This is a genomic window from Streptomyces sp. NPDC097129, from assembly GCF_055668065.1.
Map to the genome: position 1 here is coordinate 508,927 of NZ_JBVOQE010000001.1, position 54,660 is coordinate 563,586.

56 protein-coding genes, 1 other RNA gene and 1 pseudogene (2 of these 58 cut by a window edge) are annotated in these 54,660 nt (G+C 73.9%); 22 read left to right on the forward strand and 36 right to left on the reverse strand.

Going from position 1 to position 54,660, the window contains the following annotated elements; translation table 11 throughout:
• Together metF and ahcY are read left to right on the forward strand one after the other, a co-directional pair.
• Nucleotides 1–221: the end of a methylenetetrahydrofolate reductase [NAD(P)H] gene (gene metF, locus AC0B9F_RS02260; RefSeq protein WP_471998321.1), read on the forward strand. 691 nt of this gene lie to the left of the window's left edge; only the last 221 of its 912 coding nucleotides appear in the window; the start codon falls outside the window, past its left edge; the stop codon is at nt 219–221.
• 14 nt (nt 222–235) lie between these two features.
• Nucleotides 236–1,669 (forward strand): adenosylhomocysteinase, encoded by a 1,434-nt coding sequence (gene ahcY, locus AC0B9F_RS02265; protein ID WP_471998322.1) that lies wholly within the window; start codon nt 236–238, stop codon nt 1,667–1,669.
• A 141-nt stretch (nt 1,670–1,810) separates the two neighbouring features.
• On the opposite strand, the gene AC0B9F_RS02270 is transcribed toward ahcY, so the two are convergent.
• From AC0B9F_RS02270 to AC0B9F_RS02320, 11 genes are read right to left on the reverse strand one after another with little or no spacing between them, the layout of a single operon-like run.
• Nucleotides 1,811–3,472, reverse strand: a complete 1,662-nt coding sequence (locus AC0B9F_RS02270) for an FAD-dependent monooxygenase (protein WP_471998323.1) — start codon at nt 3,470–3,472, stop codon at nt 1,811–1,813.
• Between the two features lies 1 nt (nt 3,473).
• Complete coding sequence (locus AC0B9F_RS02275; RefSeq protein WP_471998324.1) at nt 3,474–4,403, reverse strand: NAD(P)-dependent oxidoreductase; 930 nt, start codon at nt 4,401–4,403, stop codon at nt 3,474–3,476.
• Nucleotides 4,404–4,409: 6 nt separating this feature from the next.
• A complete protein-coding gene (locus AC0B9F_RS02280) occupies nt 4,410–4,733 on the reverse strand; it encodes an antibiotic biosynthesis monooxygenase family protein (RefSeq protein WP_471998325.1) in 324 nt (107 codons plus the stop codon).
• Complete coding sequence (locus AC0B9F_RS02285; protein ID WP_471998326.1) at nt 4,723–5,043, reverse strand: antibiotic biosynthesis monooxygenase family protein; 321 nt, start codon at nt 5,041–5,043, stop codon at nt 4,723–4,725. Before AC0B9F_RS02285 ends, AC0B9F_RS02280 begins: the two co-directional genes overlap by 11 nt.
• Nucleotides 5,043–5,798, reverse strand: a complete 756-nt coding sequence (locus tag AC0B9F_RS02290; RefSeq protein WP_471998327.1) for an SDR family NAD(P)-dependent oxidoreductase — start codon at nt 5,796–5,798, stop codon at nt 5,043–5,045. Before AC0B9F_RS02290 ends, AC0B9F_RS02285 begins: the two co-directional genes overlap by 1 nt.
• Before the next feature lie 37 nt (nt 5,799–5,835).
• Nucleotides 5,836–6,291 (reverse strand): anthrone oxygenase family protein, encoded by a 456-nt coding sequence (locus tag AC0B9F_RS02295; RefSeq protein WP_471998328.1) that lies wholly within the window; start codon nt 6,289–6,291, stop codon nt 5,836–5,838.
• A gap of 9 nt (nt 6,292–6,300) precedes the next feature.
• The gene (locus tag AC0B9F_RS02300) at nt 6,301–6,765 is read right to left on the reverse strand and encodes an SRPBCC family protein (RefSeq protein WP_471998329.1); all 465 of its coding nucleotides are present in this window, start codon (nt 6,763–6,765) and stop codon (nt 6,301–6,303) included.
• 33 nt (nt 6,766–6,798) lie between these two features.
• Entirely contained in the window at nt 6,799–8,019 is a 1,221-nt protein-coding gene (locus tag AC0B9F_RS02305; protein WP_471998330.1) for a ketosynthase chain-length factor, read from the reverse strand.
• Nucleotides 8,020–8,032: 13 nt separating this feature from the next.
• Nucleotides 8,033–9,307 (reverse strand): beta-ketoacyl-[acyl-carrier-protein] synthase family protein, encoded by a 1,275-nt coding sequence (locus AC0B9F_RS02310; protein WP_471998331.1) that lies wholly within the window; start codon nt 9,305–9,307, stop codon nt 8,033–8,035.
• Nucleotides 9,304–9,741 carry a cupin domain-containing protein gene (locus AC0B9F_RS02315; protein ID WP_471998332.1) on the reverse strand — a complete coding sequence of 146 codons (438 nt, stop codon included), beginning with the start codon at nt 9,739–9,741 and terminating at the stop codon, nt 9,304–9,306. The genes AC0B9F_RS02310 and AC0B9F_RS02315 overlap by 4 nt, the downstream gene beginning before the upstream one ends.
• Nucleotides 9,738–10,073, reverse strand: coding sequence for a TcmI family type II polyketide cyclase (locus tag AC0B9F_RS02320; RefSeq protein ID WP_471998333.1), 336 nt, complete (start codon nt 10,071–10,073; stop codon nt 9,738–9,740). Before AC0B9F_RS02320 ends, AC0B9F_RS02315 begins: the two co-directional genes overlap by 4 nt.
• A 158-nt stretch (nt 10,074–10,231) precedes the next feature.
• On the opposite strand from AC0B9F_RS02320, the gene AC0B9F_RS02325 reads away from it, so the two are divergent.
• On the forward strand, nt 10,232–10,612 hold the full coding sequence (locus AC0B9F_RS02325; protein ID WP_471998334.1) for a SchA/CurD-like domain-containing protein: 381 nt from the start codon (nt 10,232–10,234) through the stop codon (nt 10,610–10,612).
• Nucleotides 10,613–10,844: 232 nt separating this feature from the next.
• Here the strand turns inward: AC0B9F_RS02325 and AC0B9F_RS02330 are convergent, their stop codons facing one another.
• The 7 genes from AC0B9F_RS02330 to AC0B9F_RS02360 all read right to left on the reverse strand — a co-directional run bounded on the left by AC0B9F_RS02330 (nt 10,845) and on the right by AC0B9F_RS02360 (nt 16,513).
• Nucleotides 10,845–11,297: an anthrone oxygenase family protein gene (locus tag AC0B9F_RS02330; protein WP_471998335.1), complete on the reverse strand. Its 453-nt coding sequence runs from the start codon at nt 11,295–11,297 to the stop codon at nt 10,845–10,847.
• Complete coding sequence (locus AC0B9F_RS02335; protein WP_471998336.1) at nt 11,294–11,683, reverse strand: SchA/CurD-like domain-containing protein; 390 nt, start codon at nt 11,681–11,683, stop codon at nt 11,294–11,296. The genes AC0B9F_RS02330 and AC0B9F_RS02335 overlap by 4 nt, the downstream gene beginning before the upstream one ends.
• 55 nt (nt 11,684–11,738) lie before the next feature.
• Nucleotides 11,739–11,999 (reverse strand): acyl carrier protein, encoded by a 261-nt coding sequence (locus tag AC0B9F_RS02340; protein WP_471998984.1) that lies wholly within the window; start codon nt 11,997–11,999, stop codon nt 11,739–11,741.
• Nucleotides 12,000–12,037: 38 nt separating this feature from the next.
• Nucleotides 12,038–12,874 (reverse strand): AfsR/SARP family transcriptional regulator, encoded by an 837-nt coding sequence (locus AC0B9F_RS02345; protein WP_471998337.1) that lies wholly within the window; start codon nt 12,872–12,874, stop codon nt 12,038–12,040.
• Between the two features lie 27 nt (nt 12,875–12,901).
• Nucleotides 12,902–13,690: a thioesterase II family protein gene (locus AC0B9F_RS02350; RefSeq protein WP_471998338.1), complete on the reverse strand. Its 789-nt coding sequence runs from the start codon at nt 13,688–13,690 to the stop codon at nt 12,902–12,904.
• Nucleotides 13,691–13,780: 90 nt separating this feature from the next.
• Nucleotides 13,781–14,578 (reverse strand): 4'-phosphopantetheinyl transferase family protein, encoded by a 798-nt coding sequence (locus AC0B9F_RS02355; protein ID WP_471998339.1) that lies wholly within the window; start codon nt 14,576–14,578, stop codon nt 13,781–13,783.
• A 141-nt stretch (nt 14,579–14,719) separates the two neighbouring features.
• On the reverse strand, nt 14,720–16,513 hold the full coding sequence (locus AC0B9F_RS02360; protein WP_471998340.1) for an acyl-CoA dehydrogenase: 1,794 nt from the start codon (nt 16,511–16,513) through the stop codon (nt 14,720–14,722).
• Nucleotides 16,514–16,980: 467 nt separating this feature from the next.
• Between AC0B9F_RS02360 and AC0B9F_RS02365 the strand changes: the two genes are divergently transcribed.
• From AC0B9F_RS02365 to AC0B9F_RS02380, 4 genes are all read left to right on the forward strand, one after another.
• A complete protein-coding gene (locus AC0B9F_RS02365; RefSeq protein WP_471998341.1) occupies nt 16,981–17,601 on the forward strand; it encodes an antibiotic biosynthesis monooxygenase in 621 nt (206 codons plus the stop codon).
• A 489-nt stretch (nt 17,602–18,090) separates the two neighbouring features.
• Nucleotides 18,091–18,294 (forward strand): acyl-CoA carboxylase epsilon subunit, encoded by a 204-nt coding sequence (locus tag AC0B9F_RS02370; protein ID WP_471998342.1) that lies wholly within the window; start codon nt 18,091–18,093, stop codon nt 18,292–18,294.
• A 129-nt stretch (nt 18,295–18,423) separates the two neighbouring features.
• Complete coding sequence (locus tag AC0B9F_RS02375; RefSeq protein WP_471998343.1) at nt 18,424–20,160, forward strand: fatty acyl-AMP ligase; 1,737 nt, start codon at nt 18,424–18,426, stop codon at nt 20,158–20,160.
• 58 nt (nt 20,161–20,218) lie between these two features.
• The gene (locus AC0B9F_RS02380) at nt 20,219–21,454 is read left to right on the forward strand and encodes an acyltransferase domain-containing protein (protein ID WP_471998344.1); all 1,236 of its coding nucleotides are present in this window, start codon (nt 20,219–20,221) and stop codon (nt 21,452–21,454) included.
• Nucleotides 21,455–21,531: 77 nt separating this feature from the next.
• Here AC0B9F_RS02380 and AC0B9F_RS02385 read toward each other — a convergent pair whose 3' ends face one another.
• The 4 genes from AC0B9F_RS02385 to AC0B9F_RS02400 form a co-directional block, all read right to left on the reverse strand.
• A complete protein-coding gene (locus tag AC0B9F_RS02385) occupies nt 21,532–22,140 on the reverse strand; it encodes a response regulator transcription factor (RefSeq protein WP_471998985.1) in 609 nt (202 codons plus the stop codon).
• Between the two features lie 32 nt (nt 22,141–22,172).
• Nucleotides 22,173–23,411, reverse strand: coding sequence for a sensor histidine kinase (locus tag AC0B9F_RS02390; protein ID WP_471998345.1), 1,239 nt, complete (start codon nt 23,409–23,411; stop codon nt 22,173–22,175).
• Nucleotides 23,412–23,601: 190 nt separating this feature from the next.
• Nucleotides 23,602–25,845: a TOMM precursor leader peptide-binding protein gene (locus tag AC0B9F_RS02395; RefSeq protein WP_471998346.1), complete on the reverse strand. Its 2,244-nt coding sequence runs from the start codon at nt 25,843–25,845 to the stop codon at nt 23,602–23,604.
• Nucleotides 25,842–26,021, reverse strand: coding sequence for a hypothetical protein (locus AC0B9F_RS02400; RefSeq protein WP_471998347.1), 180 nt, complete (start codon nt 26,019–26,021; stop codon nt 25,842–25,844). Before AC0B9F_RS02400 ends, AC0B9F_RS02395 begins: the two co-directional genes overlap by 4 nt.
• A gap of 308 nt (nt 26,022–26,329) precedes the next feature.
• Here AC0B9F_RS02400 and AC0B9F_RS02405 point away from each other — a divergent pair, with 308 nt between their 5' ends.
• Both AC0B9F_RS02405 and AC0B9F_RS02410 read left to right on the forward strand, forming a co-directional pair.
• Nucleotides 26,330–27,124, forward strand: coding sequence for an AfsR/SARP family transcriptional regulator (locus AC0B9F_RS02405; RefSeq protein WP_471998348.1), 795 nt, complete (start codon nt 26,330–26,332; stop codon nt 27,122–27,124).
• A 108-nt stretch (nt 27,125–27,232) separates the two neighbouring features.
• Nucleotides 27,233–28,822 (forward strand): acyl-CoA carboxylase subunit beta, encoded by a 1,590-nt coding sequence (locus AC0B9F_RS02410; RefSeq protein ID WP_471998349.1) that lies wholly within the window; start codon nt 27,233–27,235, stop codon nt 28,820–28,822.
• Between the two features lie 18 nt (nt 28,823–28,840).
• On the opposite strand, the gene rnpB is transcribed toward AC0B9F_RS02410, so the two are convergent.
• The 5 genes and pseudogenes from rnpB to AC0B9F_RS02435 form a co-directional block, all read right to left on the reverse strand.
• An RNA gene (gene rnpB / locus AC0B9F_RS02415) (RNase P RNA component class A) lies at nt 28,841–29,246 on the reverse strand.
• A gap of 115 nt (nt 29,247–29,361) precedes the next feature.
• Nucleotides 29,362–30,141: pseudogene (locus tag AC0B9F_RS02420) on the reverse strand (DMT family transporter); the annotation flags it as partial.
• 22 nt (nt 30,142–30,163) lie between these two features.
• Nucleotides 30,164–30,991 carry a helix-turn-helix transcriptional regulator gene (locus tag AC0B9F_RS02425; RefSeq protein WP_471998350.1) on the reverse strand — a complete coding sequence of 276 codons (828 nt, stop codon included), beginning with the start codon at nt 30,989–30,991 and terminating at the stop codon, nt 30,164–30,166.
• A 45-nt stretch (nt 30,992–31,036) separates the two neighbouring features.
• Nucleotides 31,037–31,246, reverse strand: coding sequence for a hypothetical protein (locus AC0B9F_RS02430; protein ID WP_471998351.1), 210 nt, complete (start codon nt 31,244–31,246; stop codon nt 31,037–31,039).
• Between the two features lie 142 nt (nt 31,247–31,388).
• Nucleotides 31,389–32,816: an RNB domain-containing ribonuclease gene (locus AC0B9F_RS02435; RefSeq protein ID WP_471998352.1), complete on the reverse strand. Its 1,428-nt coding sequence runs from the start codon at nt 32,814–32,816 to the stop codon at nt 31,389–31,391.
• A 74-nt stretch (nt 32,817–32,890) separates the two neighbouring features.
• Between AC0B9F_RS02435 and yaaA the strand changes: the two genes are divergently transcribed.
• Nucleotides 32,891–33,673, forward strand: coding sequence for a peroxide stress protein YaaA (yaaA, locus tag AC0B9F_RS02440; RefSeq protein ID WP_471998353.1), 783 nt, complete (start codon nt 32,891–32,893; stop codon nt 33,671–33,673).
• A gap of 106 nt (nt 33,674–33,779) precedes the next feature.
• Entirely contained in the window at nt 33,780–34,463 is a 684-nt protein-coding gene (gene eda, locus AC0B9F_RS02445; RefSeq protein WP_471998354.1) for a bifunctional 4-hydroxy-2-oxoglutarate aldolase/2-dehydro-3-deoxy-phosphogluconate aldolase, read from the forward strand.
• A 3-nt stretch (nt 34,464–34,466) separates the two neighbouring features.
• Here the strand turns inward: eda and AC0B9F_RS02450 are convergent, their stop codons facing one another.
• From AC0B9F_RS02450 to AC0B9F_RS02460, 3 genes are read right to left on the reverse strand one after another with little or no spacing between them, the layout of a single operon-like run.
• Entirely contained in the window at nt 34,467–36,341 is a 1,875-nt protein-coding gene (locus tag AC0B9F_RS02450; protein WP_471998355.1) for a bifunctional RNase H/acid phosphatase, read from the reverse strand.
• Nucleotides 36,342–36,353: 12 nt separating this feature from the next.
• Complete coding sequence (locus AC0B9F_RS02455; RefSeq protein ID WP_471998986.1) at nt 36,354–37,097, reverse strand: zinc ribbon domain-containing protein; 744 nt, start codon at nt 37,095–37,097, stop codon at nt 36,354–36,356.
• Nucleotides 37,094–37,933 carry a Nif3-like dinuclear metal center hexameric protein gene (locus AC0B9F_RS02460; protein ID WP_471998356.1) on the reverse strand — a complete coding sequence of 280 codons (840 nt, stop codon included), beginning with the start codon at nt 37,931–37,933 and terminating at the stop codon, nt 37,094–37,096. The genes AC0B9F_RS02455 and AC0B9F_RS02460 overlap by 4 nt, the downstream gene beginning before the upstream one ends.
• 199 nt (nt 37,934–38,132) lie before the next feature.
• On the opposite strand from AC0B9F_RS02460, the gene AC0B9F_RS02465 reads away from it, so the two are divergent.
• Complete coding sequence (locus tag AC0B9F_RS02465) at nt 38,133–39,260, forward strand: hypothetical protein (protein ID WP_471998357.1); 1,128 nt, start codon at nt 38,133–38,135, stop codon at nt 39,258–39,260.
• A gap of 97 nt (nt 39,261–39,357) precedes the next feature.
• Nucleotides 39,358–39,516, forward strand: coding sequence for a hypothetical protein (locus AC0B9F_RS02470; protein WP_471998358.1), 159 nt, complete (start codon nt 39,358–39,360; stop codon nt 39,514–39,516).
• A 102-nt stretch (nt 39,517–39,618) separates the two neighbouring features.
• Here AC0B9F_RS02470 and AC0B9F_RS02475 read toward each other — a convergent pair whose 3' ends face one another.
• The gene (locus tag AC0B9F_RS02475; RefSeq protein WP_471998359.1) at nt 39,619–40,476 is read right to left on the reverse strand and encodes a MaoC/PaaZ C-terminal domain-containing protein; all 858 of its coding nucleotides are present in this window, start codon (nt 40,474–40,476) and stop codon (nt 39,619–39,621) included.
• 198 nt (nt 40,477–40,674) lie between these two features.
• Between AC0B9F_RS02475 and AC0B9F_RS02480 the strand changes: the two genes are divergently transcribed.
• The 4 genes from AC0B9F_RS02480 to AC0B9F_RS02495 are packed head-to-tail and all read left to right on the forward strand — an operon-like array spanning nt 40,675 to nt 44,248.
• Nucleotides 40,675–41,571: an ABC transporter ATP-binding protein gene (locus AC0B9F_RS02480; protein WP_471998360.1), complete on the forward strand. Its 897-nt coding sequence runs from the start codon at nt 40,675–40,677 to the stop codon at nt 41,569–41,571.
• The gene (locus AC0B9F_RS02485) at nt 41,571–42,287 is read left to right on the forward strand and encodes an ABC transporter permease (protein WP_471998361.1); all 717 of its coding nucleotides are present in this window, start codon (nt 41,571–41,573) and stop codon (nt 42,285–42,287) included. Before AC0B9F_RS02480 ends, AC0B9F_RS02485 begins: the two co-directional genes overlap by 1 nt.
• 33 nt (nt 42,288–42,320) lie before the next feature.
• Nucleotides 42,321–43,565 (forward strand): sensor histidine kinase, encoded by a 1,245-nt coding sequence (locus AC0B9F_RS02490; protein WP_471998362.1) that lies wholly within the window; start codon nt 42,321–42,323, stop codon nt 43,563–43,565.
• Nucleotides 43,566–43,615: 50 nt separating this feature from the next.
• On the forward strand, nt 43,616–44,248 hold the full coding sequence (locus AC0B9F_RS02495) for a response regulator (RefSeq protein WP_471998987.1): 633 nt from the start codon (nt 43,616–43,618) through the stop codon (nt 44,246–44,248).
• A gap of 30 nt (nt 44,249–44,278) precedes the next feature.
• Here the strand turns inward: AC0B9F_RS02495 and AC0B9F_RS02500 are convergent, their stop codons facing one another.
• Together AC0B9F_RS02500 and AC0B9F_RS02505 are read right to left on the reverse strand one after the other, a co-directional pair.
• Entirely contained in the window at nt 44,279–45,004 is a 726-nt protein-coding gene (locus AC0B9F_RS02500) for a class I SAM-dependent methyltransferase (RefSeq protein WP_471998363.1), read from the reverse strand.
• 309 nt (nt 45,005–45,313) lie between these two features.
• The gene (locus AC0B9F_RS02505; RefSeq protein ID WP_471998364.1) at nt 45,314–46,744 is read right to left on the reverse strand and encodes an MFS transporter; all 1,431 of its coding nucleotides are present in this window, start codon (nt 46,742–46,744) and stop codon (nt 45,314–45,316) included.
• Nucleotides 46,745–46,985: 241 nt separating this feature from the next.
• On the opposite strand from AC0B9F_RS02505, the gene AC0B9F_RS02510 reads away from it, so the two are divergent.
• The 4 genes from AC0B9F_RS02510 to AC0B9F_RS02525 all read left to right on the forward strand — a co-directional run bounded on the left by AC0B9F_RS02510 (nt 46,986) and on the right by AC0B9F_RS02525 (nt 51,535).
• Entirely contained in the window at nt 46,986–48,740 is a 1,755-nt protein-coding gene (locus tag AC0B9F_RS02510; RefSeq protein WP_471998365.1) for an MFS transporter, read from the forward strand.
• Nucleotides 48,741–48,909: 169 nt separating this feature from the next.
• Nucleotides 48,910–49,560 (forward strand): class I SAM-dependent methyltransferase, encoded by a 651-nt coding sequence (locus tag AC0B9F_RS02515; protein WP_471998366.1) that lies wholly within the window; start codon nt 48,910–48,912, stop codon nt 49,558–49,560.
• A gap of 34 nt (nt 49,561–49,594) precedes the next feature.
• Complete coding sequence (locus AC0B9F_RS02520; RefSeq protein WP_471998367.1) at nt 49,595–50,557, forward strand: N-acetylmuramoyl-L-alanine amidase; 963 nt, start codon at nt 49,595–49,597, stop codon at nt 50,555–50,557.
• A gap of 159 nt (nt 50,558–50,716) precedes the next feature.
• Nucleotides 50,717–51,535, forward strand: a complete 819-nt coding sequence (locus AC0B9F_RS02525; RefSeq protein ID WP_471998368.1) for a hypothetical protein — start codon at nt 50,717–50,719, stop codon at nt 51,533–51,535.
• Nucleotides 51,536–51,613: 78 nt separating this feature from the next.
• Here AC0B9F_RS02525 and AC0B9F_RS02530 read toward each other — a convergent pair whose 3' ends face one another.
• Complete coding sequence (locus AC0B9F_RS02530) at nt 51,614–52,165, reverse strand: hypothetical protein (RefSeq protein WP_471998369.1); 552 nt, start codon at nt 52,163–52,165, stop codon at nt 51,614–51,616.
• A 119-nt stretch (nt 52,166–52,284) separates the two neighbouring features.
• On the opposite strand from AC0B9F_RS02530, the gene AC0B9F_RS02535 reads away from it, so the two are divergent.
• Nucleotides 52,285–52,578, forward strand: coding sequence for a hypothetical protein (locus AC0B9F_RS02535; RefSeq protein WP_471998370.1), 294 nt, complete (start codon nt 52,285–52,287; stop codon nt 52,576–52,578).
• Nucleotides 52,579–53,026: 448 nt separating this feature from the next.
• Here AC0B9F_RS02535 and AC0B9F_RS02540 read toward each other — a convergent pair whose 3' ends face one another.
• Nucleotides 53,027–54,097: a prenyltransferase/squalene oxidase repeat-containing protein gene (locus AC0B9F_RS02540; protein WP_471998371.1), complete on the reverse strand. Its 1,071-nt coding sequence runs from the start codon at nt 54,095–54,097 to the stop codon at nt 53,027–53,029.
• On the reverse strand, nt 54,094–54,660 hold the 3' portion of the coding sequence (locus AC0B9F_RS02545) for a class I SAM-dependent methyltransferase (protein WP_471998372.1). It continues 180 nt past the right edge of the window; the window shows 567 of its 747 coding nt (coding positions 181–747); its start codon lies beyond the right edge, outside the window — the gene reads right to left on this strand; it ends in the stop codon at nt 54,094–54,096. Before AC0B9F_RS02545 ends, AC0B9F_RS02540 begins: the two co-directional genes overlap by 4 nt.

Sequence of the window (54,660 nt, forward strand, 5' to 3'; positions counted from 1 at the left end):
CCTTCCCGACGGACCTCGCCGACCGCCTGCTGGCGGCCCGCGAACACCCCGGGGACGGGCACCGCATCGGTGTCGAGCACGCGACCGCGATGGGCGCGCGGCTGCTCGCCGAGGGCGCGCCCGGGCTGCACTACATCACCCTCAACAGCTCGTCCGCCGCCGTGGAGATCCACCGCAACCTGGTCCCCGGGCGGACCTCTTCCCTGCTCACCGCTGCCTGACCACTGGAGCCCCCATGTCCTTGTCCCACGACGACTTCAAGGTCGCCGACCTGTCCCTCGCCGCGTTCGGCCGCAAGGAGATCGAACTGGCCGAGCACGAGATGCCCGGCCTGATGGCGATCCGCGGGGAGTACGCCGGGGCGCAGCCCCTCAAGGGCGCCCGGATCACCGGTTCGCTGCACATGACCGTCCAGACCGCGGTCCTCATCGAGACCCTGGTGGCGCTCGGCGCCCGGGTCCGCTGGGCCTCCTGCAACATCTTCTCCACCCAGGACCACGCCGCCGCGGCCATCGCCGTCGGCCCGGACGGCACGCCCGAGAACCCGCAGGGCGTCCCGGTGTTCGCCTGGAAGGGCGAGACCCTCCAGGAGTACTGGTGGTGCACCGAGCAGGCGCTGACCTGGCCGGGCGCCGACGGGCCCAACATGATCCTGGACGACGGCGGCGACGCCACCCTCCTGGTCCACAAGGGCGTGGAGTACCAGAAGGCGGGCGCGGTGCCGGACCCGTCGACGGCCGACAGCGAGGAGTTCCGGATCGTCCTCGAACTGCTGGGGAACTCCGGCCGGGACTGGGTGACGCTCGCCGCCGGCATCCGCGGGGTGACCGAGGAGACCACCACGGGGGTCCACCGGCTGTACGAGATGCACCGCGACGGCGCGCTGCTGTTCCCGGCGATCAACGTCAACGACGCGGTGACGAAGTCGAAGTTCGACAACAAGTACGGCTGCCGCCACTCCTTGATCGACGGCATCAACCGCGCCACCGACGTGCTGATCGGCGGCAAGGTCGCCGTGGTGTGCGGCTACGGCGATGTGGGCAAGGGCTGCGCGGAGTCGCTGCGCGGCCAGGGCGCCCGGGTGATCGTCACCGAGATCGACCCGATCTGTGCGCTGCAGGCCGCGATGGACGGCTACCAGGTCACCACGCTGGAGGAGGTCGTCGAGACGGCCGACATCTTCGTCACCACGACCGGCAACAAGGACATCATCCGGGCCTCGCACATGGAGCGGATGAAGCACCAGGCGATCGTCGGCAACATCGGCCACTTCGACAACGAGATCGACATGGCGGGCCTGGCGAAGCTGCCCGGCGTGGTGAGGACGGAGATCAAGCCGCAGGTCCACGAGTGGCGCAAGGCCGACGGCCGCACGCTCATCGTGCTGTCCGAGGGGCGGCTGCTGAACCTGGGCAACGCCACCGGCCACCCGTCGTTCGTGATGTCCAACTCGTTCGCCAACCAGACCATCGCGCAGATCGAGCTGTTCACCCGGACCGGCCAGTACCCGGTCGGGGTGCACGTGCTGCCCAAGCACCTGGACGAGAAGGTCGCCCGCCTCCACCTGGACGCCCTCGGCGTCAAGCTGACCACCCTCACCCCGGCGCAGGCCGAGTACATCGGCGTGCCGGCCGAGGGCCCCTACAAGCCGGACCACTACCGCTACTGAGCAGCGCGCCGGCCCCCGGCCGCCGTGGCACGGCGGCCGGGGGCCGGCCCCTGCCCGGGCCGGGGAGCGCGGAGCAGCACAAAGGCGCCGGCCGCGAAGGGTGTCCTTCGCGGCCGGCGCCCTCGGCCCGGGTCCGCGCCGTCAGGTGGCCGGTCCCGCGGGGGCGGTGGGACGGGCGAGGAGGCGGTGCAGGACGGAACGCAGGGTCCGGTCGGGGAACATCGGCGTGTCGGCGCAGCGCCAGGCGACCACGCCGTCGGGCCGCACCAGGACCGCGCCCTGCGCCCCGACGCCGTACAGCCGCGGCCACCGGCCGTCGACGTCGGTCAGTCCGTCCCCGATGGCGTGCACCGTCAGCGGCACGCGGAGGTCGCGTGCGACGGCGTCGGCGGCGGCCCGCCACGCGCCCTCGCCCGCGCCCGTGAGCAGCACCGGCCCGGAGCCGAACAGGTCCAGCACGGACAGTTCGGTGCCGTCCCGCCGCAACCGCAGATGCGGGGCGCGGCCGCCCACCCGCCCGTCGATGCGCGCGGACCACACGCCCCGTCCGGGCAGGACCCCCTCGTCCCAGTCGCTCACGGCCCCGGAGCGGTAGCGCCAGGACAGCCAGACCTGGAGGTCGGCCACGATGTCCGGGTCCGCGGGCCGCTGTCCCCCGGGCCCGCCGAGCAGCCGGGGCCGGTCCCGGGAGCGCAGCGCGGCCTGCTCGGCCGTGGCCCGGGCGACGGGCCGGCGCTCCTCGTCGTAGGTGTCGAGGAGTCCCGGACCGGCCCAGCCGCGCAGGACGGCGGCCACCTTCCAGGCGAGGTTGTGGGCGTCCTGGATGCCGGTGCTGGAGCCGAAGCCGCCGCTGGGCGGCATCACATGGGCGGCGTCCCCGGCCAGGAACACCCGCCCGTCCCGGAACCGGTCCGCGGTCCTCGCCGCACCCTCCCAGGGGGCGACGGTAAGGATCTCCGGGCTGAGGTCCCCCACGCCCGTGGCGGCCCGCACCAGGTCGGCGCACCGTTCCTTGGTGAAGGACGCGGCGTCCGTCACGGCCGGGTCGTAGGTGAGGTGCAGCAGCCACTCGGTGGCGTTGTCCAGCGGCAGCAGCGCACCGGTCACCTCCTCGCCGAACAGGTGGCACAGCAGGAACCGGCGGCCCGCGAGCTGCTCGGTGAGGTCGACGCGGAAGTGGACGTTGACGTACGTCCCGAGCACGTCCCCGGCGAAGGGGATGCCGAGGGCGTCCCGGATCCCGCTGTGCGCGCCGTCGGCCGCGAGGAGGTACCGGGCCGTGAGCGTGCGCTCGGCGCCGGCGGCGTCCCGGACGCGGGCGGTGATCTCCTCGCCGGGAGGGCCGTCCTGGGTGAAGGAGAGCAGCTCGGTGTGGAAGCGCAGGTCGGCGCCGAGCCGTTCGGCGCGGGCCCGCAGGACGTCCTCCAGCTCGCCCTGGTGGCACAGGCACCAGCCGGCCGGCGACAGCTCTCCCAGGTCGGCGCCCACGTCGACGACGTACGTCTCGTCGAGCGCGCCCAGTTCGGGGCCGGCCAGCGAACGTGCGGCGATCACCCCCGAGTTGCCCGCGAGCAGCCGGGCCGAGGGCGTCGCGCGGATCTCCGCCTCGACGCCCGCGGCCCGCATCAGCTCCATGGCGCGCGGATGGACGCCGCGGTTGCGTGGCTGCCCGGAGAGTTCCGGCTGCCGCTCCACCAGCAGGCAGCTCACGCCCTGCTGGGCGAGGAAGACGGCGGCGGACAGTCCCGCGAGTCCCCCGCCGGCCACCAGCACCTCGGGCCGCGGGCCGGCACCCGGTCCCATCTCACCCTCCTTGCCGCGGCAGGTGCTCGACGAGCACCGACGCGTCCTTGTCCCCGTCGCCGGCGGCCAGCACCTCGACGAACCGTTCCCGCACCGCGTCGAGGACGGGCATGGCGGTGCCGTGCCCGGCGGCCGCCTCCAGCGCGATCCGGATGTCCTTCTCCATCAGCTCGGAACGGAAGAAGGCCGGCTCGTAGCTGCGCTTGAGCATCAGCTCGGCGCGGAACCGCATCACCATCGAGCTGAAGCCGCTCGCGGAGACCACCCCGATCAGCTGATCGCGGTCCAGGCCGGCGGCGGTGCCGTAGGCGACGGCCTCGGCGAGCGCGGCGACCTGGGCGCCGAGCAGCAGGTTGAGGATGAGCTTCAGGCTCGCGGCGGTGCCGGGCGCCCCCGTGTGGACGACCTCGCTGCCGATCGCCTCCAGCACCGGGCGCGCCTCGTCCAGGTCCTCGGGCCTGCCGGCGGCGAACACCCGCAGCTCCCCTGTGCGGGCCTGCAGCGGGTTGCCGACGACGCACGCCTCGACCCGGCGCAGCCCCTTGTCCGCGAGGCGGGCGGCGGCCTCGCGGGCGTAGCCGGGCGAGACGGTGGAGGTGTCCACGATGACGGTGCCGGGCGCAAGCACCGGGACCACCTTCTCGAACAGGATCTCCTCGACGGCCTTCTCGTCGCTGAGGCTGAGCACGACCAGGCGGTGGCCCGCCGCCGCCCGCTCCGGGGCGTCGGCGAGGCGGGCGCCCGCCTCGGCCAGCGGCGCGGCCTTGTGCGCGGTCCGGTTGAACACGGTCAGCGTGTGCCCGGTCTCCAGCAGCCGCCGGGCCATGCCGCCGCCCATGTTGCCGAGGCCGATGAACGCCAACTGACGTTTCGTCATGGTGGGTTCTCTTCTCTTGTGATCGCTGGGCGGGTGAGTCGGAGCGACGCGCACGGGCGCTCAGTACGCGGCGTCCACTTCGTAGACGGCGAACGGGACGCCGGCGCGGGTGTCGCGGAAGGGCCGCAGCGGCGCGGTGTCCTCGCGGTGCTCCGCGCCCGCCTCCCACGCCGAGAACGCCTCCATCGACTCCCAGCGGCTCATCACCGCGAGCACGGTCGGGTCGGCGGGGCTGCGCAGCAGTTCGTTGCCGAGCATGCCGGGCACGCCCGCGAGGCGTTCGCTGACCTGGTGGTAGGCGGCGCGGACCGCGCCGAGCTGCTCCTCGTCGTACGCGGCCTGGTACACCACGACGCGGACCTCGCCGCCGCCGTCACCGGGCATCGGCGGCCGCCCTGCCCTCGATGCCGTGCAGCACCTCCATGACGTGGAAGGTGCCGCCTTTGCGGAAGGGGTGGAGGGTCGCCCGGTGCTCCAGGTGGGCGGGGCTGTTCTCGAACGCGCGGAAGCGCGGCTCGTCCACCCAGTCGCTGACGATGACGTACGTGCTGCCGGGCCCCGCCTCCCGGGACAGCGACTGCCCCAGGTTGGCGGGGTGCCCGGTGACCGCCTCGGTGCCCGCCAGCCAGGCCCGCTCGAAGTCGGCCTCCCGGCCCGGCTCGATCTCCATGCGCAGCATCACCCGGAAGGCCATCAGGAGATCCCCCCGTCGACGCCGATGGTGTTGCCGGTGACGTACCGGGACAGGTCGCTGGCCAGCCACAGCACGGCGCCCGCGACCTCGTCGGGGGTGCCGAGCCGGCCGAGCGCGGTCTTGGCGCCGTAGCGTTCGGCCATCAGCCGGCGCTGGTCCTCGGGCAGCTTGTGGAAGTTCTCGGTCTCGATGACGCCGAGGGCGAGGATGTTGAAGCGGATGCCCTTGGGCCCGAACTCCCTGGCCAGGGAGCGGTTCAGGCCGGACAGCGCGGCCTTGGTCATGGTGTAGTGGGCGCGCAGCGGGACGCCGGCGTCCACGGCGCGCGAGCCGATCGACACCACCGAGGAGCCGGCGCCGAGCAGCGGCAGCGCGTGCTGGATGACGAGGTGGGCGCCGGTGACGTTGGTGGTGAGGATGCGCTGCCACTCCTCCAGCGGCAGCTCGGCGTACGGGACGTGGCTGATCGCACCCGCGTTGTTGACGAGCAGGTCGAGGCGGTCGCCGTGCAGTTCGCGCACCTTCGTCAGCAGGGCGGCTATGTCGTCGGGCCGGGACAGGTCGGCGCGCAGCACATGGTGGTCGCCGCCGGTCTCCTTCAGCTCCCGCTCCAGGGAGGTGACGTACTCGCTGTCGTGCTGGTAGCAGGTGACGACGTCGACGCCGGCGCGGGCGAGCGCCAGGACGACGCCCCGGCCGACACCGCGGGTGCCGCCGGTGACCAGGGCCTTCTTGCCCTTGAGGTCGAGATCCATGGGTGTTCCTCCGTAGCCGTCGAATCGGGAAGGTCCGTCACAGCAGGAAGCCGAGCGCGGCGCAGTTGGCGACGAGCGCCGCGATGGTGAGCAGGCTGCGGCGGCGGTTCCAGGCGCCCCACGCGGTGCGGGGGTCCCGGAAGTCCGCCGGCAGGTGGTCCGGGTCGATGGTCCGCATCCACCGGTTGACCGGAGCGTTCTTGGTGACCGAGATCAGCGCGGTGGCCGCGGCGAGCACACCCGACACGGCGAACAGCGTCCGCGCCGGGGCGCCGTCGCCGGCCGCCGCGAGCACCGCGTCGAGGACGACGGTGCCGACCAGGCAGATCGGCATCGCCGGGTCGTAGCGCTGTCCGAAGAACGCGTGGGCGTGCACGTAGCGGTCGGTGGGCAGCGAGGCGAGATAGGGGAAGCCGCCGAGCTGGGTGCCGAGGAGCACGCCGGCGGCCAGCCCGTTGAGCAGCAGCAGCGCGGGGGCGAGAACGTTCAGCACGGGTGCTCCTCAGCGGGTCAGGGCCCGTGCCGCGGCCTCGACGCGCTCCTTGATGAGCTTCATCTGCACCTTGGTGTTGACGTTGAGGTGCTCGGTCATCGCGTCGTCGGTCGCCGGCGCCCCGGGCTTCATGTGGAAGTCCTGCACCCAGCGCATGCGGACGCCGCCGCCGGGTTCCTCGGTGTACTCCCAGAAGATGTGCATGAACTCGAAGGGTCCGGTCTCCACGCGCTCGGCACGCACCGTGCGGGTGGCCGGGTCGCTGGTCCGCCGCGACACCCAGCTCCAGACGTTGCCGTCCTCGTCCGGGTGCATGGTGAGGCGGAAGACGACGGTGTCGCCGTCGCGCTCCAGCACCTCGGCCAAGGCGTACTCGCTGAACAGGTGGGGCCAGTTGGGGACGTCGTTGGTGATCTGCCAGACCACGTCCAGGGGGGCGTCGATGACGATGTGGTTGTCGGTGTGTCCAGCCATGGCAACTCCGTACGGTCGTGACGCGGGTAGGGGTCAGCGGCCCAGCACCAGGGCCGAGGTGAAACCGCCGTGGCCGCGCGCGAGGACCAGCGCGTGCCGCAGCGGCAGCTCGCGCGGGGCGGCGGTGACCAGGTCGATGTCCAGCCCCGGCGCGAGGTCGCGGACGTGCGCGGTGTGCGGGATCACGCCGTCGCGCAGCGCGAGCAGCGCGGTGGCCACGTCCAGCGGCGCCCCGCCGCCGTAGAGGCGGCCGGTGAGGGTCTTCGGCGCGGTGACGGGGACGCCGCGCGGGCCGAAGACGGCGGTGATGGCCTCCGCCTCGGCGCGGTCGTCCGCCGGGGTGCCCGAGGCGTCGGCGAAGACGACGTCGATGTCGGACGGTGTCAGCCCGGCGTCGGCGACGGCCCGCTCGGCGGTACGGCGCAGGGCGCGCGGCCGACCGGACTCGGGCGCCGGGTCGAAGCCGGCGGCGTGGCCCAGCACCCGCCCGTAGCCGGTGCCCAGGCCGCGCTCGGCGGCCGCCTCGGCACGCTCCAGGACGAGGATCGCCCCGCCTTCGCCGGGCAGGTAGCCGCCGGCCTCGGCGTCGAAGGGCACATAGGCCCGCTCCGGGTCGGCGACGGTGGACAGCTTGCCGGTGGTGAGCTGCGCGGTCAGGCCGTAGGGGCACAGCGAGGCGTCGGTGCCTCCGGTGAGGACCAGCCGGGATCCGCCGCGCAGCAGTCGCCTGGCCTGGGCCACGGCGTCCAGGCCGCCGGCCTGCTCGCAGGCCAGCACCCCGCACGGGCCGCGCATCCGGTGCCGGATGGACAGCTGTCCGGTGGTGGCCGCGTAGAACCAGGCGATGGACTGGTAGGCGCCGACCCAGGCGGGGTCGTGCTGGTAGAGGGCGGTCATCTCGTTCTGGCCGAACTCGGTGCCCCCGGAGGACGACGAGGTGACCACGGCCATCTCGTACTCGCCGATGGCGGTGAGGTCGGCGCCGCAGTCCGCCAGGGCCGCCTCGCCGGCGGCCAGCGCGAGATGCGTCCAGTGGTCGGTCTGCGCGATCAGCCGGCTCGGCACGCGCTCGGCGGCGTCGAAGCCCGGCACCTGGCCGGCGTGGCGGACCGGGTAGGGGGACGGGTCGAAACGCTCGATGCGCCCGATGCCGGACTTGCCGGCCAGGACGGCGGCCCAGTGGGCGTCGACGCCGATCCCGGTGGGCGCGCAGATCCCCAGCCCCGTCACGACGGGGGCGCTGGCGATGGTCATCGTCACTGCCCTTTCATGCGGCGGCCGCGGCGGTGCCGGGCCGGGTGAGCACCATGGCGCTCTGGAAGCCGCCGAAGCCGCTGCCGACGGTGAGCACCGCGTCCATGGCGTGCTCGCGGGCGGTGAGGGGCACGTAGTCCAGGTCGCACAGCGGGTCCCGGGTCCGCAGGTTCGCCGTCGGCGGCACGACCTGGCGGTCGAGCGCCAGGGCGCAGGCGGCCACCTCGATGGACCCGATCGCGCCCAGCGAGTGCCCGACCATCGACTTGATGGAGCTGACCGGGATGTCGTAGGCGTGCTGCCCGAGGCTGCGCTTGAACGCGGCCGTCTCGTGGCGGTCGTTCTGCTTGGTGCCGGAGCCGTGCGCGTTGACGTAGCCGACGGCGGCGGGGTCCAGCCGGGCCCGGTCCAGAGCGACCGTGATGGCCTCGGCCAGCTCCCGCCCGTCGGGCTTCAGACCGGTCATGTGGTACGCGTTGCTGCGGCTGGCGAAGCCGGAGATCTCGGCGTAGATGCGGGCGCCCCGGGCGAGGGCCGCCTCACGTTCCTCGACGACCATCACGGCGGAGCCCTCGCCGAGCACGAAGCCGTCGCGTTCCCCGTCGAAGGGGCGCGAGGCGTGCTCCGGGTCGGCGTTGTTCGGGGTGGTCGCCTTGATCGCGTCGAAGCAGGCGGAGGTGATGGGCGAGATGGGGGCGTCGGTCGCGCCGGTGATCACGACGTCGGCCGATCCCTCCTCGATGAGCTGCACCCCGTGCCCGACGGAGTCCAGGCCGGAGGTGCAGCCGGTGGAGACGAGCGCGACGGGGCCCTCGGCCCCGGCCTCCCAGGCGACCTCGACCGCCAGGGTGGACGGCACCATGTAGCCGTACAGGTGCGGTACGCCGTACTCGTGGTCGACGAGCCATTTGCGGCCGCTGTCGGAGAGGGTGACGTACTCCTCCTCCAGGCCCATGGTGCAGCCGACGGCGCTGCCCAGGGAGACCGCGATCCGCCCGGGGTCGAGGGCGGACAGCTCGAGACCGCTGTCCGCGACCGCCTCCCGGGCGGAGACCACCGCGAACTGCGCGGCGCGGTCCATCCGTCTCACCTGACGGGGCGTCAGCCCGGCGGTGGCCGCGTCGAAGTCCACCTCGGCGGCGACCTGCGAGCGGAACGCCGCCGGGTCGAACAGGGTGATCCGCCGGGTGGCCGTACGGCCCTCGGACAGCGTCCGCCAGAAGGCCTCCCGGCCCACCCCGCCCGGCACGACCGCGCCGATGCCGGTGATGACGGCGCGTCGGGTCACCGGGCACCGCCCACGTCCGGGTTGGCCTGCCCGGGGCGCTGCGCCTTCTCGGTGTCGACGTGGCCCAGCTCGGGGCGCGGCGCGAGGGGCGACAGGTGGAAGGCGCACCGGGCGGTGTCCTCGCCGGTGTTGACGAGGCGGTGGCGTACGCCGATCGGCACCAGCAGCGAGTCGCCGGGGCCCAGCGTCACGACGTCCCGCCCGTCCAGGGTCATCTCCAGGGTGCCGGCGACGACGTGCAGGAACTCCTCGGAGTACGGGTGGTAGTGCTCGGTCACCCAGTCCCCGGGCTCCAGGGCCAGGACGCCGCCGAAGCCGGAGGTGCAGCCGACCGTCTTGGGGCTCAGGGTGACCCGGAGGTCGCCGCCGCGCTTGGTGTTGGCCTCGACCTCGTCGGCGGCCACCTTCACGGTGCGGGTGATGGCGGTGGTCACTGGATCCGTCCTCCGTCCTTGGTCCAGATGTAGAAGGGCCGGGCCATCGCGTCCCTGGGCTCCTTCCAGTTCGGGTCGTACGGCTCCACGCACTGGGCGAGCCGGGTGTTGATGTCGTCGTAGAGCGGGTGGCTGCGCGCCCGGTAGAGGTTCGGGCCGATGTCGTCGTCGGCCTCCACGAGGTGGAAGTACAGGCCGTGGAACGTGAACAGCGTGCGGCGGCTCACGCCGATCATGTGCGGCAGGTCGGTGGCGTCGGACTCCGCGAAGATCTCGGCGATGTCGTCCGTCTTGTCCGGCCGGAGCTTGGCGACGATCAGAGTGCGGTGCACGGGTCCTCCCGGCGGTCGGTGGTCACACGGGAACGTCGCACCGCGGTCTGGAGGGCCGCTCGAACTCTCCTCCAGCGAGGGGACTTCGAGCGCGGCCCGAGGCGCCACGGCTGTGCTGGCCGGACCGTCCACCGACAGGCAAGGGAAAGGGCACGGGCATGCCGTTCGCAGCGATCACGTACGACATCAAGCCGGGCTACGAGAAGGAACTGACGGCGATCTTCGGCGACTTCAAGCGGGTGCGGAGCAGCCGGGTCGAGGACGCCTCGGGTGAGCAGGCCGGCACGATCCTGGCCACCGCGGTCTTCCTGCGCGACGACACGCTCGTCCGGGTCATCGAGTACACCGGCGACCTGGAGGCCGTCGCCCGTCACATGGCCTCGCAGCCCGGCGTGCGGGAGGTCGAACGCAAGCTGAAGCCGTACCTCAGCAAGCCGCGGGACACCGACACGGTCGAGGGTTTCGTGGCCACCTTCCGCCGCAGCCTGCTCACCACGGTCGCCCAGATCTCCGCCCGCGACACACCGCCAGGGGCGTGATCCGGGGGCCGGGGTCGGGGACGGGGGCGCTCGGCCGGCCCGCGTCTCTCGCGGGGCATCGTCGGCCCGTGGCCCCCGTCGCGGCGGCAAGGCCGCTGTGGGCGTGGTGCACGGTCCCGGCGTGCCCGCCGCGGCGGTCGCAGCCGGTACCGGGCCGTCCGCCGGGTACGCGTGAGGGCGCGGGGCACGGTCGTCGTCGACCGTGCCCCGCGCCCTCACGCGTCGGCGTCGCTCACATCACCGTCACGGCGGCCGCGGTGACCCCGAGGGCCAGGACGGCCAGGACCGTGCGCAGATGGTGGAAGCGGCGCCACAGCGGACGCGGGTCCTCCCAGTCCGCCGGGATGACGGCCGGGTCGGTGATCGCCTTGACCCGGCGGTTGATCGGCACGTTGCACAGGTGGGACACCCCGGACACCCCGAGCATCAGCACCGCCGCCACCGCGAACAGCGGCCGCGCGGTGCCGCCGTGAGCCACCGCCAGCGCCACGTCGACCAGCGTGCTGCACAGCACGATGACCGGCATCGTGGGATCCCAGTTCCGGCCGAGCAGTTGGTGCGCGTACACGTACGTGCCGGTCTCCATCGCGAACAGCGCGGGCAGCACGCTCAGCGCGACGGCGAACAGCACCCCGGCGGTGACGCCGCTGCCGAGCAGGGCCGCGACGGCCAGCACGTCGGTCATGACGCCGCGGCCCCCGCGGGGTGGGTGTCGACGCTCAGCTCGACGACCGTGCGCATGGTCGCGTCGCGGAAGTACTCGGCGAACGCCTGGGGCGAGGTGGTGTCCCGCGGCTCGGCGAGGTAGGGCGTCAGCTCGGCCTCCGCGGTGTGGACGCCCTGCTGCCGGGCCATGTGCCGCCCGATCGCCGCGAAGTCGCCCTCGTAGTGGATGACCCGGACGACGACGTCGTCCTTGAGGAAGACGGCCGTGCCGAGCAGCCGGCCGGCCTGCTCACCGTCGCCGCCGGTGAAGTCCGGGGTGTCGACCCGCTGGAACTTGGCGAAGATCTCGGCGATCTCGTCCTCGAACCCGGGCTTGACCCGGTACGTGATGGCTGCGTAGGGCATCAGATTCCTCCGTCGACTGCGCTGGTGGTACCGGGGACGTGGTGGCCCGGTGCGGTCACCTGACCGCTCCGGCCCGCGGCGCCGTGCTGATCATCTGGAGCAGCATCCGCGGGGTCTCGGCCTCCATGACGGCGTCGTCGTCCAGCACGATGCCGTACGTGCGGTTGATCACGCTCGTGACCTGGAGCAGGGCGAGGGAGTCGTAGCCGAACTCCAGGAACGGGGTGTCGAGGGCCTCCTCGCCCTCCAGGGCCATGCCCTCCTCGGGGGCGCCGACGCATTCGAGCAGGAGCTCTCCGAGCGCGGACAGGTTCATGTCGGTCACGATGCTTCCTCTCGCTTTCCTTGACGGGGTCAGTTGGCCCTCGCCAGCTGCGGGCCCGCGGAGCCCACCGGGGCCACTTCGAGCTGCGGCGAGGAGTCGAGCACCGCACGGTGCAGATGCTCGACGCTCGGTGAGGGATCGAGTCCGAGGCTCTGGTTCAGGCAGCGGCGCAGGTGCCGGTAGACGGCCAGGGCGTCGCTGCGGCGCCCGACCCGGTACAGCGCGAGCATCAGCTGCTCGTGCACCGCCTCGTGCAGCGGATGACGGGCGGCGAGCCCGGACAGCTCACCGACGAGCTCATGATGGCGGCCCAGCCTCAGGTCTGCCTCGATCCGGCGCTGAAGCACGCTCATCCGCGACTCGTCGAGCCGGGTGGCGTCCACCTCCAGCAGGGGCCCGCACTGGACGTCCGCGAGCGCGCGGCCGTGCCACAGGGACAGCGCCCGGCCGAAGTACGAGGACGCCTCCAGCCAGTCGCCCCGGTGCAGGGCCCGGTGCCCGGCCGAGGACAGCGCGTCGAACTCGTGGGCGTCCAGCAGGCCGCCGTGGATGTCGAGCCGGTACCCGCCGGGCTCGGTGACGAGGATGCTCTTGGGCCCGTTCGGCAGGCCGGCGCCCTCGCCGGCGCCGGCGCCGAGCGCGGCCGCGATGGCGTTGCGTATCTGCAGGATGTACGTCTGCAGGGTGGTCTGCACACTGCGCGGGGGGTTCTCCCCCCACACCTCCTCCACCAGCGAGGCGACCGACACCACCTCGTCCGCCTGCAGGGCGAGCAGTGCGAAGACCTTGCGCGGTTTGACGGCGGTGAGGTGCACGGGCACCCCGGAAAGGGTGGCCCGGAACGGGCCGAGGACACTGATGTCCATGCGCGGATCTCCTTCGGGTTGCGTGGGTCAGCCGGCCTGGTGCGGCGCCGCGTCGGGCCGCGCCGCCCCAGGTCCTGTTGTGGACCGCAGGGCCTCCCCGACCTCGCGGGGCACGTCACGGCCTCGTACGAAGAAGTGCGTGCCGCGGACGGTCCGCAGCCGGAACCGGGCCGTGGTGCACTGCTGCCAGGCGTGCGTCTCGGGAACCGAGACCAGCGGATCGACCTCGCCCGCGTAGGCGTCGAGGGGGCATGGCAGCGCGGTCACGGGCGCGGACCGCAGGTTCTGCGCGAGCAGCAGATCGGCGCGCAGGGTGGCGAGTGTGCCGGCGAGCCAGCCGATCCGGTTGCGCAGCGGTGCGGGGATGCTGTGCTGGTCGCCCAGGGACAGGATCAGTTCCTCATCGGGCAGTTCGGGGCTGATCAGGGTCTCCAGCAGCGGTGCGGGAAGCTGGGGGGCGGAGCAGGCGCCGACCGAGAGCAGCTGCGGCGGGCGCTGCCCGGCGCGCACCCGGTGCTCGGCGAACCGGTAGGCGACCAGCGCCCCGAGGCTGTGCCCGTAGAACGCGTGCGGTTCGTCGAGCAGCGGGCCCAGATCGCTCTGCAGCTCCTCGACCAGCCGCGTGCCGTCGGTGATCCGCTCCTCGCGCCGCCGGGTCTCGCGGCCCGGCAGCCGCACCGGGAGCACGGACACGCCCTCTCCGATACGGCGCTGCCATCCGGCGAAGGTCATGGCGCCGCCGCCGGCATGGTGGAAGCAGAACAGCCGGACACCGTCCCTGCCGGGCGCCGGCCGGACCGCGAGATAGCGCTGCACCCGAAATCCCCCTTCGTTGCCGCACCGTTTCGCCGCACCTTTTCGGTCAGATGCGCGATCCGAGCGTCACCGCAGGGCCTCGGTCACCGCTCAACTGGCGCTGGAGCGCGGGTCGCGGAGCACGGGGAGCAACAGCCCGTCACCTCGCTCCTGCCGGTCGCCGAAACCGGAGTCGTAGACGGCGGCGCTGACGGTGTAGGCGTCGTCGACCAGCCAGCTGTGGAACGACCACTCCTGGCCGGTGCCCGGCGTGCCGTCGGGGCGCAGCATGCGGACCCGGGCGTCGCGCGGCCCGAAACCGAACTCGGTGAACCGGAACCGCAGTCCCTGACCGATCGCCTTGCTGTAGGCCTCCTTCAGCGTCCACAGCCGCACCAGTTCGCGGTTGCGCCGCTCGAGCGGCACGCGCTCCAGGGCCTGCAGCTCGTACGGGGTGCAGGCGCGCAGTTCGGTGCCCAGCTCCACCATCCGGCGGTCGGCCGGCTCGGTGTCCACCCCGATCCGGCCGAGCCGGGTCAGTCCCACCACCAGCAGCCCCTCGGTGTGGCTGAGGCCGATGTCCAGCTGGTCGATGCCCCGCAGGTAGGGGCGGCCGCCCGGCTTGTACGCCAGCTCCAGCTCCCCGGGCAGGGTGCCCAGCACGGCGCTCGCGGCGGACTTCAGCAGCAGCCGGGAGGCGACGAACCGGTCCCGGTTGCGCGTGACGGGCATCCGCGCCAGGCGGACGTGGTCCGGCCCGAGGTCGGCGGCCAGTTCCGGGGCGTCGAGGTCCGGCGGCAGCCAGTCGTCGACGGCCGCGTGGACCACGCAGGCGCCGTGCTCCGCGAGCGCGCGGCGCACCGGCTCCCACGAGCACCCGGGCCCGCGGTGCCGCAACGGCCGCCTCACGGCGCCTCCTCGGCGGGGTACGGGGATGCGACGGTGCTCATCGGCGTCGTCCCTCCTTCGTCCGGCGCGTCCGGCGCCGTCCGGTGCCGTCCGGGGGCGGCTGCCGTCCGGCCGCGGCGCTCGTCGTGCGAGCGCCGCGGGTCACCGGCCGATCGCCGTCGCGTACAGGTCGTAGCTGCGGGCGTCGTCGAAGCGGTGCAGCAGTTCCGCGAGCATCCGGTCCTCGGCCGGCGCGGGTACCCGCTCCGCCGACTTGTCGAGCCGGCGGGCGATCCGGGCGAGTGTGGTGGCCGCCCACGCCGGCTCGGCGAGGAAGCCGCCGGCCGGGCGGTGGTGCCACACGCCGAGGCAGGCGGCCGCGGCGACGATCAGCGCGTAGCGGTCGGCGAGCGCGTAGGCGCGGGGGCTGACCGGCCGGCCGACGGGGCGGGCGGCGAGGCCGGCGCAGGCCTCGCGCAGCGCGTGCAGCTGGGCCACCAGCACCGCGGACGCCTGGGCCAGCGGACCGGCGAACTCGCCGGCCGCCGCGGCGCCGGCCTGCCGTGCCCAGCCCTCGAACAGGCCCAGCAGCGAGTCCCGGTCGGGGGCGGACTCGCTCATCTCCGGCCGCCAAGGCGGCAGCCCCGCCTCGAACGGCCGGAACAGCGGGGCGAGTTCCGCGGTGGTCTTTGGCGCGCCGAGGGAGGGCAGCCGCAGCAGCTGGGCGACGAGCACGGTCCTGCTGGCCGAGGCGCCCGCGCTGCCCAGACCGATCATCGGCAGGTCGCGGGCGGTCTTGGCGAACATGCCGTAACTGCCGCCGGTGGCGTAGGCCTCGGCGCCCAGCACGATCGACAGGTCGTCCATCGCCTCGGTGAGGACCGTCGGCAGCAGGTACTTCGCGACGGCGCCCAGGGTCCGGCACTCCCGGGGCAGCAGGTGGACCGCCCGGGTGGCGACCAGCGACAGGCAGTCGCACACCAGCAGGTCGGCGAAGGCGTTCACCAGGGCGCCGCGGGTGCGGGAGGAGCGCAGGGAGGCCGGGCTGCGCAGACGGCGTGAGCGGGCGAAGGCGGTGGTGGTGCGCAGCGCGGTGTCGGCGCAGCCCACCGCCATGGACAGGCCGGCGCTGCGGGTCAGCGGGAAGACGAGGTCGGCCAGCCGGGTTCCTTCGCCCGCCGGTCCGATCAGCCGGCGGGCGTCCAGTGGGTGGCCGTCGAAGGCGAGGCCACGGATGTCGCAGCCGCGCACGCCGACGGTGGGGCGGCGGGGCAGCAGCCGGATAGCCCGGCCTTCGGGGTGGGCCGGGCCCGGGGTGAGGAAGGCGCTCGGCCCGTCCGGGGTGTGCGCGAACAGCACCAGCGCGCCGGCCCGGGCGGCGTTGTTCAGTGCCTCCTTGCGGCCGCTGAGGCGGTAGCCGTCGCCGTCCGGCTCCGCGGTCAGCCGGTTGCGCAGGAAGTCGTTGCCCTGCGGCGGCTCGGGATAGACGCAGGCCATCCGGCCGCCGGTGAGCAGCAGGCCGGCGGTGTCCCGGCGCTGGTGGGGGGTGCCGCCCGCCCAGACGACCGCCGCGGCCAGATACGAGGTCAGGCCGTAGCCGAGGCCCAGTGCCGCGTCGCGCCGGAATACCACGCGCAGCACCCGGGCCAGCGCGTCCAGCCGGTCGAGTCTGCCGCCCAGTTCCCGGGGCACGAACTCGGCGTTCAGCCCGAAGGAGTCCAGCAGCCGCTCGGCGGCCGGCAGCGGCTGCCGGCGTTCGTCGGCGGCCAGGAACTGCTGGGCGCCCAGCGGGTTGCCGGGGTCGTCGAGGTCCGCGAAGTGGTGTTCCAGCAGGGCGATGCGTTCCTGCAGGGCGGCTTCCGAGGCGTCCACCGTGCTCAGCGCGTCCACCGCGTTCACCATGCTCACCGCGTTCACCGCGTTCACCGTGGTCACCGTGTTCACCGCGCTCGTCATGGCGTCCCTCCGTCCTGGTCCCGGCGCCCGCCGCCCGCTGCTCGACCGGCACGGCTCAAGACGCGCTCAAGGTCGTCGGGTCAGACTCGGTGACATCGCTTCCGCCAGCGCCGGACCCCGGGTGCTGCGGCCGCGGTGCCGGTGCGGTGTCGTACCGGTACTGCTGCCAGAACGGGGCCTGGTCCGCCGGCAGCCACATGGATCCATAGACCACCAGTGAGTTCCATACCGACCGTGCCAGACGCCCGAGTACGACGCGAGCGATGCTGCTGTCGCTGTTTCCGCTGACGGGCATGGTGTGCCGTCCCTTCTCCGATCGGGAAGGTCCACGGTCACCGCGACGGCTCGGCACATCCTCGAGGAACTCTCGTGCGCGCGGGCCCGAACCCGCACTCGAGCGGCGCTCGAGCGCGGTGTGGTCGAATGTCCGGAACTGTGCATGCCGGGACGGGGAGGGGGGCTGCGCGGTGTCCCAGCACGATCGCAATCCGGAACTGGCCGTGGTCGGACGCTACTCGGCCACGGTGGCTCCCGGGGTGTTCGAACGTGAACTCCTCGCGTACGCCCGGCACCGCGAGTCCCGCCGGGGGTTCGTCTCCCGGGTGACGGCCGCGCTGACCGGGCGTGAAGGTGAGTACGTGCATCTCGAGCGGTGGGCCGGCCTGGACCGTCTGGTACGGGCGGTGCACCGCGACCCGGCGGCGCCCGCCCGTCCGCGCGGGCTCGCGGCGGGCGCCGGAGCGGAGGCGGACGTACTGGTCAGCGTGGGCCGGATGGCCCTCGACGGCACCGAGACCGAGGCCGCCCGGCTGGTGTTCGTCCGGGCCGTGGGGGCGGACGATCCGGAACGGTTCGAACTGGCCTTCGGCTCCCTGGTAGCCCGGTGCCTGCCCGAGGAGGGTTTCGGCGGCAGCGATCTGCTGCGCTCGGTGGCCGATCCGTCCGTCTACACGGGGCTCCTGTGGTGGCGGGACACGGAGGCCGGCGAACGGGTGCACGCGAGCGCGACGTACCGCAACAGCCGCGCCCGGTTGGCGGCGACGGCCCACGTCACGGAGGAACCGGCCCGCCCCCTCACCGAGTCCTGACACGCCCCACCGGCACGGCGAGGGGCACCTGCCTGCGACCCCGTCCCGTGGGGGCGGTCCCCACCATGGGGCCCGGCCTTGCGGGAGGCACCGCCCGGGGCTCAGCCCCCGCCGGGAGTTCACCGCCCCGCCCGAGGGACTCGCCTGCCCGACCGACACCACCCACGGGCCCTGATCCCCGCGCCGCGCGACCCGCGCGCACCCCGGCCCTCCGCGCCCCACCTCGCGCACCGCGGCCCGGCCCGGCGCACCGCGGCCCGGCCCGGGCACCGCGCCCCACCTCGCACACCGCGGCCCGGCCCGCCGCACCACCCACCGCCCCCCGCGCACCGGCCGGGGCCCCGCCCCGCGCCCGGCCCGATGCCCCACCCCCGGCCCGATGCCCCGCGCCCACTCCCCCGCCTCGGCCGCGACGCGGCCCCCCTCACCCCACCCCCCACACCCACGTCCCCCGAGTGTTTCTCGAGCAGGTGGCCGCAGCATCGGCGCATGGACGAACCCATCGAGACGCAGGCGGTCTTCACCGTCGTGCGCGGTCGCCCGGAGCCGGCCGAACTCGCCGCGCTGGCCGCCGTCCTGCTGGCCAGGCTGCGGGCGCGGCAGGAGGCGGACGCGGCGGACGTCACGCCGGCGCGCGCCCCGTGGCACGCGCCGCGCCGGCGCCCCCGGGTCGGCTGGGCGGCGCCGCGCTGATCCTCCCCGGCCCCGGGTGGCCCAGCCGCGGTCGAGCGCGCTTCAAGAAGGCCTGCATACCGTTCCGTCGCGGTGGAACAGGCGCCGACGCCAGGGCGTCCGCGTCCGTACGACACGCAGGGGGCCGGAATGAGCGACTACCGCACGTTCACCGAACTGATGATCGACAGAGTCGAGCGGACGCCCGAGCGCACCGCTCTGCTCCTTCTGCCGGACAGCGACGAACGCGGTCGTCCCGCCCCGGTCTCGTACCGCACGCTCGACGACCGGGCCCGCCGGCTGGCCTCCCGGCTGTGCGCCGACGGCGTCACCGGGGAGCCGGTGCTGCTGCTGCACGCCTCCCGGAGCCAGTTCGCGGTGTCGTTCCTGGCGTGTCTGTACGCCGGCGCCGTCGCCGTGCCGGTGCCGCCGTACGGCGGCCGCAGTCACCACGAGGAGCGGGTGGCCGGCATCGTCCGGCAGACCTCCCCGCGGGCCGTGCTCACCGACGCGGCGCTCGCCCCGGACGTCTCCCGCCTGCTGGCCCGGCACGGCCACGGTTCTCTGCCCTGTCTGGCCGCCGACGCGATCTGCGGACCGGACACCGGGCGGCTGCCGGAGCTCGGCCCGGACACGGTGGCCTATCTGCAGTTCTCCTCCGGCTCCACCGGCAGCCCGCACGGCGTGGTGGTCACCCACGCCAATCTGCTCGCCAACCAGGAGGCGCTGGCCGCCCTGCTGGGCGCCGGCCCGAAGTCCCGGATCGGCGGCTGGCTGCCGTTCCACCACGACATGGGCCTGGTCGGCCAGTTGCTGCATCCGCTGTGGCTGGGCGCGACCTCGGTGATGCTGTCGCCGGAGTCCTTCGTGCGCCGCCCGGTGCGCTGGCTGGAGGCGATCGGGCGGTACGGCATCGAGGTGAGCGGCGCCCCGGACTTCGCGTACGACCTGTGCGTGCGGCGGGTCACCGACGAGGAACGGGCGGCCCTCGACCTGTCCGGCTGGCGCGTCGCGGTCTCCGGCGGGGAGCCGGTGCGCTCCGAGACCCGGCGCGCCTTCCTGGAGCGGTTCGCGGGCGTGGGGCTGCGCGCGGAGGCGATGCACGCGGCGTACGGCCTGGCGGAGGCGACGCTGCTGGTGTGCGGCGGCCCTGCCGGGGACGGTGAGCGGACGGTGGACGCCGAGGCCCTCCAGCAGGGCCGGCTGAGCGAGCCGCGGCCCGGGCGGCCGGCGCACACCCTCGTGCCGTGCGGCACGGTGGAGCGGGCGGCCGGCCGGGTGCTGATCGTGGACCCGGAGACCCGCGAGGTGCTGCCCGAGGGGATGGTCGGCGAGATATGGGTCGGCGGTCCGGGCGTGGCCCCCGGCTACTGGCGCGACCGCCCGGCGAGCGCCGAGCACTTCGGCGCCGCGACGGCCGACGGGACCGGCGGCCTGCTGCGCACCGGCGACCTGGGCGCGGTGGACGGCGGACGGCTCTACGTCACCGGCCGGCTCAAGGACGTGATCGTGGTCGCGGGCCGCAATCTCTACCCGCAGGACCTGGAGCGCACCGTCCAGCGCGTCAGCTCGCTGTTCGGCACCGGGTCCGCCTTCTCCGTGCCCGGGGAGCGCGAACGGGTCGTCCTCGTCCAGGAGTTGCGCACCCATCAGCGCTACGCCCTCGACCTGGAGGAGCTGGTGACGGACGTGCGCCGGTGTCTCAGCGAGGAGTTCGAGGTCGCGGTGGCGGGCGTGCTGCTGGTGCGGCCGGGCACCGTCCGGCGCACCTCCAGCGGGAAGGTGGAGCGCTGCGCGATGCGCCGGCTGTTCCTCAGCGGCGGGCTGCGGCCTCTGCACCAGTACCTGGCCGACGACCTGGTGACCGCGGCGGGCCCGCGCCGCTAGCGGCGGGCGACCCCGCCGGGCGACCACCGGTGGGACCACCCTGAGGAAGGGGGAAGACGTGAGCGGAACGGCGCCGCGGGAGCACGACGAGCGGACCTTCGCCGCGTGGCTCGCCGAGCGGATCCGCCGGTACGCGCGGCGGCAGGTCGGCGAGGACGAGCACCTGTCCGTCTGGGGACTCGACTCGGTGTCCCTGCTCAACCTGTTCGGGGACATCGAGGGCGAGTTCGGCCCGCTGTTCGACCCGGCGGACCTCTGGGCCCATCCGACCATCCGCGACCTCGCCCACTACCTGGCGATGCGGCACGGCACGGGCCGGCACTCCGGGCGGGTGAGCGCGGTGTTCGTGTTCACCGGGCAGGGCTGCCAGCACCCCGGGATGACCGCCGGCCTGCACCGGGAGCTGTCCGCCTACCGGCGCCATCTCGGCGCGGCCGACGAGGTGCTCGGACCGCATCTGGGCCGCTCGGTCCGGGAGCTGATCCTCGGCGGGGACGGCGGGGTGCACCAGGCCGCGCTGACCCAGCCGGCGCTGTTCGCCGTCGGCTACGCCCTGGCGATGACCCTGCAGGAGGAGGAAGGGGTGCGTCCGGTGGCCGTGCTGGGGCACGGGACCGGGGAGCTCGCGGCGGCCGTGGTCGCCGGGGCGCTGACCCTGGCCGACGCGGCCCGGCTGGTGTGCCTGCGCGCCGCCGCCCTGCGGGGTCTGCCGTCCGGGGGCGGGATGATGGCGACGTGCGCGACCCCGTACGAGGCGGCGGACGCGCTGGCGGGCGAGCCGCAGGTGTGCATCGGCGCGTACAACGCGGCGCGCGCCACGGTGCTGTCCGGGCCGCTGGAGGGCCTGGAACGGGTGCGGGCCCGGCTCGCGGCGGCCGGCATCTCCAGCACCTTCCTCCAGGTGACCCACGCCTTCCAGTCGCCGCTGATGGAGCCGGTGACGTCCCGGTTCGGGGAGGCGGCGGGGCAGTCGGCGGGCGGGCGGCCCGCGCTGCCGTACTACTCCACGGTGTACGGCCGCGAGTACGGCGAGCCGCTCACCCCGGCGTACTGGACGGCGCAGCTCACCGCACCGGTGCGGTTCGCCGACGCCGTGCGCCGGATGCTCGCGCAGCAGACCCCCAGTCATGTCGTGGAGATCGGTCCCAAGCCGGTGCTCACGCCCTTCCTGCGGCGGATGGCCGGGCCCCGGGGGCCGGTGTGCCTCGCCGTGTGCCGCGGCCCGGGCAGCGACGCGGTGGACCTGGCGGGCGTGCTGTCCAGGCTGAACGCGGGCCCGCTGGCGGAGAGATGAGGTGGTCCACGGACCGGGGCACAGGGGCACGGCCCGGGTGCGCCGGGCGGCCGGGCGGCGCCTCGGGTCAGCAGAGCCTAGGGGATCCAGCCCGCCTCCTCGGCGATGCGGATCGCGTCGATCCGGTTGCGGGCGCGGAGCTTGTCCACGATGGCCGTGAGGTAGTTCCGTACGGTGCCCCGGGTCAGGTAGAGGTGATCCGCGATCTCCGCCGCGTCGGCGCCGCGCGCGGCGAGCCGGAGCACCTGGGTCTCCCGGGGGGAGAGCGGGTTGTCGGGCGCCTCCCAGGCGCTGAGGGCGAGTTCGGGGTCGATGACCCGCTGGCCGGCGGCGACGGAGCGCACCGCCTGGGCCAGCCGGGTCGGCGGGGAGTCCTTGAGCAGGAATCCGGAGACCCGCGCGGCCATCGCCCGCCGCAGCGTCCCGGGCCTGCCCAGGCTGGTGAGGATGAGCGTGCGGCACTCCGGCGCCTTCTCGTGCAGCTCGGCGGCTGCGGTGAGGCCGTCGACGCCGGGCAGGTCGATGTCGATGACGGCGACGTCGGGGCGGGCTTCGAGCGCCGACGAGACGATGAGGTCACCGCGCGCCACGGCGGCGACGACCTGGAGGTCCGGCTCCAGTTCCAGCAGGGCGATCAGCGCGCCGCGGACCATGTGCACGTCCTCCGCGAGCAGGATCTTGATCAACAGCATTGACTCCCCCGATTGTCAGTGTGCGCTCAGACCGCGGGTCTGTCCGCCTCCCCGGCCCAGCCGGCGAGGCCGCCGGCGGCCCGGTGGCCGCGCGGCAGCGGGCAGTCCGCGTCCTCACCCTTCGACGGTCTGAGCGGAGCGACCGCCGTCAGCCGGAACCGGTTCCCGACCACCCCGGCCGTCATCTCCCCGCCGATCGCGGCGAGCCGGGTGCGCAGGTTCCCCAGTCCGCTGCCGCGGTAGGGGGAGTCGGGCCGCTCCGGCGCCGCCACGCCGTCGTTGATCAGATCCAGACGTACCGCCTCCTTCTCCGTCCGGGCCGTGATGGTGCACGACTGCACCTTGCTGTGCCTGAGGATGTTGGTGACGCCCTCACGCAGGGCCGTCGCCAGCACGGTGTCCACCAAGGGGTGCAGACGGCCGCAGTCGATGTCCATCTGCACGTCGACGTCGGCCGCGGCCATCACCTCGGCCACCGACTCGGCCTCCGCCTCCAGCGACATGTCCCGGTAACCGCTGGCCACCAGCCGCACGTCGGCCAGCGCCTGCCGTGCCACGCCGAGCACTGAGGCCACCTCGGTGCAGGCCCGTTCGGGGTTGACCGGAACCAGGCGGTGGATCAGTTCGGTCTTGAGGGTGATGGTGGAGAGGCTGTAGCCGAGCAGGTCGTGCAGGTCCCGCGCGAAGCGCAGCCGCTCCTGGGTGACTGCCATCCTGGCCATCTCGGCCCGGGTGTCGTGCACTTCGCGCACCAGGTCGGTGAGCCGGGTCAGGCCGTAGATGACCAGCCCGGTCAGCGCGGTGGAGACGGCGTAGTAGCCCATCTCCAGTGCCGACACCCCGCCTCTGGCGGACCAGGCGAGGAGGGCCAGCGGGACCGCGCTGTAGCAGGGCCAGGCGATCCGGCCGGGGAGCATGAGGAGAATCGATCCGGCGAGCGGTCCCGCCATGCTTCCCCAGGCGACACCCAGCCACACCATGGGCCCGAAGGTGAGCGCCGCCTGGGTGGCGAGGATGGCCGCCCGGCGCCGGCCGGACCAGCGGCGGGCGCGGGGCGAGGTGAGCAGGATCTGCACCGCGTAGAGCACGACCACGACGACGGTGCATAACACGAGGCCGAGCGCGCTGGACACGCCGTTCTGCACATTGAGCAGGGTGACGACGCCGTATCCCGCGAAGACCACCGTGCTGATGCCCCGGGCGAACCGCGGTGCCAGCAGGTCCCTGTCGCCGCCCCGGCTTCCGCCCTCATCCGGCGCGGCCATGGCCGAGACGCTTCTCCCCGTGCCCGGTGGCGCTCCCTCCGCCAGGTCCGTGGCGCGGATGTGGTCGTTGTCCGAAGTCCGGAAACGGCCCGCCATGTGTCGACTCCTCGCATGGATGTCGGGAGTATGCGTGACCGAACTATAAGCCGACACATGCCGGGTTGGGACCTGTACAGCGCCCTCACCGGATCTACAGCACGAGCGGCACCGGATTGAGTTCGCCGTACGGCGTCGGCCGGTCCAGTTGGCCGAGACGTACCGGTACGTCGTACAGCCGGCCCGGGGCGAGGCGGGCGTAAAAGTGCCGTAGTCCCGGCACCAGGACCTTGACCACCGGAATGCCCACGTCCGGCCGGGTCTGGTCCAGTACCAGCAGCTCCAGACCGTGTGCCGCGACGAGGGAGCGGATGTCCTCGACGTCGTCGAGGAGGTCGTCGTGGCGGGCGCGGGGCCGCCAGGAGGCGGGGGTGCGCGGCGACTGCCCGGGATCGGGCAGCAGATGGGGCTGCCCGGGGGCGCGCGGCGCCGACTCCAGGGCCGCGGGGGGCAGCATCTGGACCATCTCGGTCAGCGCCCGGCGCAGCGCCAGCCGTGGGTCGAAGTGCGCCCCGAAGCCGTAGACGGTGTCCGCGCTCCGCTCGTCACGGGAGGCCGCCATCACGACCGGGATGCCCAGATCGGAGGTGAGGTCGAGGGCCCAGACGCGGCGGCCGGCCCGGCCCAGGGTCTCGCGCAGGCCGGTCAGCCACGGCTCGTCGAAGGCGTCCAGGTCGATGCCGGGCCGCCGCAGCCGGTTGTACCACCACAGGGACACCGCGTCCCGCTCGACGAGTTCCAGGAAGCCCTGCACCACGGCGTCCTCGGTGCTGCTGCCGGCCGCGTTGCCGTTGGAGTCGGCCCACAGCCCGTCCGCGGCGCCGCCGGGTGAACAGTCGAAGTACAGCGTGGAGCTGGGCAGCAGCCGCTGGGCACCGGCGGTGAGTGACCACACCGGCGTCCACTCGGTGGGCCGGTGCGCGTCAAAGGGAGCGCACACGTGGTGGAAGGGGGTGTGCGAGGCGTTCCAGCGGTCCCGGTCGGCGTACTGCCGCTCGTGGAACAGCTGATAGGTGTTGGGGTGGACGGCGGCCTCGCCGAGACCGGCCAGGGAGTCGGTGATGGTCAGCTCGTCGCCCTGACGCGTCGCGCAGTAACGTTCCACCGCCTCGCACAGGGCGCTGGCCCGCGCCTCGGCCGAGGTCACCCCCTTGCCGGAACTGCGCGCGCGCAGCACCCGGTGCATCCCGTCCGCGGAGTGCCCGCGCAGGGCGAGGTTGTGGCCGGAGTCGTAGGCGTGCAGCCCCTCGGGAAGGCCCGCCATGGGCCGTACGGCCGTCACGACGCCGGTGACCGGCCCGATCAGATGGCCGTACCGCCGCAGCATCTGCTCCGCGGACAGCGCCCGGTCGTTGCTGCCCGACGCCCCGGCCTTGGGCCGCGAGACCGGCACCACCGGGCGCCGGGTCCGCTCGGCGACCAGCGAGGGGTCCCCGCAGTCCGGGCACTGCGGGCGCCGGTGCACCGGATGGTGGGCGGTGCGCAGGGTGAGGCTGTCCAGCACGCACACCGCCCCCTGCTGTGGACTGCGCAGCCCCGCGAGCCACTTGGCGGCCTCCAGGACCGCGCTGTGCAGCCCCATGGCCCGTACGGCGGCCAGCGAGGGCCCCGGGAGGACGGCGGGCCGGTCCAGGCCAAGGGCCTGCTGCACCGTCAGCTCACCGCGGCGGTGCTCGCGCAACCGGTGCGCCAGACAGCTCCAGCACGCGCCGTCCGCCTCCGGTTCGAAGACCGGGCCGGTCCACGGATCGGCCGCGAAGGGCCTGGCCAGCAGCCACGGGCGGCGCTGAGCCCGTAACCGTGCGGCCACAGAGGCCAGTTGGGGGGCGAGGTAGTCCTCGCACAGGACGAGGGCGAAATCGGCGGCGGCGTCCTCGGCGACCGCGGTGACACCGGAGGCGCGGCAGGCGGACCGGGCCGCGTCGGTGTCCACGTCGCCGACGCCGATCACCGCCACCGGCCGGTCGCGCACCTCGCTCTCGGCGAGGGCGCCGTCCAGTCCGGCGCGGTCCCAGTAGGCCTGCGCCGAGCCGCGCTCGGCGCCGGCGGACGGGCGGGACACGTCGTGGCGGTACCCCACGAGGTTGGCCTCGGCCAGCTGGCGCACCACCCGGCCCGCCACCTCGGCCGGCATGGCGGCCGCGGCCTCCCGCAGCAGTTCGGGCAGGGTACGGCTGCCGTCGAGCAGCCCCAGCAGGGCTTCCGCGCCGGCGCCCCGCACCGTGGTCACGTCCTGGTCGGACCACACGAACACGGCCTCTCCCGGGACCGACGCGGCCCGCACATGGCGCTTGAGCGCCACGAACGGGCCGCGGGCCGGGCTCTGTCCCTCTCTCACGCACCCGCCCGGGTGCCGAGCACGGAGGATATGCACATGCACCAGCCGGCGCGCACGGCGTCGGCCCGGGTCAGGCTCTCCACGAGGATCTCCCCGCTTGCCCCGCCGGCCGGCCCGGAGTCCTGGGACCGGGTCTCGGCCTGTGTGAGACGAAGGATGTCTTCGGTGATGTTCATGTGTACCCCCTGTGAAAAGAACCGACTGGGCGGTCGATGGCGCGGTACACACACAGCGAACCGCGTCGCGCGCCCGGGAACCCTCCGCGCCGAAGCGGAATCCGCCGCGGCGTCTGGGTCGAGAGTCTGCGACCGGAATTCCAGGCTCCGGCAGTGCGCCACTCATCGGGGGACCATGACATTTTCATGAGGGGGGTCGTGCACCCGTCACTGGGCCGTCGGCGGCCGCGGTGCGAGTCTCATGAGCCGGACTCCGATCGGGCCGTCACGGGAACGCCGGCGGCCGTGGGCCAAGGGGGAGAACGCTGATGGAGATCCAGATCCTGGGGTCGCTCGCCGCGCAGGAACGCGGCGTGTCGGTCGTGCCGAGCGCCGCCAAGCCCCGCCAATTGCTGGCTCTGCTCGCCCTGCACGCCGACCGGGTGGTGTCGGTGCCGACGCTGATGGAGGAGATCTGGGGCGAGAGCATTCCCCGCAGTGCCTCCACCACGTTGCAGACGTACATCCTGCAGCTGCGCCGCCGCCTCACCGCCGCCCTGGAGGGCGACCCGCTGCGCGACGCCAAGGACATCCTGGTCACGCGCTTCGGCGGCTATCTGCTCCACGTGGAACCCGGCCGGGTCGACGCCCACGAGTTCGAGCGGCTCGCCCTGGCCGGCGGCACCGCCTTCGAGATCGGCGACCACCGCGCCGCCTCCGACCTGCTGCGCCGCGCGCTCGCCCTGTGGCAGGGGCCGGCCCTCGTCGACGTACCCACCGGGCCGGTGCTGGAGCTGGAGATACTGCGGCTGAACGAGGAGCGCACGACCGCGCTGGAACGGCGCATCGAGGCCGACCTGCGGCTCGGCCGGCACTCCGAAGTGGTGCCCGAGCTGCGGGTACTGGCCGCACGCCATCCCCTCCACGAGGGCTTCTGTGCCCAGTTGATGCGCGCCCTGCACCGCACCGGCGGCAGCTGGCGCGCCCTGGAGGCCTACCAGCGCCTGCGCTGCTCACTGGTCAGCGAGCTGGGCCTCGAACCCTCCGCGCCTCTGCAGGATCTCCACCAGGCGGTACTCGCCGGCAACGCGGACCTCGCCCTCCACCCGGCAGCGGGCGCCTGAACCGGCGGGGTGGGGTTGGGCGTTGCGGCAGGTCGCCGTGAGCGGTGATCGAGCCGTTCTCCAGGTGACGTGCCGGGGGGTTCGAGGGGTGCTTTCTACGGTGCTTCAATGACGACCTTCGACGAACGGCTCGCTCTGGTCCCCGCTCCCGACCTTCGCCGCTCCACCGACGAGCTGAAACGGCTGAAGGAGGAGCTGAGCCGCGGCCCCGACCCCGAGGCCACCCGGCGCCAGCACGCCAAGGGCAAGCTGACCGCCCCGGAGCGGCTGGAACTCCTCTTCGACGAGGGGACGTTCACCGAGATCGAGCCGCTGCGCCGGCACCGCGCCTCGGGTTTCGGCCTGGAGGCGCGCAAGCCGCACGGCGACGGCGTGGTCATCGGCTGGGGCCTGGTGCACGGCCGCACGGTCTTCGCGTACGCCCACGACTTCCGCGTCTTCGGCGGCGCCCTGGGCGAGGCGCACGCCGAGAAGATCCACAAGGTGATGGACCTGGCGGAGGCGGCGGGCGCGCCCGTCGTCGGCCTGAGCGACGGCGCCGGCGCCCGCATCCAGGAGGGCGTCACCGCGCTCGCCGGGTACGGCGGCATCTTCCGCCGCAACACCCGCTCCTCCGGCGTCATCCCGCAGATCAGCGTGATCCTCGGCCCGTGCGCGGGCGGCGCGGCCTACTCCCCCGCGCTGACCGACTTCGTGTTCATGGTGCGCGGCACGGCCCAGATGTTCATCACGGGCCCGGACGTCGTCCAGGCGGTCACGGGCGAGCAGATCACCCACGACGGCCTCGGCGGCGCGGACGTCCACTCGTCCCTCTCGGGCGTGTCCGGTTTCGTCTACGACGACGAGGCGGACTGCCTGGCGGACGTCCGCCACCTGCTGTCCCTGCTGCCGCAGAACAACCGCGAACTGCCGCCCGTGGCGCGCGGCGGCGACCCGGCGGACCGCCGCACCGAGGCGCTGGCCTCCCTGGTCCCGGCGGACCCGCAGCGGGCGTACGACATGCGCGCGGTGATCGAGGAGATCGTCGACGACGGCGAGTACTTCGAGGTGCACGAGGCCTGGGCGCAGAACGTGGTGTGCGCGCTGGCCCGCCTGGACGGCCACGTCGTGGGCGTGGTCGCCAACCAGCCCACCGCGCTGGCCGGCGTCCTCGACATCCACGGCTCGGAGAAGGCGGCCCGCTTCGTGCAGTTCTGCGACGCGTTCAACATCCCGCTGGTCACGCTGGTGGACGTCCCCGGCTTCCTGCCGGGCGTCGACCAGGAGCACAACGGCATCATCCGCCACGGCGCCAAGCTGCTCTACGCCTACTGCAACGCGACGGTGCCGCGCATCTCCCTGATCGTCCGCAAGGCCTACGGCGGCGCGTACATCGTCATGGACTCCCGCTCGATCGGCGCCGACCTGTCCTTCGCCTGGCCGACGAACGAGATCGCGGTGATGGGCGCGGAGGGCGCGGCGAACGTCGTCTTCCGCCGCGAGATAGCCGCCTCCGACGACCCGGACACCACCCGTGCCCGCCTGATCAAGGAGTACAGATCCGCCCTGATGCACCCGTACTACGCGGCGGAACGCGGCCTGGTCGACGACGTGATCGACCCCGCCGAGACCCGCGTCGTCCTGATCCGCTCCCTGGCGATGCTCCGCGCCAAACACGCGAACCTGCCGGAACGCAAACACGGCAACCCGCCGATGTGACACGAACCCCCGAAGGGGCAGACGAGTCGGGCTGTACGCCGGGTTCTGTTCCGAGGGGTCCTCGCGGGCCCCTCGGCGACGGCCATCCATCTAGGGCCGGCGTTGCCGCCGGTCTCGTGCGGTCTACCCGCGGACTCGGGCGGGCAGCCCTCGAACGTCCGCGCAGAAACACCGGAGTGCTTCCTTTTGACCTTGCTCCGGGTGGGGTTTACCTAGCTGCCCAGGTCACCCTGGGCACTGGTGGTCTCTTACACCACCGTTTCACCCTTACCGAGGGCCGAGGCCCCCGGCGGTCTGTTTTCTGTGGCACTGTCCCGCGGGTCACCCCGGGTGGCCGTTAGCCACCACCCTGCCCTGTGGAGCCCGGACGTTCCTCGGGAAGCCCCCCGTCAAGGGGACTCCACGCGGCCGTCCGCCCGGCTCGTCTGCCGTGCGGACCATGGTACCGGGCGGGTGGTCCTGCGTGGACCCGCGGCCGTCGCGAGCACCGAGCCCGCCAGGATCAGCGCGAAGGACACGGCGATCGTCACCGTCAGGCGCTCGTCCAGGAACATCGCGCCGGCCGCCACCGCGACCGCCGGGTTGACGTACGTGATCACCGTCGCCCGTGTCGGGCCGGCCTCCCTGATCAGCTCCATGAAGGCGACGAAGGCCACCGCCGTGCAGATCACGCCCAGGCCGGCCAGGGCCGCGAGCACCGAGGGCGCCGGCAGCTCCGACGGCCAGGTCGCCGCCGCCGCGGGGGCGTACACCAGCGCCGCCAGGGCCAGGCAGGGCGCCGTGAGATGCAGGGAGGGGACGTCCTTGAGGTGGCGGGCGGCGATCAGCGGGGCCGTGGCGTAGCCCACCACCGTCAGCAGCACCTCGGCGAGGGAGCGGGCGTCGCCGCCGGTCAGATGCGGGGCGGTGAGGACGCCGACGCCGGCGAGACCGAGGGCGAGGCCGCTCAGCCGCCGTATGCCGAGCCGTTCGGTGTCGCCGAAGAACCGGGCCAGGGCCACGCCGACGACCGGGACGCCCGCGATCAGCAGGCCCGCCGTGGAGCTGGAAAGGTGCCGTTCGGCGTCGGTCAGGGTGAACCACGGGCCGATGATCTCGATGCACGCGAAGGCCAGCAGCGGCCGCCAGTGGGCGCGGACGGTGCGGGCCAGGCCCGGTTGCCGCAGGGCGAAGGGAAGCAGGAGCGCCGCGCCGAGCGCGCAGCGCACGAACACCACGGTGGCCGGGGACACCGCGTCCACCGCCACCTTGATCATGAGGTAGGGGACGCCCCAGACCACTCCCATGAGGGAGAAGAGGAACCAGCCGCGTGCAGTCATGCGGAGAGTTTCGGCCAGGGCCTCACCGCGCGTCTTGAACGCTGTTGCGGTACGCCGCCGGGGTCACCCCGAGCACCCGGCGGAACCACCGGGTCAGGTGCGCCTGGTCGGCGAAGCCCACCAGGGCCGCCACCTCCGCCGGGCGCACACCCGCCTCCAGCAGACCGCGGGCCCGGGTCACCCGGTGCTGGGCCAGCCAGGCGTACGGCGGTATCCCCGTCGCCGTACGGAAGGCGCGCAGCAGCTGGTAGCGGGACAGGCCCAGCTCGGTGGCGAGGTCGGCGAGGGAGGGCGGGGTGAGCAGTTCGCCGGCCAGGCGGTCACGGACGACGGCGGCGATACGGTCGGCGCCGGGCACGGTGTCGCTCGCCGCGCGGGCCGTGGAGTGGCGCCGGGCCAGGGCCGTGAGCAGCCACGGCAGTCGGGACTCGGCCTCCAGCGGGTCGGGGCAGGCGGCGAGTTCCGTGTGGGTCAGGCGCAGCGCGGCGGCCAGTTCGGGGTCGTGCAGGACCGGTTCGCGAAAGTGCGGGAGGGTCTCGCCGAGCAGGCCGTCGCCCAGCAGTCCGGGCGCCGCGTACAGGGCGCGGTAGGCGTAGCCCTCGGGCGCGGCGGGCCCGCCGGTGTGCATCTCGCCCGGCTCCAGGACGACGAGGGAACCGGGGCCGGAGTGGATACGGCCGCCCCGGTAGGCGATGACCTCCAGGCCGCCGAGGGTGACGCCGACGGTGTACTCGGCGTGGGCGTGCGGGGCGTAGACGTGCCGGTCGAAGGAGGCCGTCAGCAGATCGAGCGACGGCCCGCACCGCCCCAGCCGCGCCCTGGTCCACCGTGCCTCTTCCCGTCCGCCCATGTCCGCACTCCCCCTGTCGTCCCGGAGGGTGCAACGCCGGAGGGCTCAGAGAAAGTCCGAGGTGTCCAGGTCGAAGGCAAAGGGCTCGGGCAGGCGGAGCGGCTTTCCGAAGGGGCGGGTCCACAGCCGGCCCACGATTCGGCTGATGCAGTGTTCGTGGTTCCCCTCGGGCAGCGGGGTCACGGCCATGTCACCCTCGATGAGCTCCACCCGGATGCCCTGCGGGGTGTCCAGGTCCGCGAACCAGTCGGTCATACGTCCCTTCACGACCGGGTCCCATTCCATTGGCGCCCTGTCCCCCCTCTCGTCTGTTCCAGGCCAGCTTGGAGCACCCGGCGGTCACCGTACGGAACGACGGGCACCGTTCCCCCGATCGTGCCCCTGGACCCTGCCGCGCTCAGGCCGGCTCGAAGCTCACCTTCGCCGCTTGCGGATCGGCCTGGGTGAGCCGCACCGGCAGCCGCTGCCCGAGCAGGTCGGGGCTCGCGCCCCGGATCTCCCCGATGACCGCGGGCGACTCCACCTGCACGGTCCCGCGGTGGTCGTCCAGCTCCACCACGCACCCCTGGAAGACCTGCCCCACCTGGTCCTGCAGCACCACCGCCTCCACCAGGTCGACGCAGGCCCGGTCGGCCTTGCTCGCGAGCCGGCCGCCCTCGGCCATCCGGTCGTGCACCACGTCCAGCGCGGCGCGCGCCCACTCGGGGGGCTCCTGCCCGGCGCAGGCGGCCAGCGCGATCTCGGAGGCCCAGCGGTCGACGAGGCGGCGCAGAGGAGCCGTGCAGTGGCTGTACGGCGCGGCGACCGCGGCGTGCGTGGTCAGCTCCGGGATCCGCCCGTCACGGAAGACGGTGTACTCGGCGTGCCCCATCACCGTGGCGCACGCCTGGAGGAAGGCGGCGTGCCGCGGCAGGCGCGGGTCGAGGGAGCGGACGAGCTGCGCGTATGACACGTGGTGCGCCCAGTCGATGTGCAGCGCGAACGCGGTGCGGCGCAGCCGGTCGACGGCGCCGAGCGGGGTCGGCGGCAGCGTGCGCAGGACGCCCGTGCCGTGCGCCAGCATCAGCTGGGCCGCGGCCATGCCGGTGAGCAGGGAGATCTGGGCGTTCCAGCCGTCGGTGGCGAGCGGGGCGCGGTACGCGAGTTCGTAGGTGTGGTCGCGCGGGACGATCTCCTGCTCGGGCACGCGCAGCGAGACACCGCCGCGCTCTGCCTCCTGCGCCTCCCGCAGCTGCCCGACGGTCTTCAGCAGGGCGAGCGGTTCCTCCGCGGTGCCGGCGTCGATCTGCTGCTGCACGCCCGCGTAGTCGAGCCGGGCCCGGCTGCGCACCAGGGCCCGGCGGACGTCGACGTCGCGGGTCCGGCCGTCGGCGTCGAGGTCGATCGTCCACAGCACGGCGGGCCGGGTCTGCCCCGGCAGCAGGCTCGCGGCCCCCTCGCTCAGCACGGGCGGGTGCAGCGGGACGCGGCCGTCGGGGAAGTACAGGGTCTGCACCCGCCGCTGCGCCTCCCGGTCCACCGGCCCGCCCGGTACGACGAAGGCGGCCACGTCGGCGATGGCGTACCGCACCCGGTAGCCGACGCCCTGCCGGGACAGGTGCAGGGCCTGGTCCAGGTCCAGCGAGCCGGGCGGGTCGATGGTGAACAGCGGAACGTCGGTGGCGTCGTGCACCGGCAGCACCGGGTCCCGGGCCGCCCGGCCGGCCTCGGCGAGCACCTCGGGCGGGAAGGGACCGGGGACGGCGAGCCGGGTGCGCAGCGCGTCGAGGGCGCTGCGCATCGGTCCCTCCGGGGCGCCGGTCACGTGCACGGGGCAGCGGGGCATAGGGCCACCGTAGGGCGCGGGCGGCCGTGGGGCACGCCGTACGCTGTGGCGGTCCCCCCGAAAGGAGAAACCCCGTGCTCGTCCTTCTCCCGCCCTCCGAGGGCAAGGCCCCCTCCGGCCCCGGCGCCCCGCTGTCGCTGGAGTCGCTGTCGCTGGCGGGCCTCACCCCCGCGCGGCAGACCGTGCTGGAGGAGCTGGTCGAGCTGTGCGCCGCCGACGAGGACAAGGCGCGCGAGGTGCTCGGGCTGAGCGAGGGGCTGCGCGGGGAGGTCGCGAAGAACGCCGCGCTGCGCGAGTCCGGCGCGCGGCCCGCCGGTGAGGTGTACACGGGGGTGCTGTACGACGCCCTGGACCTGGGCTCGCTGGACGCCTCGGCCCGGAAGCGGGCGGCGGAAGCGCTGCTGGTGTTCTCGGGGCTGTGGGGTGCCGTGCGGGTGACGGACGCGATCCCCTCCTACCGCTGCTCGATGGGTGTGAAGCTGCCCGGGCTCGGGGCGCTGGGCGCGTACTGGCGCGAGCCGATGGCGTCCGTGCTGCCGGAGGCGGCCGGGGACGGTCTGGTGCTGGACCTGCGGTCGGCGGCGTACGCGACGGCGTGGAAGCCGAAGGGCGAGGTCGCGGGACGCACGGCGACGGTGCGGGTGCTGCACGCGCCGACCCGGAAGGTGGTCAGCCACTTCAACAAGGCGACGAAGGGACGGATCGTGCGCAGCCTGCTGACGGCCGGGGCGGCGCCGGAGGGCCCGGCGCGGCTGGTGGAGGCGCTGCGGGATCTCGGGTACGTCGTGGAGGCGCAGGCTCCGGCGAAGGCGGGGCGGCCGTGGTCACTGGACGTGCTGGTGGACGAGGTCCACTGAGCGCTGCCAAGGGCTGCCACAAGAGGGTTATGGCGGGGGCTGGAGGGTCGTTGCAAGCCTTGCAACAGCCTTTGCGCCCTGCGCATCGGACGGGCAGGATGACGCCATGCCCGAGTCTCAGCCTGCCTCCGCACCGGCGCCTGCCTGCGCACCCGCGCCCGCTCCCGTCTCCGTGCTCGACCTCGCCCCTGTCCTGCCGGTCGTGGTCCTCCAGGACGCCGCCGACGCCGTACCGCTCGCGCGGGCGCTGGTCGCCGGGGGGCTGCCCGCGATCGAGGTGACCCTGCGCACGTCCGCCGCGATGCACGCCGTGCGGGCGATCGCGCAGGAGGTGCCGGGCGCGGTGGCCGGCGCGGGCACGGTGATCACGCCGGAGCAGGTGGCCGAGTGCGTGGCGGCCGGGGCGCGGTTCCTGGTGAGCCCGGGGTGGACGGACGGTCTGCTGACGGCGATGACGGCGTCCGGGCTGGCGTTCCTGCCGGGGGTGTCGACCGCGTCGGAGGTGGTGGCGCTGCTGGAGCGTGGGGTGCGGGAGATGAAGTTCTTCCCGGCGCAGGCCGCGGGCGGCACGGCGTATCTGACGTCGCTGGCCGGACCGCTGCCGCGGGCCCGTTTCTGCCCCACCGGCGGCATCACCCCGGAGCTGGCGCCCGACTATCTGGCCCTGCCCAACGTCGGCTGCGTCGGCGGCAGTTGGATGGTGCCGGCGGACGCGGTTGCGGCCCGCGACTGGGCCCGGATCGAGCGGCTGGCCCGGGAAGCGGCCGCGCTCAGCGGGCGCGGCCGCTGACGCTCAGCGCAGATGCCCGGTGTCGTTGAACAGGCGGACGCTGGCGTTGCCGTCGGCGTAGTACGCCACGACCGACAGGGACGCCGCCGACAGTTCCATGCGGAACAGGGACTCCGGGGGCGCCCCCAGGGCGAGCCGGAGCAGCGTCTTGATCGGCGTGACGTGTGTGACGAGCAGGACTGTGCGGCCCGCGTACGCCGCGATCAGTTTGTCTCGTGCCGCCGCGACCCGGGTGGCGGTGGCCGCGAAGCTCTCGCCGCCGCCGGTCGGCGCGGCGTCCGGCGAGGCGAGCCAGGCGTTCAGGTCGTCGGGGTGGCGTTCGCGGACCTCGGCGAAGGTCAGCCCCTCCCACGCGCCGAAGTCCGTCTCGCGCAGGCCGTCCTCGACGGCCACCTCGAGGCCGAGGCGGTCGGCGACGATGCCGGCGGTCTCACGGGTGCGGGCCAGCGGGGAGGCGACGATGTGCTGGATCGTGCCGCGCCGGGCGAGCGCGGCGGCCACCCGCTCGGCCTGCTCCCGGCCGACGCCGGAGAGGGCGGGGTCGGTACCGCCACTGCCCGAAAACCGCTTCTGCGGCGTCAACGGCGTCTCCCCGTGCCGGAGCAGCACAAAGGTGGCGGGAGCACCGAGATCGGGGGCGGCCCCCCAGCCGGGAGCGGAGGTCTCGGAGGCGGGGGCTGCTTGGCTCGGGGGCGGAGGGGCGGCGCTCGTCGTCGGGGTGGCGGCGACTGTGGCAACGACTGGCCGGACGGCACGGTCTGCCGCAGCGCGGCCGGTCGCCGCGGTGGCACGATCTGCCGCGGCGGGGTCAGCCGGGGTGGCGCCGGCTGCCGGGGTGGCACGGTCTGCCGCAGCGCGGCCGGCCGCCGCGGTGGCACGATCTGCCGCGGCGGGGTCAGCCGGGGTGGCACCGACTGCCGGGTTGGCACGGTCTGCCGCGGCGGGATCAGCCGGGGCGGCACCGACTGCCGGGGTGGCATGACCTGTCGTGGCGGCGTTGGGCCTCGCGGCGGCACAGCCTGCCGAGGCGGAATCCGCCGGAGCGGCACCCTTCGCCGAGGTGGCACGACCTGCCGGGACGGCATCGTCGGCCGCCGCAGAGACCGCCGCCGTGGCACTGGCCGCCATCGTGGCACTGGCCGCCAACGTGGCATCCTGCGCCATTACGGCGCGCGTCGGAGCGGCGGCATCCTGTGCCAGCACAGCATCCCGTGCCCCCGCCGCAGCCACCCCCCGCCCCGTCGTCCCCGCGACCGTCCTCGCCGCGCGTACGTCGGCCGCCGCGCGCACGTCGGCCGTCGCGCGTGCGTCGGGCAGTGCCGCGCGTACGTCGGCGCCCGCGCGTACCTCGGCCAGTGCCGCTCGGGCGGGGGCCGCGCCCGCTGCCGCGTCGCCGGGCGGGCCCTGCGGTTCGGGGGACGCGGCCGTGTCCCGTTCCGCGCGGGACGCCGACGGCGTCCACTGCTCTCCGCGGCCGCCCGCGTCCATCGCCTCGTTGGCCAGGCGGTCGGCGTGCTTGTTCTTCTCCCGCGGGATCCACTCGTAGGTGACCTGGCCGGGCGGGAACACCGCCGCCGCCTCGGCCGCGAGCGGCTTCATCGCCGGGTGCTTGATCTTCCAGCGGCCCGACATCTGCTCGATGACGAGCTTGGAGTCCATCCGGACGTGCACCGACGCCGACGCGTCGAGCTCGTGCGCCGCACGCAGCCCGGCGAGCAGCCCCCGGTACTCGGCCACGTTGTTCGTGGCGACGCCGATGTACTCGGCCCGCTCGACGAGGGTCTGCCCGCTCGCCGCGTCCAGCACCACGGAGCCGTACCCCGCGGGCCCCGGGTTGCCCCGCGACCCGCCGTCGGCCTCGACGATGAACTCCCGCACCCGTGCGGCTCCCTACAGCCCGGACTCGGCCGTGCGCACCAGGATGCGGCGGCAGTTCTCGCAGCGCACCACGGTGTCCGGCGCGGCCTTGCGGATCTCGCTCATCTCGGTGATGGCGAGCTCCTGGCGGCAGCCCTGGCAGGTGCGCTGGTAGAGCTTGGCCGCGCCGACGCCGCCCTGCTGGGCGCGCAGCTTGTCGTACAGCTTGAGCAGGTCCGCGGGCACGGCGGCCGCCACGACCTCGCGCTCCTTGGTGACCGAGGCGACCTCGCCGTCGATCTGGCCGCACGCGGCGTCGCGGCGCCCGGTCGCGTCGTCGATCTTCGCCTGGACGGAGGAGACCCGCTCGGTCAGCTCGCGCACCCGCTCCTGGGCGGCCTCGCGGCGCTCCATGACCTCCAGGACGACGTCCTCCAGGTCGCCCTGCCGCTTGGCGAGGGAGGCGATCTCGTGCTGGAGGTTGGACAGGTCCTTCGGCGAGGTCACGGCGCCGGAGTCCAGGCGCTGCTGGTCGCGGACGGCGCGCTGGCGGACCTGGTCGACGTCCTGCTCGGCCTTGGTCTGCTCGCGGGCGGTGTCGCTCTCCTCGGTCTGCGCGGCCACGAGCAGGTCGCGCAGCTGGGTGAGGTCCTTGGTGAGCGACTCGATCTCGGCGTGCTCGGGCAGCGTCTTCCGCTTGTGCGCGAGCTGCTGCAGGCGCACATCCAGGGCCTGGACGTCGAGGAGTCGGATCTGGTCGGCGGGCGCGGCGTTCAGTTGGGGGCTCCAGGTGACGGGGAGTGGCTGGTCCAGGGGTCGGTGACCGTCTTCGAGACGTGGACGCGCAGGTCCCATCCGTGCCGGTCGGAAATCTCGTCGAGCTGGCTCGCGGCCAGCTCGCACCAGGGCCATTCGGTGGCCCAGTGCGCCGCGTCGAGCAGCGCGAGGGAAGTGTGGGCGACCGCCTCGCTCGCCGGGTGGTGGCGCAGGTCGGCGGTGAGGAAGGCGTCGACGCCGGCGGCGCGGACCTGGTCGAAGAGGCTGTCGCCGGAGCCGCCGCTGACGGCGACCGTGCGGATCGTCGTCTCCGGGTCGCCGGCCACCCGGATGCCCTGGGCGGTGGCGGGCAGGCGTTCGGCGGCGCGCGCGGCGAACTCGCGCAGGGGCGTCGGGTGGTCCAGCTCGCAGATCCGGCCGAGGCCCCGGCGGCCTTCCGGATCGCTCGGGTCCGGCACGAGCGGCCGCAGGACACGCAGGTCCAGCGCGCCGGCGAGCGCGTCGCTCACGCCGGGATCGGCGGTGTCCGCGTTCGTGTGCGCCACGTGCAGGGCGATGTCGTTCTTGATCAGCGTGTGCACGACCCGGCCCTTGAAGTGGGACGCCGCCACCGTGGTCGTACCGCGCAGGTAGAGCGGGTGGTGGGTGACCAGCAGGTCGGCGCCCAGCTTCACCGCCTCGTCGACGATCTCCCGCACGGGGTCGACGGCGAACAGGACCCGCGTGACCTCCTGGTCGGGGTCGCCCACGACGGTGCCGACCGCGTCCCAGGACTCGGCCCGCTCGGCGGGCCACAGCTTCTCCAGCGCGGCGATGACTTCAGACAGACGGGGCACGGGTGCAAGGCTACCTGGCTGATCTGCCCCTCTGTACAGCTGTCGCCGCCCCTGTGCCCAGGTGTGCGTCGCTCAGCACATTCGCCCCGTTTTCCTCAGGTGAATCGCTTCTGCACCACCCTTATGTGTGAAGGCACGGCCGCCGCGTGCCCCGTCCGTGCGTGCGAAAACTAGCTTCGTCGCCGGAGGTGAGCGAACGATGACGGCCTGTGCGATCGAACCCGCCGCGGCTCACGAGGACGGCTCGTCCCCCCGGCCGGGGTGCGTGATCACGGTGGACGGCGGCTATGCCGCGCGTCTCGCCCACGACGGTGAGTCCCCCTTCCCCGAGCGCTGGACCCTCGGCGGCCCCGAGCCCTACGCCGTGCCGCTGCCCGGCAACCAGCCCGAGGAGGCCGGCACCGAGGTGCAGCCGATGGCGGACGGCCGGGTGCTGATCAGCCGCCGGGTCGGCGAGCGCCACGACTTCTGCCTCCTCTACCCCACCGGCCCGGGCACCGGCGAACTGCCGCTCGGCGCGGTGACGGTGCCCGACGACGGCACGCTGCGGCTGCTGCCGCCGGCGCCGGGCGGCGAGCGGGCGTACGCGCTCGCGGTGGGCCCGCGCTCCAGCACGGTGTGGCTGGTCGCGGGCGGGGCGTTCGGACCCGAGCGGCTGGCGGAGGTGCCGGGGCGCTGCTCCGGCGGGGTGTGGCTGGATCACGCCGGCCGGATGCTGGCCCTGGACCGGGAGACCGGCGGGCGGACCAAGGCGGTCGTGGTGGACCTGGGGCGCGACGGCGAGGTGTCACCGCTGCTGCAGATCGCCGAGGCCAGCGACGACCGGCTGCTGCTCGCCGACCCCGACAGCGGCCTGCTGATCATCTCCTCGGACGCCCCCGCGCCCGGCGAGCCCCGGCTCGGCTGGGGCGTGCTGGGCAGCACCTTGCCGGTGCGCTTCCCGGAGAGCCTCAGGCTGCCGGAGTGCCGGGTCACGCCCTTCGCCGTCCAGCCGGGGCAGGTGCTGACGCCGGAGAGCTGCGCGGTGGCGCTGCGCATCGACGGGCCGCTGGGCACCTGGGCCGGGGTGTGGCGGCCGGCCGAGCGGCGGGTGCACCATCTCCCGGCGCCCGCGGGCTGGTTGACCGGGGCGGGGCTCGTCACGCCCGAGGGCGCGCTGCTGTTGCCGTACGCCACCGAGGAGGTGCCCTGCGGACTGGCCCGGCTGACCGTGGAGCCGGTGGCCCCGCCGGCCCTGGAGGAGCCGGTCGAGGAGGCCCCCGAGCCGGTCGTGGCACGCCCCGTGCCCTTGCAGCAGGCGCCGTTGGGACGACTTGTAACGAACTAGTGCCGGTTGGCGTGTGCGGCTGGATGACGCCCGAGGTGCGCCGGTTACACTCGCCCGGCTGTAAGGAAAGATCATGTTGACGGGGTGAGTTCTTCCGATGAGCGACGCCAGCACGACGCAGCCGCAGAGCCGTGAGGCCGAGAGGGCAGCCGCCGGGCACGGCAGGCACCGGGGTCCGGTCTCGACGCAGGACGGCGAGACGGCTCCCCAGGGCCGCCACCGCAGGACGTCCGAACAGGCCGGATCGGCGGCCTGACGGCACGTACGTGAACGGCCCCGCCCGGGTACTCCGGGCGGGGCCGTTCCGCGTTGCGGGACCCGCGTCCCACGGCCTTGAACTGCGGTAGGCGTCCGCGCTTCAGGAGTGGTGCACCACGGCATCGGTGAGGACGGGCGCTTCGTCCCGCTCGACGGCGCTCACGGCGACCCGTACGGCGCCCTCGGCGCGCCACATGCGGATGCGCAGGGTCTCCCCCGGATACACCACACCGGCGAACCGCGTGCGGTACGACCGCACCCGCGTCACCTCACCGCCGAGCAGCGTGTCGACGACGGCCTTCAGCGTCATGCCGTAGGTGCACAGTCCGTGCAGCACGGGCCGCGCGAACCCGGCGGCGCGGGCGAAGTCGGGGTCGGCGTGCAGGGGGTTGAGGTCGCCGCTGAGGCGGTACAGCAGCGCCTGGTCCTCACGGATCGCGCGCTCGACGACCCGCTCGGGCTCACCGGTGGGCGCCTCGGGGCGCGTCGAGGGCCCGCGTTCGCCGCCGAAGCCGCCCTCGCCGCGTACGTGGACGTGGGCTTCGTCGCTCCACAGCGGGCCGTCGGCGTCGGCGACGTCGGTGCGCAGCACGAGGACGGCCGCCGCGCCCTTGTCGTACACCGCGGTGATGCGGGAGGTGGCCCGCGCGGCGCCCTCGGCCGGGAGGGGGCGGTGCACGGTCAGCGCCTGCCCGGCGTGCAGGACGCGGGCGAGGTCGACGTCGACGCCGGGCCTGGACAGCGCGCTGATCACGCCGGGCGGGCCGGAGCCGGCGACGGTGGCGAAGCCCGGCAGGACGTGCAGCCGGGACTCCAGGGTGTAGCGCAGCTCGCCGGGGCCGGTGGCGGGGACGCCCGCGCCGATGCCGAGGTGGTAGAGCTGGACGTCCTTGGCACTCCAGGAGATGTCGACGGTCCGGGGCGCGGCCGTGAGGGCCTGGGCTGGGTCGATGGGCATGGGGCTCCTGTACGTCGCCGGCTCCCTTGTGTGCTCCGGCTCCCCCTGTATAACCCAGCGACCCCGGGGGCAAAGGATCTGACGGACAGTCAGTCACCTGCCGGGCAGTCAGTCACCCCGTAGCCGTGACATTTGTCCTGCCGGAGTCCGTACACGCGCCTCTGCCGGACGGCGCCCGTCCTCTCTACTGTCGAGGACATGACGACCACTGAACCGGCCGTCTCCTTCACGGGGGCGGTCAAGACCTTCGGCGCGGTGCGCGCCGTCGACGGCATCGAACTGGACATCTCCCAGGGCGAGACCGTGGCGCTGCTCGGGCGCAACGGCGCCGGCAAGTCCACCACCATCGCCCTGCTGCTCGGCCTGCTCGCCCCCGACACGGGCGCGGTACGGCTGTTCGGCGCGCCGCCGCAGGCCGCGGTCCGCTCCGGGCGGGTCGGCGCGATGCTCCAGGAGGCGCGCGCGGTGCCCCGGGTCACCGTCGGCGAACTCGTCGGCTTCGTGGCCGGCCGCTATCCGCAGCCGATGCCGACACCTCAGGCCCTGCGGCTGGCCGGGATCGAGGAGCTGGCCGGCCGGCGGGTGGACCGGCTCTCGGGCGGGCAGGTGCAGCGGGTGCGGTTCGCGGTGGCGCTGGCCGGGGACCCGGCGCTGCTGGTGCTGGACGAGCCGACCGCGGCGCTCGACGTGGAGGCGCGGCACGCCTTCTGGGCGTCGCTGCGCTCCCCCGCCCGGCAGGGCCGCACGGTCCTGTTCTCCACGCACTATCTGGAGGAGGCCGACGCGCACGCCGACCGGATCGTGGTCGTCGACCGGGGCCGGATCGTCGCCGACGGCACCGGCGAGGAGCTGCGCCGGGCGGCCGGCGGCCACCGGGTCTCCTTCGACCTGGCCGGGGGCTCCACCGAGGGTCTGCATCTGCTGCCCGGCGTCCACTCCGTGGAGGTGCGCGGGGACCGGGCGCACCTGCGCACCGACGACTCCGACGCGACGGTGATGGCGCTGGCCGAACGTGGCGCGATACGCCGCCTGGAGGTCGCTCCGGCGTCGCTGGACGACGCGTTCCTCGCCCTGACCTCTCCGGCGGTGGTGTGATGCTCGCCTATCTGCGTCTGGAGGTGCGCCGCACGCTGCGCGACCCCGGTTTCGTGATCGGCGGGATCGCCATGCCGGTCCTGATGTACCTGCTGTTCACCAACCTCGGTGAGGTCACCGGCGCGTGGCGAACCGGCGCGATGGTCGGCATGGCCGGCTACGGCGCGGTCGGTTCGGCGCTCAGCACCGGGGGCGGCGTCGCCGAGGACCGGGCGATCGGCTGGCTGCGGCAGCTGCGGGTGACGCCGATGACGCCGGGTGAGGTGGTCACGGGCCGGGCGCTGACCGGCGGTGCGACCGTCCTTCCGGCCATCGTCGCGGTGCTCGCGGCGGGCGGTCTCGTCAACGGCGTACGGCTGGCGGTGTGGCAGTGGGCGGTGCTGGCCGTGGTGTTGTGGCTGGGCTCGGTGCCCTTCACACTGCTGGGGCTCGGCAACGGTTACCGGCTCACCGGGCAGACCACCGCTGTGGCGAACATGGTCTGCAACCTGGGGCTCGCGGTGCTGGGCGGACTGTGGTTCCCCCTCGCCCTGTTCCCCGGCTGGCTGCGGGCGCTGTCCGTGTGCACGCCGACCGCGCGGTTCGCGGAGGTGGCGGGCTCGGTCGCGGCGGGACAGGTGCCGGGGGCGGCTGCGATGCTCGTCCTCGCCGCCTGGCTGACGGCGTTCGGGGCGTACGCAGTGTGGGCGTACCGGCGCAGTGGTGAGACCGGCTGAAGACGCGGCAACGGATCGATCGGGGGAGCACGGATGGGGTTCAGGGACGACGTCGGAGGCCGGCTGCGGGCGTGGCAGGAGGCAGCGGCACGGGGCAGGGCGGAGACGGCGCGCTGCCGGGACGACCAGCGTGATGCGCGTCGGTGCGGGAAGGACATGGAGAACCCGGGGCCGCCGCCCAGCGGTTTCACTCTGCTGCCCTGGCTGCTGATGGGCCTGGGGGCGTTCTCCGACGTCTTCCAGGCCCGCACCCCCGACCCGTGGATCGGCGGGCTGGGACTGCTGGTCTTCAACTCGCTGTACATCTACGTCGTCTTCCGCGCCTTCGACAAGCAGAAGCGGCAGGAGCGCTCCACGTCGACGGCGCTGGGGCTGATGGCCGCGGTGACATGCGCTCTGGCCGTCGGGTACGGCGGCAACTGGCTGCTGTTCTTCCCGCTGCTGGGGCTGGCCGCGGGCTCGGTGGTGCGCGGGCCGCGGCTGAAGGCGGTCGGCGTCGCCGTGGCCGTCCTCGCGGGCGCGGTGTCCTGCGCGCACGACGGCTGGGACGGGACGACCATCGCGTACGCCACGTGGATCTCCACGATGGTGACGGCCGCGATCCTCTCCCTGTCCGAAGCCGTGCGTGAACTGCGCGCCGCGCGGGAGGAACTGGCGCACCGGGCGGTGGAGCAGGAGCGGCTGCGCTTCTCGCGCGACCTGCACGATCTGCTCGGGCACACCATGTCCGTGATCGTGGTCAAGTCGGAGGCGGCGCGGCGGCTGGCGGCGCGCGATCTGGACGCGGCGCTGGCGCAGATCACCGACATCGAGTCGGTCGGGCGGCAGGCGCTCACCGAGATCCGGGAGGCCGTCACCGGCTACCGGGACGGCAGCCTGTCGACGGAACTGGACCGGGCGCGCTCGGCGCTGACCGCGGCGGGCATCGAACCGGTCGTGCGCCGTTCGGGGCCGTCTCCGGCCGCGCAGACGGAGGCGCTGCTGGGGTGGGTGGTGCGCGAGGCGGTGACGAACGCGGTCCGCTACAGCGGGGCGCGGCGGTGCGAGATAGCCCTGACGGGGTCGGGGGAACGGGTGCGGCTGACGGTGAGCGACGACGGGCGCGGGCCGGTCGCCCCGCGCGAGGGCGCGGTCGGGGGTACGGGGCTGAAGGGGCTGACGGAGCGGCTGGCGGCGGCCGGCGGCACGTTGACGGCCGGCGCCGGGCAGCGCGGCGGGTTCGTGGTGCGGGCGGAGCTGCCGGTGACGGCGGATCTCGCGCAGCCGGTCACGACGTGAGCGGAGTGCGGGACGCCGGTGCGGCCTACGCTGAACGGGTGAACGAGGAGATGCCCCGCGGGCGGCGACCCGGCAAGTCGATCCGGGTGCTGCTCGCCGAGGATCAGGGGATGATGCGCGGGGCCCTGGCGTTACTGCTGGGGATGGAACCGGACATCGAGGTGGTGGCGCAGGTCGGCACGGGGGACGCGATCGTGGACGCCGCGTTGACGCACCGCCCCGACGTGGCGCTCCTGGACATCGAACTGCCCGGCCTGAGCGGGCTGGACGCCGCCGCCGAGCTGCACGGCCAGGCGCCCGACTGCCGGGTGCTGATCCTGACCACGTTCGGCCGCCCCGGCTATCTGCGCCGCGCCATGGAGGCGGGCGCCGCGGGCTTCCTCGTCAAGGACGGGCCCGTGGAGGAGCTGGCGCAGGCGATCCGCCGGGTGCTGACCGGGGAGACGGTCGTCGACCCGGCGCTGGCCGCGGCCGCGCTCAGCGCCGGTCCCAGTCCGCTGACCGCGCGCGAGTGCGACGTACTGAAGGCCTCCGTGGACGGCGCGACGGTCGCCGACATCGCCGCCGTGCTACGCCTGTCGGAGTCCACGGTCCGCAACTACCTGTCCGCCGCGATCGGCAAGACCGGCACCCGCAACCGCATGGAGGCGATGCGGGAGGCCCGCCGGCAGGGGTGGCTGTAGGCCCACGGCTCCCCCGCCCCGCTCCCGCCGTCACGGCTCCCGCCGGAACACCGCCGTCCACAGGAACGGTTCCCCGAAGTGCGGGGAGTCGGCCGGCTCGTCGTGCATCCGGCGCAGTTCCAGCTCGGTCAGGTCGCTGAAGATCGCGCGCAGCGACTCGGCGGTGTAGCCGAGGCCGCCGTGCAGCGCGCCGGTGCGGTACAGCTCCGCGTCGGGCAGCTCCGAGCCCATGGCGCCGGCCGCGAAGCAGGTGAGGGTGAAGTGACCGCCCGGGGCGAGCAGCCGCTCCAGCAGGGCGAGGTAGCTGACGCGGCGGTGCGGCGGCAGATGGTGGAAGCAGCCGGAGTCGTGGACGAGGTCGTACGGTCCTGTCAGGTCCGTGAGCATGAGATCGAAGGCGTTGCCGCACAGGTAGCTGACCGCCTCGGTGTCCGTCGCCTCGCGGGCCCACGCCACCGCCGCCGGCGACAGGTCGACGGCGTCCACCTGGAAGCCGCGGGCGGCGAGGTGGCGGGCGTTGCGGCCGGGGCCGCAGCCGAGGTCGAGGGCGCGCCGCCCGGTGATACGGCCGGCGTCCAGCCAGGCGGCCAGGTGCTCGTCCGGCTTGTCCGCGAAGAACGGCACCGGCCGGGACCGGTCGGCGTAGAAGCCGTCCCACCATCCGGCCGCCCTTGCCGTCCAGCGGTCCGTGCCGGGCGCGAACAGCCCGTCCAGCAGCGTCAGTACGTCGTCCGTGGTGCGGATGTGGCGGTCCATGGGGCCTCGCTTCCCTCGCCTGCCGGGTCACGGGATCGTAGGCGGGTGAAGGGGCCGATGCCCAGGTCAGCGTGTCTTCAACGGCCCTGCGCACCAGCCGTGTTGGGGCCGTGGGCGAGCCGGCGCGAGGGGTGGAGGGCGTCACCCCGGGGGTGCGGGGAAACCGCGGCAGGTACCCGTTGCCGGGGCGCGGCGGGGGTCCTGCGCCGCACGCCCGGGCCACTTTTTCGGGAACTCCGGACTCATCGGCGTACCGCGGGCCGCGCCGCGCCCCTCAGCCCGCCGCGCCCCCTCAGTCCCTCCCGTGCCTCACCGCGCCGTGCCCCGGCGCGGCAGCCAGACCACCATCAGCGCGGCGCCCGCCAGCAGGACCGCCGTCGACGCCCGGAAGACCAGGGCGTAGCCGTCCGTCAGGGCCTGCGGGGTGCCGGCGTCGCCCGTGCGGGCCGCGGCGACCGTCGACATGACCGCCAGCCCCAGGGAACCGCCCATCGTGCGCGAGGTGTTGACCAGACCGGAGACCAGCCCTGCCTCCCCCGGCGCCGCGCCCGAGGTGGCGAGGGCGGCCAGCGGCGTGATGGCCATGCCTCCGCCGAGCATCATCAGCACACCCGGGATCATGATCGTCGTTACGTAGGGGCCGTGCGCGGTCATCGCCGACTGCCAGCCGAACCCGGTCGCCGCCACCAGGGAGCCGAGCACCGCCACCGTCCGCGGCCCGGCCGAGCGCATCAGCCGCGGGGCGGCCTTGGAGCCGAGGACGACGGCCAGCGAGCTGGGCACCAGGGCGAGCCCGGCCTTGAGCGGGCTGTAACCCAGCACGTTCTGGGCGTACAGGGTCATGAAGAACCACATGCAGAACATCGTCGAACCGCTCACGAACATCGCCGCGTTCGCCGAGGCCACCGAGCGCAGCCGCAGCAGGCCGAGCGGCATCAGCGGGGACGCGGTGCGCGCCTCGACGGCGAGGAACAGGGCGATCAGCGCGAGCCCCGCCGCCAGCGGCGCCAGCGCCTGCGGCGTCGTCCAGCCCTGCGCCTCGGTCTGCGAGATGCCGTAGGCCAGGGTGGCCAGGCCGGCCGTGACCAGGACCGCGCCCGGCAGGTCCAGGCGCCGTCCGTCGCCGGCGCGGCTCTCGGGGAGCCAGGCCAGCGCACCGGCCAGGACGACCGCGCCGACCGGCACGTTGATCAGCAGGACCCAGCGCCAGGACAGCACGTCGACCAGCACCCCGCCGACCAGGCCGCCGGCCGCGCCGCCGCCCGCGCCGACCGCCGCCCAGGTGGCTATCGCGCGGGCCCTGGCGGCGCCCTCGGGCACGGCCGCGGTGAGGATCGTCAGCGTGGAGGGCGCGAGTACGGCCGCGCCCAGGCCCTGCACGGCGCGGGCGAGCAGCAGTTGCCAGCTCTCCTGGGCCAGCCCGCCGCCCAGCGAGGCCAGCGTGAACAGGCCGAGCCCCACCAGGAACATCCGCTTGCGCCCGTACAGGTCGCCGGCCCGGCCGCCGAGCAGCATGAACCCGGCGAAGGCGATGGCGTAGGAGTTCACCACCCACTGCAGGCCCGGCGCGCTCAGGCCGAGGTCGGTACGCAGGGAGGGCAGCGCCACGTTGACGACGGACACGTCGAGGACGACGAGGAACTGCCCGGCGCAGGCGAGCGCCACGACCAGCCAGGTCGGGGGTGCGGGGCGGGCGGGGGTACGGGTGGTGGTGGCGGCGGCTTCGAGCATGGGTGTCATGCTCTCAACCCGCCCGCGCCCCTTGCATCGGGATTTCGCCGGGGCGCCCGGTCCGCCCGCGGTCCTAGGACCACCCGCCGGGAAAGGGGGTGCCCCAGGACCACGGCGTCCCAGGACCACTCCCCTTCCCGGCCGGCGGCCGAGGGCTGACGTGCGCTCAGATGGTCATGACATGGTCAAGAAATCGTTAGCTGACCAAAGCATCGGAATAGTTGCCCATGCATACGGGTTGCTGCTGGTCATGACACGAACGACGACCGACCAGCCCGCCCGGTCAGCGAGCGGGGCCGTCGTCCCGGTGCTCGCCTTCGCGGGCATCGTGGTCGCGGTGATGCAGACGCTGCTCGTCCCGGTGATCAAGGACCTCCCGCAGCTGCTCCACACCGCTCCCAGCAACGCCACCTGGGTCCTGACCTCCACCCTGCTGTCCGGCGCCGTCGCCACCCCGATCATGGGCCGCCTCGGCGACCTGAACGGCAAGCGGCGCATGCTGATAGCCAGCCTCGCCGTGATGGTGGTCGGCGCGCTGGTGAGCGCCGTCACCGACGACCTGCTGACGATGATCGTGGGCCGCACCCTCCAGGGCTTCGCGATGGGCGCGATCCCGCTCGGCATCGGCCTGATGCGCGACACCCTGCCCCGCGAGAAGCTCGGCTCGGCGATGGCCCTGATGAGCTCCTCCATCGGCGTCGGCGGCGGCCTCGCCCTGCCCGCCGCGGCGCTGGTGGCCCAGCACGCCGACTGGCACGCCCTCTTCTACGGCGCCGCCGGCCTCGGCGTGCTCTCCATCGTCCTCACCCTCCTCACCGTCCCCGAGTCCCCGATGCGCGCGGAGGGCTCCTTCGACCTGCTCGGCGCGCTCGGCCTGTCCGCCGGCCTGGTGCTGCTCCTGCTGCCGATCACCAAGGGCAGCGACTGGGGCTGGGCCTCCGGCACCACGCTCGGCCTGTTCGCCGCCGCCGTGACCGTCCTGCTGCTGTGGGGCGTCATGGAGCTGCGCCTGAAGGCGCCCCTGGTCGACCTGCGCACCACCGCCCGCCGCGAGGTGCTGCTCACCAACCTCGCCTCGATCATGGTCGGCGTCAGCTTCTACGTCGTCTCCCTCGTCCTGCCGCAGCTGCTCCAGCTGCCCACCGCCACCGGATACGGCCTCGGCCAGTCCATGGTCGTCGCGGGTCTGTGCGTGGCCCCGCTGGGCCTGACGATGATGTTCACGGCGCCGGTCTACGCCCGCCTGTCCGCCCGCTACGGCCCCAAGGTCACCCTGATCACCGGCCTGCTGGTGATCGCCGTGGGCTACGCCGGCGGCCTCGGCCTGATGAGCGCCGCCTGGCAGACGGTCGTCACCTCCGTCATGCTCGGCGCGGGCATCGGCCTCGCCTACTCCTCGCTGCCCGCGCTGATCGTCGGCGCGGTCCCGGCCTCGGAGACCGGCGCGGCCAACGGCCTGAACACCCTGATGCGGTCCATCGGCACGTCCGTGTCGAGCGCCGTGATCGGCATGGTGCTCGCGAACACGGCCCACCACGTCGGCGGCGCGGCGATCCCGACCATGCACGGGTTCCGGGTGTCCTTCCTCATCGCCACGGTGGCGGTGGCCCTGGGCCTGGCCATGGCCCTGCTGCTGCCGGGGCGGCAGCCGGCCGCGGCGGTGCAGCTCGTCGCCTCCAGCGAGGAGGACGCCAACCTGGCGCGGGCGGAAGAGGCACTGCGGGGCTTCCGCGGGCGGGTGCTGGCCGCCGACGGCTCCCCGGTCGCCCGGGCCAAGGTCACGCTCATCGACCGGCGGGGGCGGCAGGCGGGGGCGACGGTGTCCTCCGGAGACGGCAGCTATGCGCTGGCCGTGCCCGCGGCTGGGCCGTACGTGATCGCGGCCAAGGCTTCCGGGCATGCTCCGCTGGCTTCGGCGGCGAGCCACTCCGGGGGTGAGCTGGCGGTCGATCTCGACCTGTCACTGCCCGGTGAGACGGAGCGCTCCGCGCAGGTGGCCGGATAGGCCGTTCGGCGGGTGCGGCTTCGTCGTGACTGGTCGCGCCCACGCGGCGGAGCCGCATATCGATACAGCCCCGCGGCCCCTTTGTGTGCGCACCCCCCGTCCCACAGCCGGCCGGGGGGTGCGGCAGCATAAAGGCCCCTGGCTCAGCCGTACGACCGAGAGGCCGCCCATGTCCACCGCCCCCAAGCCCGAGATCCTCGCCGCGTTCGAGGCCGCCAAGGGGTTCATGCCGGTCGACGAGGGGCTGGCGCTGTACGCGGCCGCTGTCGGGGCGGGGGCGCTGGGCTTGCCGTTGCTGGAGGTCGGGACGTACTGCGGGCGCTCCACCGTGCTGCTCGCGGACGCCGCGCGGCAGGCCCGGGTCACCGCCGTCACCGTCGACCATCACCGGGGCAGCGAGGAGCAGCAGCCGGGGTGGGAGTACCACGACCCGGAGACCGTCGACCCGGAACTCGGGCTGATGGACACGCTGCCGGCGTTCCGCCGGACGCTGCACCGGGCGGGTCTGGAGGACCACGTCGTCGCGGTCGTGGGGCGCTCGCCGCAGGTGGCGGCCATCTGGCGGAGCCCGCTCGGGCTCGTCTTCATCGACGGCGGCCACACCGACGAGCACGCGAGCGCCGACTACGAGGGCTGGGCCCCGCACGTCGCCGAGGGCGGGCTGCTCGTCATCCACGACGTCTTCCCTGACCCGGTGGACGAGTTCACGGGTCAGGCGCCGTACCGGATCTATCTGCGGGCGCTGGCGTCGGGCGCGTTCACGGAGGTGTCCGTGGCGGGGTCGCTGCGGGTGCTGCGGCGGACGGGCGGCGGTATCTGAACACCGGGCGTCCGCCCCGGTTAGGGTGGCAGGCGTGTCGTATCAAGGCCCGGAATTCGATCCACCGCAGCCACGCCGCTCCCGCCGCCCGCTGGTCGTGGGGCTCGCGGCGCTCGTGCCGGGGGCGCTGCTCGGCTGGCTGGTGTACGAGGCGGCCGGCGCCCCCGGTGACGCGGGCGGCGCGGACCGGGCGCCGGCCGTGGCGACGCCCCGCCACAGCGGCGCCTCCCCGTCCGCGCGGGACGACGACAAGCCGCCGGCCGGCTCGCCCACCCCCGCAGCGTCCGGCCCCGGCCCCTCCGCGTCCGCTCCCGCGGCCTCGGGTCCGCTCAAGGGCAAGGTCGTCGTCATCGACCCGGGCCACAACCCCGGCAACTTCCAGCACACCGCCGCCATCGACCGCAAGGTGGACATCGGCACGAACTGGAAGGAGTGCGACACCACCGGCACCTCCACCAACGACGGGTACGCCGAGGCCCGGTTCACCCTGGACGTCGCCCACCGGATGCGCACACTGCTCCAGGCGCAGGGCGCCACGGTGAAGCTGACGCAGGACGGCGACCGGCCGTACGGACCGTGCGTCGACGAGCGGGCCCGGATCGGGAACACCGCCCACGCCGACGCGGTCGTGTCGATCCACGCGGACGGCTCCGCGCCCGGCAACCGCGGCTTCCACGTGATCCTTCCCGCGTCCGTGCACGCCGGATCCGCCGACACCCGCCCCATCGTGGGCCCTTCGGCCGATCTCGGCGAGCGCATCGCCGGCAACTTCGTACGCGTCACCGGCAGCGCGCCCTCCAACTACGTGGGCGACGGCACCGGGATCGTCACGCGGAAGGACCTCGGCGGTCTCAATCTGTCAACGGTTCCCAAGGTGTTCATCGAGTGCGGCAACATGCGCGATAGCAAGGACGCGGCGCTGCTGACCAGCGGCGCCTGGCGGCAGAAGGCGGCGCAAGGGATCTCTGAGGGAATCGTGAGTTTCCTGCGCGGGTAGGGACCAGCGTGCTGTTCCCTGCGGACAGCCTCGTCGGACGGACGATAAGGTCGTCCCTACGATGAGGGGCCACCCCCCGCGCTTCACACCGGGGCCTGACGGCGACATGGTGACGGCGACGCCTCTTCCGACGACGAGACGACCTATGAAGGACCTGAAGTGAATATCCGCTCCCTCACTCGAGGCGACGGCGTGGTGATCGGAGCAGCGGTATTGCTGTTCATCGCGTCGTTCCTCGACCTGTCCGGCTGTGACGCACCGGACGCGTACTGCAACGCGGCCGCCTACCCGAACGCGTGGGACAGCCTGGGGCTGGGGCTCGGCACCTATCTGACCGGGGTGATCGGCGCCGCACTGTTCGTCCTCGCCCGTCACCAGCCGGGCGGCCCCCGCAAGGTCGCGGGCCAGGACCTGGGAGCGTTCGGCACCGCCGTGACCGTGGTGGTCGCCTGGGTCCTGCTGTGGTCCCTGATCGATTCCCACAACGCCGGCGCCGGTCTCATCCTGGGCTTCCTCGCCGCCGTGGTGCTGGCCGGGGGCGCCCTCGCCACCCCGCTGGTCGGTGCGCTCCAGGCCCCGCTGATGCCCGCCCCGAAGCCCGCCGCCCCGCAGCCCTACGGCGCCCAGCCGCAGAGTGGTTACGGCTACCCGGGCGCGCAGCAGCCGTCGTACGGCGGTCAGCCGCAGACGGGCGGCGCCCAGCCGTACGGCGCGCAGCCGCAGGGCGCCCAGCCCCAGGCCGCTCAGCCGCAGGCCGCCCAGCCGCAGGCGCCGGCCGGGGACTTCTCCCCGTTCTGGTTCGCGGTGCCGGTGCCGCGGCCGCTGTACGCGGAGGACGGCTCGCCGACGCCGATCGCCGAACTGGCGCCAGGCACCTGGTACTTGGCGGTCGAGCAGCGCGGTGCGCACCTGGTCGCGCAGACGCAGGACGGCCGCCGCGGCGTGCTGCAGGACACCTCAGGCATCCAGCGCGGCTGAGCGTCCGCCCTCGTCGCCCCCACGGCCCCTCGCCCTTCCCGGGCGGGGGGCCGTCGCCGTACCCGTGACCGTGAACTTCTAGGAACCGGCGGCCAGTTCGCTGGGGCTGGGCACCTTGTCCTTCACGTCGGCGCCCGCGCCGCGGCCGGCGTCCTTGACCTTGCCGATGACGTCGTCGAAGGCGCCGGCGGCCGAGGTGTCGCCCTTGCGGAGCTTGGACGGCAGGTCCTTCAGGGCGTCGATGCCGGCGGTGAGCGGGGCGATGGCCCGGGACAGCGTCGGGTCGCCCTCGGCGTTGCGGGCGGCCGCCTTGAGCCGGTTGTAGGCGAACCCGCCGGCCAGGCCGGCCTTGATCAGGGCCGCCGTACGCCCGTCGGCGCCCTTGGCGAACTTCCCCGCCTTCCAGGGCTTGACGATCCACTGGTAGGTGGCGCCGGCGGCCAGGCCGGCGTTCGCCACGAAGCGGGTCTTGGCGAACTTCTGCTTCTCGGCGGACGTCGTCGCGGTGGGGGTGGCGCCGGTCGTGGCGGCGGCGTCGGCCTGGTCGTCACCGCCGCAGGCGGTGGTGCCGGCGAGCAGGGCGCAGCACAGGACGACGGCGACGGTGAGGCGGCGCAGGGGTGCGGGCACGGGGGTCCTCCGGAGGCACGCGTGTCACTTCCCCCGCAGCCTCACCCGGGGGAGCGGAACCCGCCAGCGGGGCGGGGCCGTTCGGGTTTCAGGCTCCGGCCGGCGGCAAGACGACGGGTATGTCCCCTAGATATCGCAGCAGCGCGAATCAGGCCGGGACGGTCGTCGCCGTCGTAGCCGACGTCATGGCCGTCATCCTCGGCCTGTGGATCCTGATGTACCTGCTGGACGCCAACCGGGCCAACGACCTGGTCCGGTTCGTCCACAACACGGCGAACTGGCTGGCGAGCTGGTCCCGAGACCTGTTCACGTTCGACGAAGCCTGGGCCCGCGTGGTCGCCGGCTACGGCCTGGCCGCGGTGGTCTACCTCTTCGTCGGCCATGCCATCGCCAACCGCATCCACCGCCACTGACGGCTCCGCCGGTTTCCGGTGCGGCACACCCCCTGGTCCCGCGCCCGTGGGGGGCGTGGGGGGTCGCCCCACGTGTGCGCCCTCACCCCCGTCCCACGACCGGGGGGTTACCGCCGAGTTGACGTACGGTCCCTCCTGCGGGTCCATCGCCACCGCCACGTCGGCGTCGGCCACCGTGGTCCCGCCCGGACGGCGGCTGGGACCATACGTACACCACCTCGGACGCCAAGCACGGCGGCACGGTCTACGTCGCCGAGTACGGAGACGTCGTCTCGCTGTGCGACACGGCCGCCGACGGCTCAGCATCACCGTCTGGCTGGGCCCGGACCGCAAGGCCCGGACCACGCACAACTACCTCAACGACAACCAGGCCCCGCACACGGCCCGTTCACCCCGCCTCACCGTGGCGGGCGGACGGGCCGTGTCGTTGCGCGGGCGGGCCGTCACCTCATCCGCAGCAGTCCGTCTCCAGCCCCGCCGGCAGCAGCTCCCCGCCGAACACCGCGCACGTCGCCTCGTGCCCCCCGAGCGCCGCGACGGCGAGCAGCAGCGACCCGGCCGTCCACGTCGTCAGTTCGCGCGGCCAGATCGCCTCGTCCTCGAAGACGTACCCCGTCCAGTACAGCCCCGTGCCCGGGTCGCGCAGGTGCTGGATGGACTGGAGGATCTCCAGGGCCCGGTCGGACTCCCCGACCGCCCACAGCGCGAGGGCGAGTTCGGCGGACTCGCCGCCGGTCACCCACGGGTTGGGGATCACGCAGCGCACGCCGAGGCCGGGCACCACGAAGTCGTCCCAGCGTTCCTCGATACGGGACTTGGCCTCGGCGCCGGTCAGCGCGCCGCCCAGCACCGGGTAGTACCAGTCCATGGAATAGCGGTCCTTGTCGAGGAACCGCTCCGGGTGCCGGCGTATCGCGTGCCGCAGCATGCCCGCCGCCAACTCCCAGTCCGGCTGCGGCTCTTCACGCTGCTCGGCGATCGCGAGCGCGCACCGCAGCGCGTGGTGGACGGAGCAGGAGCCGGTGAGCAGCGCGTCCGCCGTGGCGGTGCCGTCGTCCTCGCGCCGCCAGCCGATCTGCCCGCCGCTCTGCTGCAGGCGCAGCACGAACTCGACGGCCGCGAACACGGTCGGCCACATGCGGTCCAGGAACGTGTCGTCGCCCGTGGACAGGTAGTGGTGCCACACCCCGACGGCCACATAGGCCACGAAGTTGGTCTCGCGGCCGGTGTCGGTGACGTCGTCGTGGGCGCCGTCGGCGTAGGCGGCGTACCAGGAGCCGTCGTCCTGCTGGTGGCGGGCGAGCCAGTCGTAGGCCCGTGCGGCGGCCGCGTGCTCACCGGCGGCGTCGAGGGCCATGGCGGCCTCGGTGTGGTCCCACGGGTCGAGGTGGTGGCCCCGGAACCACGGGATGGCCCCGTCCTCCCGCTGCACGGCGAGGATGCCGCGCACGGTCGCGGCGGCCTGCTCGGCGGTGAGGACCCCGGGCAGGACGAGGTGTTCTGTCCGGGGAGTGGTCACGTGGCGTCCGCCTCTGCGGCCAGGCGCGGCAGGTGCGGCTTGGTGGCGTAGACGACGAAGCTCTTGCCGATCAGCGGGTTCAGCGCCTGCTCGGCGACGCGCGTGGCCAGCGGCTTCTTCATGATGTCCCAGACCAGCAGCTTGTGATAGGCGCGCACCGGCAGCGCCTTGTCGTTGTCCACACCGAACGCGCACTTCAGCCACCAGTACGGCGAGTGCAGCGCGTGCGCGTGATGGCTGCCGTAGGGCTTGAGGCCGGCTTCGCGGACCTTCGCCACCAGTTCGTCGGCCTTGTAGATGCGGATGTGGCCGCCCTCGACCTCGTGGTAGGCGTCGGACAGCGCCCAGCAGACCTTCTCGGGGCCGTAGCGCGGCACGGTGATGGCGATGCGCCCGCCGGGCTTGAGCACCCGGACCATCTCGGCGAGCACGCCCTTGTCGTCGGGGATGTGCTCCATCACCTCGGAGATGATGACGACGTCGAAGGAGTCGTCCGGGAAGGGCAGGGCGAGGGCGTCGCCCTCCATGGCGGTGGCACTCGCGCCCTCGGGCGCCTCACCGGC

Bases quoted from the DNA above. Each gene is read 5' to 3' on its own strand.
- ahcY (WP_471998322.1), top strand. From the start codon at position 236: ATGTCCTTGTCCCACGACGACTTCAAGGTCGCCGACCTGTCCCTCGCC.
- AC0B9F_RS02270 (WP_471998323.1), bottom strand. From the start codon at position 3,472: ATGGGACCGGGTGCCGGCCCGCGGCCCGAGGTGCTGGTGGCCGGCGGG.
- AC0B9F_RS02280 (WP_471998325.1), bottom strand. From the start codon at position 4,733: ATGCCCGGTGACGGCGGCGGCGAGGTCCGCGTCGTGGTGTACCAGGCC.
- AC0B9F_RS02285 (WP_471998326.1), bottom strand. From the start codon at position 5,043: ATGGCCTTCCGGGTGATGCTGCGCATGGAGATCGAGCCGGGCCGGGAG.
- AC0B9F_RS02290 (WP_471998327.1), bottom strand. From the start codon at position 5,798: ATGGATCTCGACCTCAAGGGCAAGAAGGCCCTGGTCACCGGCGGCACC.
- AC0B9F_RS02300 (WP_471998329.1), bottom strand. From the start codon at position 6,765: ATGGCTGGACACACCGACAACCACATCGTCATCGACGCCCCCCTGGAC.
- AC0B9F_RS02305 (WP_471998330.1), bottom strand. From the start codon at position 8,019: ATGACCATCGCCAGCGCCCCCGTCGTGACGGGGCTGGGGATCTGCGCG.
- AC0B9F_RS02325 (WP_471998334.1), top strand. From the start codon at position 10,232: ATGCCGTTCGCAGCGATCACGTACGACATCAAGCCGGGCTACGAGAAG.
- AC0B9F_RS02330 (WP_471998335.1), bottom strand. From the start codon at position 11,297: ATGACCGACGTGCTGGCCGTCGCGGCCCTGCTCGGCAGCGGCGTCACC.
- AC0B9F_RS02335 (WP_471998336.1), bottom strand. From the start codon at position 11,683: ATGCCCTACGCAGCCATCACGTACCGGGTCAAGCCCGGGTTCGAGGAC.
- AC0B9F_RS02340 (WP_471998984.1), bottom strand. From the start codon at position 11,999: ATGAACCTGTCCGCGCTCGGAGAGCTCCTGCTCGAATGCGTCGGCGCC.
- AC0B9F_RS02345 (WP_471998337.1), bottom strand. From the start codon at position 12,874: ATGGACATCAGTGTCCTCGGCCCGTTCCGGGCCACCCTTTCCGGGGTG.
- AC0B9F_RS02360 (WP_471998340.1), bottom strand. From the start codon at position 16,513: ATGACGAGCGCGGTGAACACGGTGACCACGGTGAACGCGGTGAACGCG.
- AC0B9F_RS02370 (WP_471998342.1), top strand. From the start codon at position 18,091: ATGGACGAACCCATCGAGACGCAGGCGGTCTTCACCGTCGTGCGCGGT.
- AC0B9F_RS02375 (WP_471998343.1), top strand. From the start codon at position 18,424: ATGAGCGACTACCGCACGTTCACCGAACTGATGATCGACAGAGTCGAG.
- AC0B9F_RS02390 (WP_471998345.1), bottom strand. From the start codon at position 23,411: ATGGCCGCGCCGGATGAGGGCGGAAGCCGGGGCGGCGACAGGGACCTG.
- AC0B9F_RS02400 (WP_471998347.1), bottom strand. From the start codon at position 26,021: ATGAACATCACCGAAGACATCCTTCGTCTCACACAGGCCGAGACCCGG.
- AC0B9F_RS02405 (WP_471998348.1), top strand. From the start codon at position 26,330: ATGGAGATCCAGATCCTGGGGTCGCTCGCCGCGCAGGAACGCGGCGTG.
- AC0B9F_RS02410 (WP_471998349.1), top strand. From the start codon at position 27,233: ATGACGACCTTCGACGAACGGCTCGCTCTGGTCCCCGCTCCCGACCTT.
- AC0B9F_RS02425 (WP_471998350.1), bottom strand. From the start codon at position 30,991: ATGGGCGGACGGGAAGAGGCACGGTGGACCAGGGCGCGGCTGGGGCGG.
- AC0B9F_RS02430 (WP_471998351.1), bottom strand. From the start codon at position 31,246: ATGACCGACTGGTTCGCGGACCTGGACACCCCGCAGGGCATCCGGGTG.
- AC0B9F_RS02435 (WP_471998352.1), bottom strand. From the start codon at position 32,816: ATGCCCCGCTGCCCCGTGCACGTGACCGGCGCCCCGGAGGGACCGATG.
- eda (WP_471998354.1), top strand. From the start codon at position 33,780: ATGCCCGAGTCTCAGCCTGCCTCCGCACCGGCGCCTGCCTGCGCACCC.
- AC0B9F_RS02465 (WP_471998357.1), top strand. From the start codon at position 38,133: ATGACGGCCTGTGCGATCGAACCCGCCGCGGCTCACGAGGACGGCTCG.
- AC0B9F_RS02470 (WP_471998358.1), top strand. From the start codon at position 39,358: ATGAGCGACGCCAGCACGACGCAGCCGCAGAGCCGTGAGGCCGAGAGG.
- AC0B9F_RS02475 (WP_471998359.1), bottom strand. From the start codon at position 40,476: ATGCCCATCGACCCAGCCCAGGCCCTCACGGCCGCGCCCCGGACCGTC.
- AC0B9F_RS02480 (WP_471998360.1), top strand. From the start codon at position 40,675: ATGACGACCACTGAACCGGCCGTCTCCTTCACGGGGGCGGTCAAGACC.
- AC0B9F_RS02485 (WP_471998361.1), top strand. From the start codon at position 41,571: ATGCTCGCCTATCTGCGTCTGGAGGTGCGCCGCACGCTGCGCGACCCC.
- AC0B9F_RS02490 (WP_471998362.1), top strand. From the start codon at position 42,321: ATGGGGTTCAGGGACGACGTCGGAGGCCGGCTGCGGGCGTGGCAGGAG.
- AC0B9F_RS02495 (WP_471998987.1), top strand. From the start codon at position 43,616: ATGCCCCGCGGGCGGCGACCCGGCAAGTCGATCCGGGTGCTGCTCGCC.
- AC0B9F_RS02500 (WP_471998363.1), bottom strand. From the start codon at position 45,004: ATGGACCGCCACATCCGCACCACGGACGACGTACTGACGCTGCTGGAC.
- AC0B9F_RS02505 (WP_471998364.1), bottom strand. From the start codon at position 46,744: ATGACACCCATGCTCGAAGCCGCCGCCACCACCACCCGTACCCCCGCC.
- AC0B9F_RS02510 (WP_471998365.1), top strand. From the start codon at position 46,986: ATGACACGAACGACGACCGACCAGCCCGCCCGGTCAGCGAGCGGGGCC.
- AC0B9F_RS02515 (WP_471998366.1), top strand. From the start codon at position 48,910: ATGTCCACCGCCCCCAAGCCCGAGATCCTCGCCGCGTTCGAGGCCGCC.
- AC0B9F_RS02535 (WP_471998370.1), top strand. From the start codon at position 52,285: ATGTCCCCTAGATATCGCAGCAGCGCGAATCAGGCCGGGACGGTCGTC.